Raw genomic sequence first — 57,241 nt, forward strand, 5'->3', positions numbered from 1 at the left:
GAAAGCCGCAACAACCTCTCGGGTGTGTCGATCGACGAAGAGACCGGCAACCTGATCAAGTTCCAGCAGTACTACACCGCGTCGTCGCAGATCATCAAGGCGGCCCAGGAAACCTTCGCCACCCTGATCAGCAGTCTTTAAGGAGCCGTAGATCGTGAGCGTACGCATCTCTACTTCGCAGTTCTACAACACCAACCAGGCCAACTATCAGCGCAACTTCGCCAACACGGTGAAGACCCAGCAGGAGGCCAGCGATGGCATTCGCGTGCGCTCGGCCAAGGACGACCCGGTCGGGGCCGCGCGTTTGCTGCAGCTCGAACAGCAGCAGAACATGCTGGAGCAGTATTCGGGCAACATCACCAGCGTGCGCAATGCGCTGGGTACTGCCGAAAGCACTCTGAATTCGATCGGCGCCATCTTGCAGCGGGTCAACGAGCTGGCGATCAGTTCCGGCAACGACAGTTTCACCGACGCCGACCGCAAGGCCAACGCCGCTGAGCTGGATTCGCTGGAGCAGCAGCTGTTCACCCTGATGAACAGCAAGGACGAGAACGGCAAGTACCTGTTCTCCGGCTCCAAAGGTGAAACCCAGCCTTACGTGCGCAATGCCGATGGTACCTACACCTACCAGGGCGACCAGACGCAATTGAAGTTGCAGGTCGGCGACATGATCAGCCTGGCTGCCAATGAAACCGGCTACGACGCGTTCGAGCAGGCCATCAATACCAGCCGCAGCGAAACGCACCTGACCTCGCCGAGTACCGATGATGGTCGCGTCAGCCTGTCCAATGGCCAGGTGACAGGCAGCGCCACCTACAACGATCGTTTCCGCAGCGGCGAGCCGTACAGCGTCGAGTTCACCAGCAGCACCGAGTTCAAGATCACTGACGCCAAGGGTAACGATGTGACCCTGGAAGCCACCCAGGGCGGCAAGTTCGACCCCAACGGTGATAACACCTCGATCAGCTTCCGCGGTGTCGACCTGCGCCTGAACATCAACTTCAAGGCGGGCGACGAAGCCGACCCGGATGCCGCCATCGCCGGCCACACCTTCAGCCTGAGCTCCAAGGCCGACGAGATCAGCGGCAGCCGCAGCCCGGGCAACCCTTCATCGACCCAGCTGACGGGCGCCAAGATCACCGATCAGGCTGCGTACAAGGCCGCCTTCCCGGAAGGCGCGGTGCTCAAGTTCACCAGCGCCACCAACTTCGAGCTGTATGCCTCGCCGGTCAGCGCCGACAGCAAGCCGATCTCCAAGGGCACGCTCAACGGCACCACTGCCACTGCCATGGGTGTCGAGTTCGAACTGTCGGGCACGCCGAGCGCGGGCGACTCGTTCGGCATCAAGGTCGACACCCACCAGACCCAGAACGTCCTCGACACCATCAGCCAGCTGCGCACGGCGCTGAGCACGCCTGTGGATGGGGATCCAGCCGCCAAACAGCAATTCCTGGCTTCGCTGGATTCGGCGATTGGCAACGTCGCCAGCGCCATCAACCAGGTTTCCTCGTCGATCAGCTCCATCGGTGGTCGCGGCCAGGCGCTGGATGTCCAGGCCGAAACCAACGAAGCGCTGAGCACCGAAAACCTCAAGACCCAGAGCTCGATTCGCGAAAGCGACCCGGCCGAAGTGATGGTGCGTCTGCAGATGCAGACCAACATGCTGCAGGCCTCGCTACAGGCCTATGCCAAGGTCGCTGGGCTGTCGCTGGTCAACTACATCTGAGCACTTGCGGTTCAGCTTCACAGCCTGTGCGCCTCTCCCGTCTGGTTTGGCGCACCGATTTTTTTCCAGGTTTGCATTCGTGAACGATCAGCCCCTTGTCACCCTCGCCATTGCGGCGTTCAACCCTGATTTCTTTCGCGATGCGTTGCACAGCGCGCTGATCCAGGACTACCCGAATCTGGAAGTTCTGGTCTGCGATGACAGTCGGGATGACCGCATCAAGCGCATCGTCGATGAGCTGGTGGGTGAAAGTGGTCGGGCAGTGCGATACCTGCGCAATGCGAACAGGCTGGGCTTTGCCTGCAATCTGCAGGTCTGTGTGGAGCAGGCGACGGGCAGCCTGATCAAGTTCCTGTGCGACGACGACTATCTCGTGGCGCAGAGCATTTCGCTGCAAGTCGAAGCGATGAGTGGGCGCCCGGAAATCGGGTTTTGCACCAGTCAGCGCCTGCTGTGCGCGGCGGATGGCGCCTTGCTGCCTTCGCGAATGATCAATGCTGCGGTGTCCCAGGAAAATGCCGAGCTCAAAGGCAGCGACTTGCTGGAGGCTATCGAGCCTGGCGTTAACAATCTGGTCGGAGGGATCAGTCATTGCCTGATGCGACGCGAGCTGGTGGCCGAAATTCTGCCCTTGTTGGTCATGGGGGGAGATGGTTTCCAGGCAAGGCTCGATCTTGCCTTGTATGTCTGCCTTTTACGCCGAAGCAATCTGGCCAACCTCAAGCGGGTGTTGGGCGTCGAGCGGTTGCACGCTGCGCAATTGAGCAATCAGTCCGCCCTGACCCTCGCCTATGCGAAGGAAACCGAATGGCTGCGCGCAATGCTTCAGGCGCGCCCCAGCGAGCCGGCGCCCGCCACTGGCTGGGCGAGGTACCGGCCTTTGGGCGGGGAGGCCGGAACATGGCTGGAATATGACCTCAATATCCTGATCAGCCGGCAGTCGGCGACTACCCGACATCAGCTCGGTACCGACTGTATGACGTTCGAGGAGGTCTATCGGCAATGGCTGGATTTCCGACAGCTGTCCAGCGCCCAGCTGGAGCAGTTGTCCAGGCGTGTGGCGCAATGGCCACAGCGTCCTCGAATCATTCCACTGATCTGGGTGCAAGGTGGTGAAGAGCGGGCGTTGCAGGTTTCGCTCGACAGCATTGAGAAGCAAGCCTATGCCGGCGGGTCTTGCGTGATCATCGCGCCACCCGGTGTGAGCGTGCCGGTGCAGGCGGGCGTCGACGCGGTGGTGGTGCAGGACAACGGTCTGGAGCTGCTGAACCTGCGCCTTGGCATGGCCCAGGAAGGCGACTGGTTCTTCTTGCTGCGAGCAGGTGACCGCCTGCAGCCTCATGCACTTGCCGTCATGGCCGAGCGTATGGCCTTGCGCCCAGATTGCGTATGCCTGTACCTCGATGAAGGGCGCCACGACGGGCTGCAATCGTCAGCGCCTGTCTTCAAGCCGGACTTCAACCTTGATCTGATGCGCAGCATGCCCTACGTCGGTCGTGCGCTGGCATTCAAGTGCTCTGCGCTCAGGCAGGCAGGCGGTTTCGACCCAAGCTTCGATGTGCTGGCCCCGCATGATGCACTCTGGCGCCTGGTAGAAGCGCAGGGTGTTCAGGTGGTCGAGCATGTCGATGAGCTGTTGCTCGAATGCGAGCATGACCTCGAACAGTGGCTGACCGACCCGCAATGCGTGCGGCAGGCGCCCCGTGTGGTCGCTGCGCATCTGCAGCGCCTGGGCATCGAGGCTGAGATCATCGGGCGTGAAGGCCGCGCCCAATGCAGAGTGAACTACCCCGCTGACCCGAGTGCGGGCGTATCCATTCTGCTGGCGGCGGGCAACGATCTGGCCGACCTGATCCGTTGCGTGGAAGCGTTGTTCGAGTTTACCGCGCACGCCCGCTTCGAACTGCTGGTCCTGGTCAGTGCTTCGACACCCGTGCCGGTGCGCCAGTGGTTGCAGGCAATGAGCGAGGTGGGCGGCGAGCAGTTGCTCGCAGTCGAAGTTGATGCAGACCAGGATATGTATCAGCAAGCTGCCCAGCGCGCGCGGATGGCACATGTGCTGTTGTTCGACACCGCGTGCTTGGCCTTCGACCGGCAATGGCTGGCCGAGCTGCTCAGCCATGCACAGCGCCCCGAAGTCGGTGTGGTCGGCCCCAAACTGTGTGCGCCTGACGGCAAGATTGCCACTGCCGGCAGGGTGCTTGGGCTTGACGGAGTGGTCGGGACGCCCTTCAAGGGCAGTCAGCCTCATGCCAGCGGCTACCAGCATCGGCTAGAGGTGGTGCAGAACTGGAGCGTGTTGCCGTTTGCCGGTTTGTTGGTGCGTCGAGCGCTTTTCTGCGCGTTGCAAGGGTTGGACGGCAGGCTGGCGCTGCAGGGGCTGGACAGCGCCGACCTGTGCCTGAAAGTGCGCGAGCAAGGGTATCTGGTCGTGTGGACGCCCCATTCGATGTTGGGGCATCTGGCTGACGGCGAGCTGGCGCAGGTCCGCACACTGGACGTCAAGCGTGCCAGGCTCGCGTTCTACCAGCGCTGGTTGCCGGTTGCCGCGCGAGATCCCGCGTACAACCGCAACCTTGCGCTGAGGTCGCCAGCCTTTAGGCTTGAGCCGGGGAGCAAGGGGGGCTGGGATCCTTTCATCAGCCGCGTCGTGCCTGCGGTCCTGGCAATGCCTGCCAATGCGACAGCTGTTGGCACTTATCGGCTCATTCAGCCGTTGCGTGCCCTGGAAGAGGCAGGCTGGGTCCAGGGGCAGGTGCACCACGGCACGATAAAACCGGTCGAGCTGGAGCGAATCAATCCCGACGTCATCATTTACCAGTGCCGCTATTCACAGGCTGCGCTGGAAGAGATGAGCTGGACGCGCACGCTTTCCCGAGCACGGCATATCTATGAAATCGACGATTATGTGCTCGAAATCCCTGACAAGAACGATCACGGACGGGGCATGCCTGGGAACATCCGTGAGTTGGCCGGTGGTTGTATCGCGCAGTGCGAACGGGTAGTCGTCAGCACAGCACCGCTGGCCGAAGCGCTATCGGCGCTGCACCACGACATTCGCGTCGTGCCCAACATGCTGGCGCCCGAGCGCTGGGATGGGCTGACCAGCAAGCGCCAGACCAGCGCCAAGCCGCGCGTAGGTTGGGCGGGTGGTACCAGCCACCGGGGCGACCTGGAGATGCTCGAGGATGTGGTCAAGGCGCTGGCCGACCGCGTCGACTGGGTGTTCATGGGGATGTGCCCCCCATCGCTGCGTCCCTACGTCAAGGAGTTCCACAGAAGCGTTCCGCTGGCGCTGTATCCACGCAAACTGGCGTCGCTGAACCTGGACCTGGCACTGGCGCCGCTGGAACAGAGCCTGTTCAACGACTGCAAGAGCAATCTGCGCCTGCTGGAATACGGCGCCTGCGGTTTCCCGGTGGTCTGTACCGACAGCAAGGCTTACGCCGGCTACCTGCCTTGCACACGCGTGCGCGAAAATACCACCGAGCAATGGCTGGAAGCGATCCTCATGCACCTGGCTGACCCGCAAGCCAGCTATCGCCAAGGCGATGCCCTGCGTGAGGCGGTACTGCGCGATTACATGCTCATGCCCCACAACCTGCAGCAATGGGCGAATGCCTGGCTGGCCGACTAATTCATTCCCGGCCACGCGCCGGGCTGGCAGGAGAACAGGTGCCTTATGGCCACGAATGCAACGCGATCACTGGACGACGTCACCGTACTGCTCATTGGGCAGGCCGATAGCGGGCATCGTCAGCGTGCGGTCAATTACTACGACAGGTTCGGCGTGCGCTGCCTGGCGCTCGGATCTGAGCCGGGCACCGCTGACGCGGACCTGGCTGGGCGCCTTGGCGAGGCCCTGCAGCGGGTCGACACGCCATTCGTGGTCCTGGCTCAGGAAGCCGACTTCATTTTGGCGCCGGCCTTGGAGCAAGCCGTCGACGCGCTCCACCAGCAGGCCGACTGCGTCGCAGCTCAAGGCTTCGCTTTGGGATATCGCGCGGGCAATAGTCATGTGACGTATTTTAAGCAGGGTTCGGCCACATCTCAGGCGGGGGATCTGGATGCACGCGCGCAGCTTGAGCAGTACGCCCTGGGTGAACGTCAGGCCTGGAGAGCGCTCATGCGGTGTTCGGCGTTGCAGGTGGCACTTGATGGTCTGCCTGCGGGGCTGAGCTTCATCGACTGGCAGGTGCTGGTTTCCTATCGCTTGCTGGCGCAGGGGCGGTTCATTGCCCTGATGCAGACCGATGTCGTCTGCGAATACCTGGAGCAATCCGTTTCGACCGGAACAGGCGATGCCTTGCGCGCACAGGCTTTGCGGTTGTTGCGTGCCTGTGACGAGCAGAGCCTGCAGCAGTGTGGCTCCGATGCAGGCGCAGCGCTGTTGCACCGCTTTGTAGAGGGCACATGCGGCCAGGCGTCTGCGCCACTGCTGTTCACATCGCGCTGGACCAGCGTGATCGATGATCCTGTCCGCGATTTCGAGACTCGCCAGTACGTGGAGCTGCCTTACTACAATGCTGACCTGTTTGCCCAACTCAGCGCGCTGGAGCTGATGCTGCATGCCTGGCCGACCGGCAAGTCGCATCGCTATGCACTGGAGGGCACCTGGGTGCGCCAGCGGAACCTGCTGGTCGAGCATCCCAACGATACGCAAGCCAGCCTCAAGGATCGGTTCTGGCGGGCCCAGGCGCTCAACCTGTTCAATGTCGAGGTCAACCGGCGGCTGTTGTCGACCCTGACGGCAGAAGACGAGCGTGAGTTTGCACGCGAGCTCGAGCCTTGGCTGACCCGTCTGCTGCAGTTCGCGGGCGCCGAGCAGGCAACCTCGCTCGATGGCAGTGAGTCCGGGCAACTGCTCGAAGCCATCGCGCAGGCGGCCCCGTCGGCTGCCGAGCGCGAGCGCCTGCTTGCCCAGTTGCCATCGAATGCGCAGCCGCAACTGGCCTTCGTCGTTCTGGACTTGAGCGATGACAATGCAGCGCTGCAAGCCACCTTCGACAGTCTCGTGGCCAGTGACCTGAGACGTTTCAAGCTGGTTGTGCTCAAAGACGGAAAAAGCCCGGCGATCACAAGCCCCAACGATACCTTGCACTTCGTCGAGGTCACCCAGGGCAATTGGGTTTCCTATCTCAATCATGCGCTGCGTCAGCTCCCCAGTGAGTGGGTGATGCTGCTCCGGGCGGGTGACATGCTGACGCCGGGTGGTGCCTTGCGTTTGCAGCTGGAGTTGGCCGAGGGCCCGGACTGCGTGGCCATTTGCGCCAATGAGGTTCAACGTGACAGTGAAGGGCGACTGAAGGGCGTGCTGCGTCCAGGCAGTGACCTGGATGCGCTGCGCAGCCGGCCTGACCGAATGGCAGGGCATTGGCTGATTCGTCGTGATGCCGTGATTGCGGTCGGCGGTTACAGCGAGACTCATCGCCAGGCGGTAGAGTTCGACTTGCTGCTGCGTCTGGTCGAGCAACGTGGGCCTGGTGGGTTGGCGCACATGGACGAGTTCCTGGTGGTGGGTCACGAGCCTGCGACTGAAATGATCACCGATGCGGTCGCTACGCTTGACCGCCACCTGACAGTGCTGGGGTATCAGGGGCGGGTCAGTGTTCAGAAGGAAGGACACCTGCTGATCGACTTCCGTCATTCGGCTTCGCCGATGGTGAGCATCGTGCTGACGGCCGGTTCGGATGCCCAGCAGTTGCGCGTCTGCCTGACCAGTATCGTTCAGCGAACCCGCTACAGCCGTTACGAAATCGTTCTGGCCTGTTCGCAAGATAACCAGCAGGTGGTGGCTGAAGCCGTGCCAGGGCTGGGCTCGCGCGTGCGGTTCGCCATCGGGCAGTCCGGTTCCACCGACATGGACCTGCTGAATCTGGCGGTTGGTCAGGCTCAGGGTGAGTATCTTGTGCTGTTCTCGCCACGTTGCAAGGTCGACACGCCCGGTTGGATCGAGGCGCTGCTCAATCAGGGCCTGCGGCCTGAAGTCGGCGTGGTCGGTGGCTGTCTGCTCGATGCAAACGGGCGGCTGTTGCACGCGGGCTACACGTTGTCGGCGGACGGTCAGGCGAGTGAGCCTTGGCAGGGATTGGCCGCGCCAGAGCGTGAGCGCGCAACCTGGCCACTGATCGTGCGGGGGGCTGCGGCGGTTTCTGCCGATTGCCTGATGATCCGCAAGGCATTGTTCGGTCAACTGGCAGGTCTGGCTCCGGACGAGGGCGGCGCGATTGGCCTGGGCCAGCGTGCGGCGGCAAATGGCCTGATGGTGGTGTGGACACCTGAGGCGCAATTGCTGGCTGATGCCTGAGCGCACCTGTCGTGCCGGAGCTTCCGGCACGGCAGGTGGCGGGTTTTGCCTGGCTGCTGATGGGTCGGTGTCAGCCCGGCAGCCAGGCCTTGCCCCAGGCCTGCAGGTGGGCGCCTTCGAGCAGCCAGTCCCGGCGTACGCAGGCCTGCAGTTCACGCCCCAGCTGCGCGCTGGCATCGGGCTCGGCAAGGTGCATGGCTATGGCGTCCAGCCAGCCAGCCAGCTGATTGCCGAGGCGGGTTGCCGGTAGTTGGCCATGGTCGAGCCCGCGGGTATCGGTACAGATCACCGGGTAACCACAGGCGCCCAACTCGAGCAGCGCCAGGTTGCCGCTGTAATTGTTCTGCTGCGTGGGTTCGATGGGCAGGAGTGCAAGGTCCAGGTCCAGTTGGGCGAGCTTGGCCGGATAGGCCTCGAGCGCTCCGCCAGCCTGGATTTCCCGTGCGTAGGGCCTCAGCGCTCGCGGGCAATCGCCCAGGAACACCCATTCGACTTTGCTGGCCAGCGCAGGCACCAGTTCGCTGAGCAGCGCTTGGTCGTATCGGTATTGCTTGTCGAAGACGATCCCTACGCGTGGGTTGGCGACCGCGCGCTGTCGGCGCTCGATCTGCTTCCAGGTGTCGGCTTGTAGCCGGCTCTGCACGACTCGGATGTCCCGGTGCGTGCCGTCGAACAACTCGGCCAACGATGCGTTGGCAACGACAAGTCGATCGACCTGCTCCAGGGCGGGGCGCATCAGTCGAGTGATGGCGTCTTGACCAAGGTCATCCGGAATGTACTGAGGCAGCGCCGGAAGGTGGCCATCCACGTCCAGTACCTTGAATGCGCGCGAGAAGCGCTTGAGTTGCGCCAGGGTTGCCAGCCACTGTGTATCCTGGCGCTGCTGCAAGACAATGCTGTCCGGGGAAAGGCGCTCAATGTCGGGCAGGTTAGGCAGTGAGGTGCAGCCGGCGCCATCGATCAGGCCGGTCTCCAGCAAGTTGGCAAGCGGCAGCGCGATGCGTTGGCGAGCGCCTGGGCGGGATGTCGGGGCGTGAGCCAGTACCACGGGCAATGGCCGCCACGATGCCAGGGGCCTCCACGACAGGCTTCTCTGTGCGAGAACAAAGCCCGGTTGGCTTCGGGTAAACCCTGGGTTGTAGGCCGGGTCGTACGCCAGGGCGCCGAGCCAGCGTTGATACAAGTGGTCGCGCGCCAGGGGCGATGGCTCACTGGCCTCGGTGCTGCTGATCATGAGCCGGGCATTGGCGGCCCAGACGGTCAGAAACCCTGCCTGGCGCGTACGCAGGCACAAGTCGAGATCCAGGAAATGCTCTGCCACATCCTCTGTCAGGCCGGCCAGTGACTGCCACAGGTCGCGGGAGATCATGAGGCAATCTTTGCTGACGGCGCTGTAGTTCTGGTCTACGTGCAGTCGCTGCATATAGCCTGCGTTGCCCAGGGACGCGTTGGCAAAGGGGGATGCGGCAGTTCCGTGAAGGCCCAGTACCAGCCCGCAATGCGTGGTTTTGCCTTCCGGTGACAAGATCCGGGCGCCGACGATGCCTACTTCCGGGCGTTGGGCATGGTTGAGCATTTGCTCCAGCCAATCGGCTTCGATGATCGCGGCTTGTGGCGAGATCAGCAGTAGGTAGCTGCCCGTGGCCTGCAGGGCGGCCAGGTTCAGTGCCTCGGCCTGGGAGGCCGGGCCTGCCTGGATGACGCGCAGTTGGGTCAGGCCCAGCTCTGCCAGTGCCAGTAGCCAGGCCTGGACATCCGATGGGCAGGCGTCCTGAGCCACGAGCAGAAGTTCGTAGTCGCTATAGCGCGTTGTTTCCAGCAGGCTCTCGATGCAGCGCTGCAGGGGCGCGAGGCGGCTGCCGGCGCAAATCAACACGGATACCCGCGGTTGCAGTGCGTGGCGGTATTGCAGGTGATAATGCCCCGGCGGGTTGGAGCCCACTTCTGCCTGCTCGTACCCCCTGGCCCTGAGGTGGTCGAGAATGGCGCGCTTTTCGTCTTCACTATCGCTGATGATCGGAGCGGGACAGACCAGCAAGGGTTCGGCAACGTGCCCCAGCCCGTCCAGGCCCGCCTCGAGGACCAGGCGCAGTGCCAGGTCCAGCTCGGCTGCTGCAGGGAGCTCAGGGTTGAAGCCTCCCAACTGCCGAGTCGCGGCGCTGCTGAACAGCCAATGGCGAGCTAGCCCAGCTGGCAGGCTGAGCAGATAGTCGAGGTTGAAGTCGGGGCGTAGTGCAGGGGCGAGCGTACCGCTCGCCAACTGATAGATTTCATCGCAGTAAAGTGCTCGGCATTGGGGTGCATCGAGCAATTGCAATGCAACCATCAGCAGCCCGTTTGGCATCAGCTTGTCGCCTGCGCGTATCAGGCAGAACCAGTCTGCCTCCGTGCGAGCGATCCACTGGTTTACAGCGGTCAGCCAGTTGTCAGTTGTGACCTGCAAGGCTGTGCAGGGGAGCTCGACCACATCACTGGCTGTCAGTGCCACTGGCTGAATGTTTGGGTAAAGTGCGCGCGCGGCTTCCAAGGTGTCGAGGGTGGCTGACAGGTCTGCCCGCTGGTCGTCCAGGTCGAGCACCAGGACTGCGATTGAGGGGGCATGGTTGCAACTGCCCAGTCGCTGTTCGATCAGTTTGCGTTGTGCGGGTAGCAATGTGCGGGCCTGTAGCCACTGCGTCATGTCGCCGGCCTGAATGGCCTCGATACGGTCGAGGATCTTTTGCCGTTCATTGCGCACCACTTCCGAACCCAGGTCGCCATGGCGTGTATACAGCAGTGAGTAGAGCTCCGGGTAATGGGTGGATGCCTGCTCGGAGCGTCGTTCGGGGTCGCCGACGACCGGGCGTATCCGCACCTCGACAGTCTCTTTGTGTACGTGGCGCATGTCGGTGAGAGCTGCAAGGTTCAGCAACAGGTCCCAGTCTTCCAAGCCTTTGAGTTGCTCATCGAAGCCACCTGCTTCCTTGATGATCTTGAGCGGGCATGCAAACGTGTTGACTGGAATGTAGTTGGTGATGTGCAGGCGTTCGCGGCAGAAGTCGCCATGTACGTAGCGTTGTTCGCGAGCCAGTTCGATGCGTTGATCGTTCTCAAGCTTTTCGAAGATCAGAATCGGGTTGGTGTAGACGATGATGTCTGGCGTCGCTGCGAGGGCATCGGCCAGCGTCTGGAGGTGGTCAGGCAGGTAGCGGTCGTCATCATCTAGGTAGGTAACGTAGCGGCCTTGTGCGAGTCGGCAAGCAGCATTGCGCGCAGCTGCCGGTCCCTGGTTGCGGCCCTGGCGCAGGTAGGTGATGCTGAACGGACAATCTTTCAGAAGGTCCTCGACCGCATCGCCGTTATCGTTGACGAGGATTACCTCGAAGGCGGTGAAGGTCTGTGAGCTCAGGCTCTCCAAAGCGTCTCGTAGCAGGCGCGGTCGGTTGAAGGTGGTCACTATCACTGAGAACAGGGGTGGCTCTTGCTCGGTGCCTGCGCCGCGGCAGTGCTGCAAATCCGCTTGGGTCATGTCTGTCTTCCATTCTGGCCTGGCTGGCCTGTGCGGTGCGGGTTGGCGAGGGCGCAAGGGCGGCCATCGGCTTTCCGTCATGGGTGTTGGCGTTGAGCAAAAGCCGTGCCACACCTATTTATCGCGGGGTTTACAGTGCATCGCGACGGTAACCCCAAAAGCCGCAAGGCTATTTGCTGTATCTTCGATAACGCCGTGACTTGGCAGTCGAAACGTGCATCTCTAATCTATTGAGTCAACGGGTCGCTACGTCCAGGCTGCTGACAGGCCTGCGAGCTCGAGAACATTCGCCCTATCTACCGGGAAGCCACAATGATTGGCATTAAAAACATCGCCAGTTACGTACCTGCCGAAGGCGTCGACAACTACGCCCAGGGTGCGAAATTCGGCAAGGACCAGGATTTCATCTTTGGCAAGATCGGTTCGACCTTCTTGCCGCGCAAGGACGCCACCCAGGAAACCTCCGACCTGTGTGTCGAAGCCGCGAGGAATCTGTTCAATGCCAATCCATCGCTGGACCCGGCATCCATCGATGCGGTGATCGTGGTCACCCAGAACGGTGACGCCGAAGGCCTGCCGCACACCGCAGCGATCGTTCAGCACAAGCTGGGCCTGAGCACGGCTGTTGCCGCCTTTGACATCTCCCTGGGCTGCTCGGGCTATGTCTACGGCCTCTATGCGATGAAGGGCTTCATGGAAGCCGCCGGCCTGAAGAATGGCCTGCTGATCACCGCCGACCCTTATTCGAAGATCGTCGATCCCGAAGACCGCAATACCACCATGCTGTTCGGCGACGCCGCCACCGCCACCTGGATGGGCGAGGATGCCGCCTGGCAACTGGGCAAGTCGCTGTTCGGCAGCGATGGTGCCGGTGCCGAGCACCTGCGTACCACCGATGGCAAGTTCTTCATGAATGGTCGTCAGGTCTACAACTTTGCCCTGGTCAAGGTGCCTGCGCACCTGAACCAACTGCTCGCAGCCAGCGACCTGCAAGCTGACGACATCGATCTGTACTGCTTGCACCAGGGCAGCGCGGCCATCGTCGATGCCGTTTCGGCGCGCTTCATCGAAGGCGAGCACCGGCAGAAGTTCGTCAAGGACATGGTCGAGACCGGCAATACCGTGTCGTCGAGCATTCCGCTGCTGCTGGAAAAGCACGTGATCGGTTCGCAGCACAAGCGCATTGCCCTGAGTGGCTTTGGCGTGGGCCTGTCGTGGGGCTCGGCCATCATCGAGCGCCGTGACTGATCGCCTATAAGGCTTGCGTCCCCCCCCCTCTATTTCCCTGTGGGAGCCGGCTTGCCGGCGATAGGGTCCCCCGGCTTCGTCTGCGCCGGCCTCATCGCCGGCAAGCCGGCTCCCACAGGGACGCCACAGTTTTCAAAAGGTGTGGCGTGCCTGAGGGGCTGACCACGAATTTGCACATCCCTCGCTTCACGCGGCGCCTGAAATCTGGCGTCAACTCCTTGATTTCATTGGGCTGGCACGGTGCCAGCAAATTTTTTTGAAAATCCCCTAAAGCAACACGCCCTGACGACGATAACTATTACGAAGGTTCTCTGTGCCACACCCGGCGAATTGCCAAGGCCGGAAGCCGTAGTACCCAATCCAACGAGGAATTCGTCATGGCTTTGACCGTCAACACCAACACCACCTCTCTGGGCGTTCAGAAAAACCTGAACCGTGCTTCCGATGCACTGAGCACCTCGATGACCCGTCTGTCCTCCGGCCTGAAAATCAACAGCGCCAAAGACGACGCCGCCGGCCTGCAGATCGCTACCCGCATGACCTCGCAGATCCGTGGTCAGACCATGGCGATCAAGAACGCCAACGACGGTATCTCCATCGCCCAGACCGCTGAAGGCGCGATGCAGGAGCAGACCAACATCCTGCAGCGTATGCGCGAACTGGCCGTTCAGTCCCGAAACGACTCGAACAGCGCCGATGACCGCATTGCACTGAACAAAGAGTTCGCTCAGATGTCAAATGAACTCACTCGTATCGCCGACAGCACCCAGCTGAACGGCAAAAACCTGCTGGACTCCACTGCTGGCGCGATGACCTTCCAGGTCGGCTCCAACGGTGGTGCCGAGAACCAGATCGTCGTTACCCTGAGCGACGACATGGATGCTGCCGCCCTGGGCGTGAGCTCCGACGATATCAACATTCTGGGTACTGACAGCACGGACGCCGCAACCAACTTCGACAAAGCCATCGCGGCCATCGACGATGCTCTGCAGACCATCAACACCACCCGTGCTGACCTGGGTGCTTCGCAGAACCGTCTGACCAGCACCATCAACAACCTGCAAAACATCAACGAAAACGCCGAAGCCGCGCGTGGCCGTGTACAGGACACCGACTTCGCTGCCGAAACTGCCCAGCTGACCAAGCAGCAGACCCTGCAGCAAGCTTCGACTTCGGTTCTGGCCCAGGCCAACCAGCTGCCATCCGCTGTACTGAAGCTGCTTCAGTAATCGTCGATGGTGACCGGCGGGGGAGTGCACATTAAGGCACTTCCCCGCCTTTTCATTGCGAGGTGGTAAGCCATGGACATGAGCGTCAAGTTGAATCTGTCCTATCCGGCTGCGCGTTCGACCGAGTCGGTCGCCGACAAGCCGGTTGCCCGCACGGCCGATACGCCGCGTGGCAGTGATACGCTGGAACCCAAGGCAGTCAGTGCTGCCGAAAAAGGGACAGAGGCCGAGAAGGTCAAGAGCGCCGTCTCTGAAATCGAGAAGTTCCTCAGCTCGTCCCGACGCAACCTTGAGTTCTCCACGGACGAAGAGTCCGGCAAGATCGTGGTCAAGGTCATCGCCAGTGAGACGGGTGAGCTGATTCGCCAGTTGCCTTCGGAAGAAGCCCTGCGAATTGCCCACAGCCTGAGCGATGTAAACAGTTTATTGTTCGACGCCAAGGTCTGATCGGCGACGAATGCCTTAAGGCGAGATCCATGTCAGTCTTGCAGGAGCAGGATTGACGTTTCATGAAGAGGGATAACTGTCATGGCGAGTACCATTGTCTCCAGCATCGGCTTGGGTACAGGGCTGAACATCACCGAGATGGTCGACGCGCTGGTCAGCGCCGATACTGCGGCCAAGAAGGCGCAGATTACCCGGCAAACCAGCAACAACTCCGCGATGATCTCCGGTGTAGGCTCGCTGAAAAGTGCCCTCACGACGTTCCAGGACGCCATGAAAAAGCTCAACGACTCGAGCGCGCCTTCGTTCAACGCCTATGCGGCGAAGTCGGCCAATGAGTCGGTGGTCAAGGTCACTTCCGGTAATGCGGCGGTGCCAGGTAGCTATAACATCGTGGTCAACCAGTTGGCTACCGGCTCCAAGGTGGCGAGCCAGCAATTCGCCGGTGGTTCGAGTTCGGTCATCACTGAGGGTGAGTTGACCATCAGCCAGGGCGGCAACGATTACAAGATCGATGTGCCCAGCGGCGCTACTCTGGAAAGCGTACGCAACCAGATCAACAAGGAACTCGGGGTTCAGGGTATCTCGGCCAACATCGTCAACGGTGAAGGTGGATCGCGCCTGGTACTCAGCTCCACCACCACGGGTGCCGGTTCCGACCTTTCGGTTAGCGGGATTCCCGAGCTGGAAATCGATGGCACCCAGCAGATGACCGGCAGCGGTGCCGGGTACATCACGGCCATGGCCCAGGATGCTGAGCTGACGATTGATGGCCTGAAAATCAAAAGTGCGAAGAACACCATCGAAAATGCCGTCAGCGGCATGAAACTGGAGTTGACGGGCGTCAGCCCCCAGACGAATGGCGTGGGTAGCCCGACCAGTGTCACCGTTGCCCAGGACAATGAGGGGCTGCAGAAGTCCGTCAAGGCGTTCGTCGATGCCTACAATGCCCTGCAGACGACCATCACCTCGCTGACATCCACGTCACGCGATGCCGACGACAACCTGGTGCTGGGGCCGCTGACCAACGACCCGACCACCCGTTCGCTGGTTAATGACATTCGCAAGGTGTTGTCTGAAGTCGGCTCGGGCGACCAGCTGACCACGTTGAGTCAGTTGGGTATCAACACCACCAAGGATGGCACCCTGGAGTTCAATACCACCAAGTTCACGGCGGCCATGAACGACAAGAAGCTTGGCTCCGAGGTACAGGAACTGTTCACCGGTGACGATGGTATTTTCGCGCGGATGAACAAGGCCATCGATCCGTACAATGCCACCGACGGTACCCTGGCCACGCGCAAGGCTAGCCTTGACAAGGTGGCCAAGGACTTGGAAGAGCAGCAGGCTGCGCTGGATCGCCGTACCGCCTCGCTGACCGAGTCCCTGACCAAGAAGTACGTGGCGATGGACACCATGGTGGCCAAGCTCAATGCCCAGGCCAACCAGATCAAGTCGGTGTTCGACGCGCTCAATGCCCAGGCCAAGGGCTCCTGATTCCGCTGAGTGCTACATGAGCGACAAAAGCCCGGCAGCGTCCGCCAGACGCGCCGGGCTTTTCGTTTTGGGCCTAAAGTTTTTTGACGGGCCGGCGATACACAGGGTACAAGCAACCTTTTTCGCTGCAACGAGGTAGATACATGAACCCGATGTTGGCCCTTCGGCAGTACCAGAAAGTCAACGGTGTGGCCCAGACGTCCGAAGCCAGCCCGCACCGTCTGGTGCAGATGCTCATGCAGGGCGGCCTGGACCGCATGGCCCAGGCAAAAGGTGCCATGGCGCGCAATGATATTGCCCAGAAAGGCGTGCTGATCGGCAAGGCCATCGACATCATCGGTGGTCTGCGTGAAGGCCTGGACCTGGAAAACCATGGCGACAGCCTGGCCGAGCTGGACAGTCTGTATACCTACATGAGCCGCCGCCTGGTCGAGGCCAACGTGAAGAGCGACCCCACGATCATCGACGAAGTGGCGCGCTTGCTCATTACCGTGAAAGAAGGTTGGGATGCGATCGGCGACCCGTCGTCGGCTTCCTGATCGAGGAGCAGGACATGAGTGAGGTTATCGCCCGAATCGAACAGACCCGCGAGTTGCTGCTGGCCGCGCTGGCCAGTCGCGACTGGGATACGGTGGGAGAGCTCGATCTGCAATGCCGCCTGCGCATCGACGATGTGCTCACGGAGGCACGTGGCAATGAAGCTGACGTGCGCGATAGCCTGGAGCAACTCCTGCAGGTCTATCGGCAATTGATTGAGGTTGCAAGTGGCGAGCGTCAATCAATAGTCGACGAGATGACGCAAATCCGTCAGGCGAAAAACGCGGCCAAGGTATACCATCTGTTCAGTTGACCACAGATGTACAAAAAGCCGTGCGCCATTAATTTGACTGTATGCGTTTTTTTGACTTTACTAGTGGCTGTTTTCGAATTTCAGACGTCCGAACACTGACCATTCAGTCGGAATGATGTCGTGCAAGCCTTCGGGCGCCGATATGACTAGGGAAGTTGCTATTGCATGTGGCGTGAAACCAAGATTCTCCTGATCGATGACGACAGCGCCCGCCGCCGCGATCTGGCGGTGGTCCTGAACTTTCTCGGTGAAGAAAACCTCTCTTGCTCCAGCCAGGACTGGGAGCAGGGGGTAGCGTCATTGTCTTCCAGTCGTGAAGTGCTCTGCGTGCTGCTCGGTACTGTGAATGCGCCAGGCGGGGTGCTTGGGCTGCTTAAGACAGTGGCAGGGTGGGATGAGTTCCTTCCGATTCTGCTGATTGGTGAAATTTCTTCTGCGGACTACCCGGAAGAGCTTCGCCGTCGCGTGCTGTTCAACCTGGAAATGCCGCCCAGCTACAGCCAGTTGCTCGATTCGCTGCACCGTGCCCAGGTCTACCGCGAGATGTACGACCAGGCCCGCGAGCGCGGTCGCCAGCGCGAGCCGAACCTGTTCCGCAGCCTGGTCGGCACCAGTCGTGCCATCCAGCATGTGCGGCAAATGATGCAACAGGTGGCCGATACCGACGCCAGTGTGCTGATCCTTGGTGAGTCAGGCACCGGCAAGGAAGTCGTCGCGCGTAACCTGCACTATCACTCCAAGCGCCGCGAAGCGCCGTTCGTGCCGGTCAATTGCGGTGCGATTCCGGCCGAGCTGCTTGAAAGCGAATTGTTCGGCCACGAAAAGGGTGCGTTCACCGGGGCTATCACCAGCCGCGCCGGGCGCTTCGAGCTGGCTAACGGCGGTACCTTGTTCCTCGACGAAATCGGCGACATGCCGTTGCCGATGCAGGTCAAGCTGCTGCGCGTGCTGCAGGAGCGTACATTCGAGCGGGTGGGCAGCAACAAGACCCAGAGCATCGATGTGCGCATCATCGCCGCGACCCACAAGAACCTCGAGACCATGATCGAGGAAGGGACGTTCCGCGAAGACCTGTACTACCGCCTCAATGTGTTCCCCATCGAGATGGCGCCGTTGCGTGAGCGGGTGGAAGACATTCCGCTGCTGATGAACGAGCTGATCTCGCGCATGGAGCATGAAAAGCGCGGCTCGATCCGCTTCAACTCCGCAGCCATCATGTCGCTGTGCCGTCACGGCTGGCCAGGCAACGTTCGCGAGCTGGCCAATCTGGTCGAGCGCATGGCCATCATGCACCCCTACGGGGTGATCGGGGTGTCGGAGTTGCCGAAGAAATTCCGCTACATCGACGACGAGGACGAGCACCTGGTCGACAGCCTGCGCAGCGACCTCGAAGAGCGCGTGGCGATCAATGGCCACGTACCGAACTTCGCCAGCCAGGCCATGTTGCCGCCAGAAGGGCTGGACCTGAAGGACTACCTGGGCAGCCTGGAGCAGGGTTTGATCCAGCAGGCGCTGGACGATGCCAACGGTATCGTGGCGCGGGCGGCGGAGCGTTTGCGCATTCGCCGTACCACTCTGGTGGAGAAGATGCGCAAGTACGGCATGAGCCGCCAGGGCGGCGAGGAACAGGCCGAAGACTGATTTGCCCGTTCCGGCCTCATCTTGAATGCTGAGCAGTTCCCTGTGCTCCCACAGGCACTGCACAATACTTGAATGCTGTGCAGTACCCTGTGGGAGCCGGCTTGCCGGCGATAGGGCCGGGCCTGCCAAGCACAATCCCCCATCCCCGGCACGGCTATTGCTACACCGCAGGCACCACACCGTTTTTATGACGGTCCGCCACGCGAGAGAGCACGATGCCCCAAGCCGCCCACTTTTCCCGAGCCCTTGATCCGCAGGGGCGTTCCCCGGTCGAACAGGAGAGTCGAGAGGGGCTGGAGCAGGCATTCGCCCTGTTCAACCAGGTATCCACCCAGCTCAACCAGTCCTACAGCATGCTCGAAGCCCGCGTCAGCGAGCTCAAGGGCGAGCTGGCCGTGGTCGGTGCCCAGCGCATGGCTGAACTGAACGAGAAGGAGCGCCTGGCCAACCGCCTGCAGAACCTGCTCGACCTTTTGCCCGGCGGGGTGGTGGTGATCGACGACCAGGGCTTGGTGCGCGAAGCCAACCCGGCAGCCCGCGAGCTGCTGGGCGAGCCCTTGCTCGGCCAGCTGTGGCGCCAGGTGATCGCCCGGAGCTTCGCCCCGCGCAAGGATGACGGCCACGAGGTGTCGCTGCGTGACGGTCGCCGCCTGTCCATCGCCACCCGCTCGCTGGACGCCGAGCCCGGTCAGCTGGTGCTGCTCAACGACCTGACTGAAACCCGTCGCCTGCAAGACCAGCTGGCACGCCATGAGCGGCTGTCGGCGCTGGGGCGCATGGTGGCCTCGCTGGCCCACCAGATCCGCACGCCGCTGTCGGCGGCGATGCTGTATGCCAGCCACCTGGCCGATGGCGAGCGCGACCTCGCGCCAGAGACCCGTCAACGTTTTGCCGGTAGCCTCAAGGAGCGCCTGCACGAGCTGGAGCATCAGGTGCGTGACATGCTGGTGTTTGCCCGTGGCGAGCTGCCGTTGACTGACCGGCTGACCCCCAAGGGCCTGTTCCAGGCCCTGCAGCAGGCGGCTCAGGCGCATGTCCAGGGGCATGCCGTGCGCTGGCAGTGCGACACCCACCTGGGGGAGTTGCTGTGCAATCGCGATACCCTGGTCGGCGCCTTGCTCAACCTGATCGAGAACGCCCTGCAGGCCAGCGAAAGCCCTGCGCGCCTCAAGGTGCACCTGTTCCGCCGTCAGCACAGCCTGCACTTGTGCATCAGCGATGCCGGCACGGGCATCCAGCCAGAGCTGCTGGGGCGCCTGGGCGAGCCCTTTCTCACCACCAAGGCCACCGGCACCGGGCTGGGGCTGGCGGTGGTCAAGGCGGTGGTGCGTGCGCACCAGGGCAGCTTTCAGCTGCGCTCCAAGGTTGGCCGTGGCACGTGCGTAAGCGTAGTGCTGCCGTTGATCGACGGTCAGTCTGTGGAGGCGGTGTGATGCCTATCAAGGTGCTGCTGGTCGAGGACGACCGCGCCCTGCGCCAGGCGTTGGGCGACACCCTGGAAATCGGCGGCTTCGCCTACCAGGCCGTAGGCAGTGCCGAGGAGGCGCTGGAGGCGGTGGCGGGCGACGCGTTCAGTCTGGTGGTCAGTGATGTGAACATGCCGGGCATGGACGGCCATCAGTTGCTGGCGCAATTGCGCCGCCATCAGCCGCAGCTGCCCGTGCTGCTGATGACCGCCCACGCGGCCGTTGAGCATGCCGTCGAGGCCATGCGCCAAGGGGCGGTGGATTACCTGGTCAAGCCGTTCGAGCCCAAGGCGCTGCTGAGCCTGGTCGAACGCCATGCGGCCGGGCGGCTGGCTGCAGATGAGGGGCCAGTGGCCTGCGAGGTCGCCAGCCGACAACTGCTGGAGCTGGCCGCGCGTGTCGCGCGCAGCGATTCCACCGTGCTCATCTCCGGCGAGTCGGGGACTGGCAAGGAGGTGCTTGCACGCTACATCCACCAGCAGTCGCCGCGCTCGGCGCAGCCATTCGTCGCGATCAACTGCGCGGCAATCCCGGACAACATGCTCGAAGCCACCCTGTTCGGCCACGAAAAGGGCGCGTTCACCGGCGCCATCGCTGCCCAGGCCGGCAAGTTCGAGCAGGCCGAAGGGGGGACGTTGCTGCTCGATGAGATCTCCGAGATGCCCCTCGGGCTGCAGGCGAAGTTGCTGCGTGTGTTGCAGGAGCGTGAAGTGGAGCGGGTTGGTGGGCGCAAGCCGATTGCGCTGGATATCCGCGTGCTGGCCACGAGCAACCGCGACATGGCGGGCGAGGTGGCGGCCGGGCGTTTCCGTGAAGACCTTTACTACCGGTTGTCGGTGTTCCCCTTGGCCTGGCAGCCGCTGCGCGAGCGCCCGGGTGACATCCTGCCGTTGGCCGAGCGCTTGCTGGCGCGGCATGTGGCGAAGATGAAGCATGCGCCGGTGCGCCTCTCGGCCGAGGCGCGGGCCTGCCTGCAGGCCTATGCCTGGCCGGGCAACGTCCGTGAGCTCGACAATGCCTTGCAGCGGGCATTGATCCTGCAGCGAGGCGGGGTCATCGAGGCGGCGGATTTTTGTCTGGCGGGCGCCATTCCCCTGTCGAGCGCCGTGCCGGCCGCGCCAATGCCAGTGGCTGCCGTGGACGACGCCGGTGGTCTCGGCGACGACATGCGCCGCCTCGAATTCCAGTTGATCATCGACACCTTGCGCGCCGAACGCGGACGCCGCAAGGAAGCGGCCGAAAGGCTCGGCATCAGCCCGCGCACGCTGCGCTACAAGCTGGCGCAGATGCGTGATGCCGGGCTCGACGTGGAAGCCAGCCTGTACGGTTGAAGCAGTCTTTTGCAAGGTCGCGCAGCGGGCTGGCACTTTTGTTGCTAGTTCTGGGCTATCCGCCGCATGAGCGTCAAAAAAATGCGGCCGCCGGAGAGAGAAGTTCATGAGCCAAGGTGTTGAATTCAATCGTCTGATGTTGGACATGCGGGCCATGCAGGCAGAAGCCATGTCTGCGCCCAAGGCCACTGCCGCGCCGGAGTTGGCGCCTGGGCAGAGCAGCTTTGCCGACATGCTCGGCCAGGCCATTGGCAAGGTGCATGAAACCCAGCAGGCGTCCACCCAGCTGGCCAATGCCTTCGAGATCGGCAAGAGCGGTGTCGACCTGACCGACGTGATGGTCGCCTCGCAGAAAGCCAGCGTGTCCATGCAGGCCTTGACCCAGGTACGCAACAAGCTGGTCCAGGCGTACCAGGACATCATGCAGATGCCGGTTTGAGGACGGAAGTGAGTCATGGCTGAAGCAGTCGTCGAAAACGCCCCCGCCAAGAGTGGTTCGCCCGCGAGCAAACCGCCGCTGTTGGGCATGGCGTTTCTGGAAAACATCTCGCAGATGCCCATGCTGCGCCAGGTTGGCCTGCTGGTCGGGCTGGCCGCGAGCGTGGCGATCGGCTTCGCCGTGGTGCTGTGGTCGCAGCAGCCGGATTACCGCCCGCTGTATGGCAGCCTGGCGGGGATGGATACCAAGCAGGTCATGGATACCCTGGCCGCTGCCGATATTCCCTACAACGTCGAGCCCAATTCCGGCGCTCTGCTGGTCAAGGCCGACGACCTCTCCCGGGCGCGCCTGAAACTCGCAGCCGCTGGCGTGGCGCCAAGCGACGGCAACGTCGGCTTCGAACTGCTCGACAAGGAGCAGGGCCTGGGTACCAGCCAGTTCATGGAAGCCACCCGTTACCGTCGGGGTCTGGAAGGCGAACTGGCGCGTACCGTCTCCAGCCTGAACAACGTCAAGGCTGCGCGCGTGCACCTGGCCATCCCGAAAAGCTCGGTGTTCGTGCGCGATGAGCGCAAGCCCAGCGCCTCGGTACTGGTCGAGCTGTACCCGGGCCGCTCGCTGGAAGCGGGCCAGGTGATGGCCATCGTCAACCTGGTCGCCACCAGCGTGCCTGAGCTGGACAAGGCGCATGTCACCGTGGTCGACCAGAAGGGCAACCTGCTCTCCGAGCAGTTGCAGGACACCGCGCTGACCATGGCCGGCAAGCAGTTCGACTACAGCCGCCGCATGGAAGGCCTGCTCACCCAGCGTGTGCACAACATCCTGCAGCCGGTGCTGGGCAATGACCGTTACAAGGCGGAAGTGTCCGCTGACCTTGACTTCAGCGCCGTGGAGTCGACCTCCGAGCAGTTCAACCCGGACCAGCCGGCGCTGCGCAGCGAGCAGTCGGTCAACGAGCAGCGCGCCAGCAGCCAAGGCCCGCAAGGTGTACCGGGTGCCTTGAGCAACCAGCCGCCGGGCCCCGCCTCGGCGCCGCAGACCACCGGTGGCAGCGCCGCGCCTGCCGGCGCCATCCAGCCGGGCCAGCCGCTGGTGGATGCCAACGGCCAGCAGATCATGGACCCGGCCACTGGCCAGCCGATGCTCGCACCGTACCCAGCGGACAAGCGCCTGCAAACCACCAAGAACTTCGAGCTGGACCGCTCCATCAGCCACACCCGCCAACAGCAGGGTCGCCTGACCCGCCTGTCGGTCGCCGTAGTGGTCGATGATCAGGTCAAGGTCGACGCCAATGGCGAGGCCACCCGTGCGCCGTGGGCTGCCGAAGACCTGGCGCGCTTCACCCGCCTGGTGCAGGACGCCGTAGGCTTCGATGCCAGCCGCGGCGACAGCGTGACCGTGATCAACGTGCCGTTCGCCGCCGACCGTGGCGAAGAGATCGCCGACATCGCCTTCTACCAGCAGCCCTGGTTCTGGGATGTCGTCAAGCAGGTGCTGGGCGTGCTGTTCATCCTGGTGCTGGTGTTCGGCGTGTTGCGCCCGGTGCTCAACAATATTACTGGCGGCGGCAAGCAAGCTGCTGCGACGGATGGCGACATGGAGCTGGGCGGCATGATCGGTCTGGATGGCGAACTGGCCAACGACCGCGTCAGCCTGGGTGGCCCGACAAGCATTCTGTTGCCTAGCCCGAACGAGGGTTACGAGGCGCAGCTCAACGCAATCAAAGGCCTGGTGGCCGAAGACCCGGGTCGCGTGGCCCAGGTCGTGAAAGAGTGGATCAACGCCGATGAGTGACAATCGAGCCATTACCGCCAAGCTCAGCCGCGTCGACAAGGCAGCGATCCTGCTGCTGTCGCTCGGTGAGACCGATGCTGCGCAAGTGCTGCGACACATGGGCCCGAAAGAAGTGCAGCGGGTCGGTGTGGCCATGGCGCAGATGGGCAACGTGCACCGTGAGCAGGTCGAGCAGGTAATGAGCGAGTTCGTCGAGATCGTCGGCGACCAGACCAGCCTGGGCGTGGGCTCCGATGGCTATATCCGCAAGATGCTCAATCAGGCCTTGGGCGAAGACAAGGCCAACGGCCTGATCGACCGCATCCTGCTCGGTGGCAACACCAGCGGCCTGGACAGCCTCAAGTGGATGGAACCGCGCGCGGTGGCCGACGTGATCCGCTACGAGCACCCGCAGATCCAGGCCATCGTGGTCGCCTACCTCGACCCCGACCAGGCGGGTGAAGTGCTGAGCAACTTCGACCACAAGGTACGCCTTGACATCATCCTGCGTGTGTCGTCGCTCAATACCGTGCAGCCGGCGGCGCTCAAGGAGCTGAACCAGATTCTCGAGAAGCAGTTCTCGGGCAATTCCAATGCCGCGCGTACCACCCTGGGTGGCATCAAGCGCGCCGCCGATATCATGAACTTCCTCGACAGTTCCGTGGAAGGCGCACTGATGGATTCGATCCGCGAGGTCGACAACGACCTGTCGGAGCAGATCGAGGACTTGATGTTCGTCTTCAACAACCTGGCCGATGTCGACGACCGCGGTATCCAGGCGCTGCTGCGCGAGGTGTCCTCCGACGTGCTGGTGGTGTCGCTCAAGGGCGCCGACGAGCGGGTCAAGGACAAGATCTTCAAGAACATGTCCAAGCGTGCCTCGGAACTGCTGCGCGACGACCTGGAAGCCAAGGGCCCGGTGCGCGTCAGCGACGTGGAAACCGCGCAGAAGGAAATCCTCACCATCGCCCGCCGCATGGCCGAGGCCGGCGAGATCGTGCTCGGTGGCAAGGGTGCCGAGGAAATGATCTGATCCCGTCAGCGGCACGGATCCTTTGTAGGAGCGGCCTTGTGTCGCGAAAGGGCTGCGAAGCGGCCCCGGCAATTTATGCAGCAACATTGAAATTCTGGGGCTGCTTCGCAGCCCTTTCGCGACACAAGGCCGCTCCTACAGGGGGCGCATTGGTCGAACAGGGTTTTTGAGTACCTGAGAACATGCCCACTAAAGAATCCCACCCCAGTGACCTGATCCGCGCCCGCGACCTCGTGGGCGTCGACGTGTGGGCATTGCCCAGCTTCGACCCCGAGCCGGAACCTGAGCCTGAGCCGGAACCTGAAGTCGTCGAGGAAGAAGTCGAAGAGGTGCCGCTGGAGGAAGTCCAGCCGCTGACACTCGAAGAGCTTGAGGCGATCCGTCAGGAAGCCTACAACGAAGGTTTTGCCACCGGCGAGCGCGAGGGCTTTCACAGCACCCAGCTCAAGGTCCGCCAGGAGGCCGAAGAGACGCTCGCGGCCAAACTGGCCAGCCTGGAGCAGTTGATGGGGCATTTGCTCGAGCCGATCGCCGAGCAGGACACCCAGATCGAAAAGACCCTGGTGCACCTGGTTTCGCACATGGCCCGTCAGGTCATCGGCCGTGAGCTGCGCAATGATTCCAGCCAGATCACCCAGGTACTGCGCGAGGCCCTGAAACTGCTGCCCATGGGCGCCGACAATATCCGCATTCACCTCAACCCCCAGGACTTCGAACTGGCCAAGGCCCTGCGCGAGCGCCACGAAGAGCAGTGGAAGCTGCTCGAGGATGAGGCGCTGTTGCCCGGTGGTTGCCGTATCGAGACCTTGCACAGCCGCATCGACGCGACCATGGAAACCCGCATCGAGAAGGCTGTCGCCCAGCTGTTCGACCAGTTGCACGACCAGGCCCTGCACCCGGCGGCGCCGGACATCGCGGTCGAACTGGACGGCAACGATGCGCCTTGATCGCACCAGCTTCGGCAAGCGCCTGGGCGGCTACGCCGAGGCGATCGAGCTGCCCGTGCAGCCGGTGGTCGAAGGTCGACTGCTGCGCATGGTCGGCCTCACCCTCGAAGCCGAGGGCCTGCGCGCTGCGGTAGGCGGGCGCTGCCTGGTGATCAACGATGACAGTTACCACCCGGTTCAGGTCGAGGCCGAGGTCATGGGCTTTTCCGGGAACAAGGTGTTTCTCATGCCGGTCGGCAGCATCGCCGGCATCGCCCCCGGTGCGCGGGTGGTGCCGCTGGATGACAGCGGTCGCTTGCCCATGGGCATGAGTATGCTCGGCCGGGTGCTCGATGGCGCCGGTCGCGCCCTCGACGGCAAGGGCGGCATGAAGGCCGAAGACTGGGTGCCGATGGATGGCCCGATCATCAACCCGCTCAACCGCGACCCGATCAGCCAGCCCTTGGATGTGGGCATCCGCAGCATCAACGGCCTTTTGACCGTCGGGCGTGGCCAGCGTCTGGGCTTGTTCGCCGGTACCGGTGTGGGTAAATCGGTGCTGCTGGGCATGATGACCCGCTTTACCGAGGCCGAGATCATCGTGGTCGGGCTGATTGGCGAGCGGGGTAGGGAGGTCAAGGAGTTCATCGAGCACATCCTGGGCGAAGAAGGCCTCAAGCGCTCGGTGGTGGTCGCATCCCCTGCCGACGATGCGCCGCTGATGCGCCTGCGTGCGGCCATGTATTGCACGCGTATCGCCGAGTACTTCCGCGACAAGGGCAAGAACGTGCTGTTGTTGATGGACTCGCTGACACGCTTTGCCCAGGCCCAGCGTGAAATTGCCCTGGCCATCGGTGAGCCGCCGGCCACCCGTGGCTATCCACCGTCGGTGTTTGCCAAGCTGCCGAAGCTGGTGGAGCGCGCCGGCAACGGCGAGCCAGGGGGTGGTTCGATCACGGCGTTCTATACCGTGCTGTCCGAAGGCGACGACCAGCAGGACCCGATCGCCGACTCGGCGCGCGGCGTGCTCGACGGCCACTTCGTGCTGTCCCGGCGCCTGGCCGAAGAAGGCCATTACCCGGCCATCGACATCGAGGCCTCGATCAGCCGGGTCATGCCCCAGGTGGTCGATGCCGACCACCTGCGCCAGGCGCAGAAGTTCAAGCAGCTGTGGTCGCGCCTGTCGCAAAGCCGCGACCTGATCAGCGTCGGTGCCTATGTCGCCGGCGGTGACCCGGAAACCGACCTGGCCATTGCCCTGCAGCCCAAGCTGGTGGATTTCCTGCGCCAGGGGTTGGACGAGAATGTCGGCATGGGCCAGAGTCGCCAGCAGCTGGGGGCGATCTTCGTGCCCCCCAGCAATGGTCGATAGGCCATGAGCATGCCCAGCCGTGCCGCGCGCCTGGCGCCGGTGGTGAACATGGCCGAGGAGGCCGAGCGCAAGGCCGCGCAGCGCGTGGGGCATTTCCAGCAGCAGGTGACCCAGGCCCAGGCCAAGCTGGCCGAACTGGAGTCGTTTCGCGAAGGTTACCAGGCGCAATGGATCGACCGCGGCGGGCAGGGGGTCAATGGCAGCTGGCTGGTCAACTACCAGCGCTTCCTGGGTCAGCTGGAGACGGCCATGACCCAGCAGCGGCAGAGCCTGACCTGGCACCAGAACAATTTGAAGAATGCCCGCGGTACCTGGCAGCAGGCGTATGCCAGGGTCGAGGGACTGCGCAAGCTGGTGCAGCGGTACATGGACGAGGCGCGGCGGGCTGAAGACAAGCGCGAGCAGCGCTTGTTGGATGAACTGTCCCAGCGGTTGCCCAGGCAGGGGCATCTGTAGGAGCGGCCTTGCGTCGCGAAAGGGCCGCAAAGCGGCCCCGGCCATCTTTACTGCGAAGCTGAAATCCTGGGGCTGCTCTGCAGCCCTTTCGCGACGCAAGGCCGCTCCTACATCGGTGTCAATTTGCGCCCACTGCGCCTGCCTGCTAAACCTTGAACTGTTACATCCGCCATCATCGAAGGAATCGCTAGCATGGCAGTCGAGACCGATTTTTCGCAGGACGGGAAAAAACTCACGATCAAGATCAAGGGGCGTTTCGATTTCGGCAAGCATCAGGAGTTTCGCGATGCCTACGAGCGCCATTCCAAGCGGCCCGACTCGGTGGTCGTGGACCTGAAGGACACCACCTACCTGGACAGCTCCGCGCTCGGCATGCTGCTGTTGCTGCGCGATCACGCGGGCGGCGACGACTCGGATGTGCGGGTGGTACATGCCAGCTCCGACGTGCGCAAGATCCTGGCGATTTCCAATTTCGAAAAGCTGTTCGACATCAGTTGACTGCCCAGATGCCGGCCGAACGGATGTTGACCGTGCTGGTGGCCGAAGACAGCGCCACCGATCGCCTGTTGCTGGCGCAGATCGTCCGCCGTCAGGGGCACGAGGTGTTCACTGCCGAGAACGGTGAGCAGGCCGTGGCGCTGTTTGCCGAAAAGCGCCCGCAACTGGTGCTGCTCGATGCCCTGATGCCGGTGATGGACGGTTTCGAAGCGGCGCGGCAGATCAAGGCACTGGCCGGCGAGGCGCTGGTGCCGATCATTTTCCTGACCTCGCTGAACGAGGAGGGTGCCCTGGTGCGCTGCCTGGAGGCCGGGGGCGACGACTTCATGGCCAAGCCCTACAGTGCGGTGATCCTCGGCGCCAAGATCCGCGCCATGGACCGCCTGCGCCGTTTGCAGGCGACCGTGCTCGAACAGCGCGACGAGATCACCCGGCATCACCATCACTTGCTCAACGAGCAGCGGGTGGCCAAGGCGGTGTTCGACAAGGTCGCCCATTCCGGTTGCATCACGGCGCCGAACATCCGCTACCTGCAGTCGCCCTACGCGTTGTTCAACGGCGACCTGTTGCTGGCGGCGTTCACGCCGTCGGGCGACATGCATGTGCTGCTCGGCGATTTCACCGGGCATGGCTTGCCCGCAGCCGTCGGCGCCATGCCCCTGGCCGAAGTGTTCTACGGCATGACCGCCAAGGGCTATGGCCTGGCGCAGATGCTGCGCGAGATGAACGCCAAGCTCAAACGCATCCTGCCGGTCGACATGTTCTGCTGCGCGCTGCTGCTCAACCTGAACATGCAGCGCGGCACGGTGGAGGTGTGGAATGGCGGTATGCCGGACGGCTACTTGCTGTCGACCTCGGGCCAGGTGCTCTCGCCCCTGGCCTCGCGCCACTTGCCGTTGGGTGTCCTCGGCGCCGAGCGTTTCGACGACAGTACCGAGGTGTTGCCGCTGGCGGCGGGAGAGCGGCTGTTGCTGCTGTCCGATGGCGTGGTCGATACGGCCGACGAGCAAGAGCGGCTGTTCGGCGTCGAGCGCTTGCATGACGTGCTGACGGCCAACCGCGACCCGGCGCAGTTGTTCGGTGAGGTCATGCAGGCCCTGGAGCGTTTTGGCGGGCGCCCGCGGGATGACATCAGCTTGTGTGATATCCGCATGTTCGCGCCCGAAGAGCGGGTTCCGGCACCGACCCTCTACTCCGACAGCGGGCGCTCCAGTGCGCTGGATTGGTCGTTGGGCTATGAATTGCGCGGTGAAAGCCTCAAGCGTTTCAATCCGGTGCCTTACCTGGTGCAGTTGCTGCAGGAGATCCATGGCTTGCGGTCGCTGACCGGCGCCCTGCACAGCGTGCTCAGCGAGTTGTATTCCAATGCCTTGGAGCATGGGGTGCTGGGCCTGGATTCCTGGATCAAGCGAGATGTGCAGGGCTTTGCCCATTACTATCAGGAGCGCGCCCGGCGGCTGGGTGAATTGGTCGATGGCTTCGTGCGTATCGACCTGAAAGTGGAACCGCTGGCTGCTGGCGGGCGTCTGACGATCGAGGTCCGCGACAGTGGCGCGGGCTTCGATGTGCACAAAGTGCTCTCGCGCCCCCCGGAGGATCAGGGTCTGAGCGGTCGAGGTCTGAGTCTGGTGCGGCGGCTTGGCAGCAGTGCCCAATGGCATGAGGGCGGGCGTTGTGCGCAGGTGCAGTTTGAATGGTGAGCCGCATGAAGGCTCGGGCATAATCCGGCTTGATCAAGGAGTGAACAAGTGACAGACATGCATATCGATCACAGCGTGCTCAGGGACCTGCAGGAGGTCATGGAGGAGGGTTATCTGCAATTGCTGGAAACCTTTCTCGAAGACTCCGAGCAGCGCCTGAGTCAGTTGCACGGTGCCAGGACCGCCAACGAGCTCGGTATGGCCGCGCACAGCTTCAAGGGCAGCAGCGGCAACATGGGCGCTGTCGGCCTAGCCCAGCTTTGCCAGCAACTGGAAGAGCGGATAAAGGAGCGGTCGCCTTACGGTATCGAGGAGCTGATCCACCGCATCGACCAGGAATACCTGGTGGTGCAGCGCTTCTATCACAGCGAACGTGAGCGGGTATCTGCCAGCTGACCGACAGGTTGGCGCGAGTCTTGCCTGTCTGTGCCAGGACGATATTCATGTTTCTGGCGCGGAGACCTTTCAATGCCTGTCGCACCCAATCCTTTGATGCAAGCCAACACCCTGAGCAAGCCGTCGAGCGCGGCTTCCGTGCGGGTGGACAAGCCGCTGCAGGCGGCGGGCGGGCAGGGCGGCGGCTTCGATCAGCTCATGGCTAGCCAGGGGCGCGACAAACCGTCGATGCACGACGACAAGATCAAGCCCAAGGACAAGCCAGACGCACCTACGGGCGGCAAAAAGGAGGCAGCCGACAAGCCGGCCGTTGCCGATGACGGCAACGAATTGCCTGCCACCGATCAGGCGCAAGGCAGCAGCGACGCTGCATCGAGTTCGGTGGATGCCAGCCTGGTGGCGGGTCAGGTCACCGATGCGCAGCCAGGCGCACAATTGCTGCAGGCTCAGGCCCAGACGGTGTCGCCGGTGTTGCAGGCCGCGGCGCAGCAGGTTTTGCCCGAGACAGCCGCAGACGAAACCTTCGACCCCAATGCCGATCCGCTGGCCAATATGCCGACGCTCCGCCTGGCATTGGAGCAAAGCGCCCAGGCCAAAGGCATGACCTCGGCACATGCGGCCGATGCTTCGCAGCCGGCTGAGGACGGCCCAGTTACCGTCAATCCATTGGCGAACCTGATCGACAATGTCGAGGGCGAGGCCGGTCAGTCGCAGGCGGGTGACAAAGCCTTCGGTGCCTTGCTCGAGGAGGGCCTCAAAGACACCAAGGGCGCCGCTGGCGATACCCGCATCGATGACTTCGCCGACCGCCTGGCCAGTCTGACCCAGGCCGCCACGGCCAAGACCGCCAACGCCGTGCCGGTGACTGCCAGCCCCTTGCACCAGCCGCTGGCCATGAACCAGAACGCCTGGGCCGAAGGTTTGGTCAATCGGGTCATGTACCTGTCCAGCCAGAACCTCAAGTCGGCGGATATCCAGCTGGAACCGGCCGAACTGGGGCGCCTGGACATTCGCGTCAACCTGGCGACGGATCAGTCGACCCAGGTCACCTTCATCAGTGGCCATGCTGGCGTGCGTGACGCGCTGGACAGCCAGGTGCACCGCCTGCGCGAACTGTTCGCCCAGCAGGGGCTGGCGCAGCCGGACGTCAACGTCGCCGACCAGTCGCGCGGGCAACAGCAGCAGGCGCAGCAGGAGGGGGCGCAGTTGTCCGGGGTGGCGGCGCGGCGCGGGCAGGAAGGGGGAGGGGCGGAGCCAGGGGAGCTTGCCGATGCTTCCCGGCCGGTGGAGCGGCAGGTGGTCATTGGTGATAGTGCCGTCGACTTTTACGCCTGATTCTCTGTTGTCTGCGCTGGCCCTATCGCCGGCAAGCCGGCTCCCACAGGTACACCACAGGTCTTGAACATTGTGGGGTCTCTGTGGGAGCCGGCTTGCCGGCGATAGGGCCCGCGCAGACCAAAAGCCACAATCTGGCATAACACTTGCTCAAGCCACGTCATCCTTCTTTGAAACCCCGCTGGACGACGGATTATTGGCATGGCGAAGAGCGACGCAGTGAAAGACCCCGCCGCTAAAGGCAAACTCAAGCTGATCCTGCTGCTGGTGCTGGCCCTGCTGCTGGCAGTCGGCCTGTCGGTGGGCGCCACCTGGTTCATCATGCACAAGAGCGACGCGGCCCCGGCTGCCGACCCGGCGGCGGCCAACGTCAAGCCGGCGGCGCTCTACGAGCCCCTGACCCCCGCCTTCGTGGTCAACTTCAACCAGAACGGCCGCCAGCGCTACATGCAGGTGAGCATCACCCTGCAAGGCCGCAACCAGGCCGATCTGGACGCCCTCAAGGTGCACATGCCGGTGATTCGCAACAACCTGGTGATGATGTTCTCCGGGCAGGGCTTCGACACCCTGGCCGGCAGCCCGGTAGGGCAGGAGATGCTGCGTCAGAAAGCCACCGCGGTGGTGCAGGAAGTGGCGCAGAAAGAAGTCGGCAAGCCGGTGGTCGACCAGTTGCTGTTCACCAATTTCGTATTGCAGTAGGAGTCCGCCATGGCCGTACAGGACCTGCTGTCCCAGGATGAGATCGACGCCCTGTTGCACGGCGTCGACGATGGGCTGGTACAGACCGAGAGCGCTGCCGAGCCCGGCAGCATCAAAAGCTACGACCTGACCAGCCAGGACCGTATCGTGCGGGGTCGCATGCCGACCCTGGAAATGATCAACGAGCGCTTCGCCCGCTACACCCGTATCAGCATGTTCAACCTGCTGCGCCGCTCGGCAGACGTGGCGGTTGGCGGCGTGCAGGTGATGAAGTTCGGTGAGTACGTGCATTCGCTGTACGTGCCGACCAGCCTCAACCTGGTCAAGATCAAGCCGCTGCGCGGCACCTCGCTGTTCATCCTCGACGCCAAGCTGGTGTTCAAGCTGGTGGACAACTTCTTCGGCGGAGACGGCCGTCACGCCAAGATCGAAGGCCGTGAATTCACCCCGACCGAGCTGCGCGTGGTGCGCATGGTGCTGGACCAGTGCTTCGTCGACCTCAAGGAAGCCTGGCAGGCGATCATGCCGGTCAACTTCGAGTACATGAACTCGGAGGTCAACCCGGCCATGGCCAACATCGTCGGCCCGAGCGAGGCGGTGGTGGTGTCGACCTTCCACATCGAGCTGGACGGCGGTGGCGGCGACCTGCACGTGACCATGCCGTATTCGATGATCGAGCCTGTGCGGGAAATGCTCGATGCGGGCTTTCAGTCCGACCTGGACGACCAGGACGAGCGCTGGGTCAAGGCCCTGCGCGAGGACGTGCTGGATGTCTCCGTGCCGCTGACCGCCACGGTCGCCCGCCGCCAGCTGAAGCTGCGCGACATCCTGCACATGCAGGCCGGCGACGTGATCCCGGTGGAGCTGCCCGAGCACCTGGTGCTGCGCGCCAATGGCGTGCCGTCGTTCAAGGCGCGCCTGGGCTCGCACAAGGGCAACCTGGCCCTGCAGATCATCGACCCGATCGAACGCCGCTGAAGGCGTGCCGGTCGCTCACTACGAATTGAATGCCTGTCGAGGACATCATGGCTAACGAAAACGAGATCACCTCCCCCGAGGACCAGGCCCTGGCCGACGAGTGGGCTGCGGCACTGGAAGAAACCGGTGACGCCGGCCAGGCCGACATCGACGCGCTGCTGGGTGGCGACGTCGGCAGCGCCGGCACCGGCCGACTGCCGATGGAGGAATTCGCAAGCTCCCCAAAGCCGAAGGAAAACGTCACCCTCGAAGGCCCGAACCTGGACGTGATCCTGGATATTCCAGTGAACATCTCCATGGAAGTCGGCAGCACCGAAATCAACATCCGCAACCTGTTGCAGCTCAACCAGGGCTCGGTGATCGAACTCGACCGCCTGGCTGGCGAGCCGCTCGACGTGCTGGTCAACGGCACGTTGATCGCCCATGGCGAAGTGGTCGTGGTCAACGAGAAGTTCGGCATCCGCCTGACTGACGTGATCAGCCCCAGCGAACGCATCAAGAAGCTGCGCTGAGTGAGAGGCACGATGCGGGCCATGACGGCCTTGGTCACGCTTTTGGCCAGTGAGGTGGCGATTGCCGCGGCCACCGTCGCACCGGCCACGCCGACCGCCGCCGCACCCGGCAGCCTGGGCGGGCAGCTGGCGCAGATGGTGTTTGGCCTGCTGCTGGTGGTCGGGCTGATCTTCTTCCTTGCCTGGGCGCTGCGCCGCATGCAAGGCGCGGCGCCCAAGGGCGGCCAGGTGATAGAGATCGTCGGCAGCCGCGCCCTCGGCCCGCGTGACCGACTGTTGCTGGTACAGGTGGGCAAGGAGCAGATCCTGATCGGCCACACCCCCGGCAGCATCGAGGCCCTGCATGTGCTGGCCGAGCCTGTCGAGGTGCCTGCCAGTGCCCGCCAGGCGACGCCGGAATTCGCCCAGCGGCTCATGGAGCTGATGGGCAAGGATCAGAAGGACAAGAAGTGATGAGCGGCGCCTTGCGCATATTGTTGAGCACCTTGTTGCCAGTCGCGCTGCTGCTGGCCGCGCCATTGGCCCAGGCCGCCGACCCGCTGTCGATCCCGGCCATCACCCTGTCCAACGGACCGGACGGCCAGCAGGAATATTCGGTCAGCCTGCAGATCCTGCTGATCATGACCGCGCTGAGCTTCATTCCAGCGTTCGTCATCCTGATGACCAGCTTCACCCGCATCATCATCGTGTTCTCGATCCTGCGCCAGGCCCTGGGCCTGCAGCAGACGCCGTCGAACCAGGTGCTGACCGGCATGGCGCTGTTCCTCACCATGTTCATCATGGCGCCGGTGTTCGACCGGGTGAACCAGGACGCCCTGCAGCCGTACCTGAAGGAGCAGATGACCGCCCAGCAAGCCATCGACAAGGCCCAGGGGCCACTCAAGGACTTCATGCTGGCGCAGACCCGGCAGAGCGACCTGGACCTGTTCATGCGCCTGTCCAAGCGCACCGACATCGCCGGCCCCGACCAGGTGCCGCTGACCATCCTGGTGCCGGCGTTCGTCACCTCGGAGCTCAAGACCGCGTTCCAGATCGGCTTCATGATCTTCATCCCGTTCCTGATCATCGACCTGGTGGTGGCCAGTGTGTTGATGGCCATGGGCATGATGATGCTGTCGCCGCTGATCATCTCGCTGCCGTTCAAGATCATGCTGTTCGTTCTGGTCGATGGCTGGGCGCTGATCATGGGCACCCTGGCCGGCAGTTTCGGCGGCGTCTGACGCCGTCAAGGAGAGCCCTGCATGACCCCTGAAGTTGCTGTCGACCTGTTCCGCGACGCCTTGTGGCTGACCACGCTGATGGTCGCCATCCTGGTGGTGCCGAGCCTGCTGGTGGGCTTGATCGTGGCGATGTTCCAGGCCGCCACGCAGATCAACGAACAGACCCTGAGCTTCCTGCCGCGCCTGCTGGTGATGCTGGTGACGCTGATCGTCGCCGGCCCTTGGCTGGTGCAGAAGTTCATGGAGTACATCACCGGGCTGTACACCAGCATCCCGCAGCTGATCGGTTGAGGTCGCCATGCTGGAGCTGACCGACGCGCAGATCGGCACCTGGGTCGCCACCTTCATCCTGCCGCTGTTTCGGGTGACGGCAGTGCTGATGACCATGCCGATCTTCGGTACGCGCATGCTGCCGGCGCGTATCCGCCTGTACGTGGCGGTGGCGATCACCGTGGTGATCGTGCCGGCGCTGCCGCCGCTGCCCGAGTTCGACCCGCTGAGCCTGCGCGGCTTGCTGCTGTGTGGTGAGCAGGTGATCGTCGGTGCGTTGTTCGGATTCTCCCTGCAGCTGCTGTTCCAGGCCTTCGTCATCGCCGGGCAGATCATCGCGATCCAGATGGGCATGGCCTTCGCCTCCATGGTCGACCCGGCCAACGGCGTCAACGTGGCGGTGATCAGCCAGTTCATGACCATGCTGGTGAGCGTGCTGTTCCTGGTGATGAACGGCCATCTGGTGGTATTCGAGGTGTTGAGCGAGAGCTTCACCACCTTGCCGGTGGGCAATGCACTGGTGGTCAACCACTTCTGGGAAATGGCCGGGCGCCTGAGCTGGGTGTTCGGCGCCGGGCTGTTGCTGATCCTGCCGGCCATCGCCGCGCTGCTGGTGGTGAACATCGCCTTCGGCGTGATGACCCGCGCGGCGCCGCAGCTCAATATCTTCTCCATCGGCTTCCCGCTGACCCTGGTGCTGGGGATCGGCATCTTCTGGGTGGGCCTGGCCGATATTCTTTCCCACTACCAGGCATTGGCCAGCGAAGCGCTGCAATGGCTGCGTGAACTGGCAAGGGCGCGCTGAGCATGGCGGAGAGCGAAAGCGGTCAGGACAAGACAGAAGAACCCACCGACAAGCGCAAGCGCGATGCGCGCGAGAAAGGTGAGATCGCTCGCTCCAAGGAGCTGAACACGGTGGCGGTGACCCTGGCCGGTGCCGGCGGCCTGCTGGCCTTCGGCGGGCACCTGGCCGAGACGCTGCTGGCCATGATGCGGCTGAACTTCAGCCTGACCCGCGAAGTGATCGTTGACGAGCGCGCCATGGGGGCCTTCTTGCTGGCCTCGGGCAAGATGGCGATCTGGGCGGTGCAGCCGGTGCTGATCCTGCTGTTCGTGATTGCCTTCGTCGCCCCTATCGCCCTGGGCGGCTTTCTGTTCTCTGGCAGCCTGCTGCAGCCGAAATTCAGCCGCATGAACCCGCTGTCGGGGGTCAAGCGGATGTTCTCGATGAACGCCCTGACCGAACTGCTCAAGGCCATCGCCAAATTCATCGTCATTCTGGTGGTGGCGCTGGTGGTGCTGGTCAATGACCGCCAGGCGCTGCTGGCGATTGCCAACGAGCCGCTGGAGCAGGCGATCATCCACAGCGTCCAGGTGGTGGGCTGGAGCGCCCTGTGGATGGCGGCGGGGCTGCTGCTGATCGCGGCGGCGGACGTGCCGTTCCAGCTGTACCAGACGCACAAGAAGCTGAAGATGACCAAGCAGGAGGTCAAGGACGAGTACAAGGACAGCGAGGGTAAGCCTGAGGTCAAGCAGCGCATCCGCCAGTTGCAGCGTGAGGTGTCGCAGCGGCGCATGATGGCGGCGGTGCCCCAGGCCGATGTGATCATCACCAACCCGACGCATTATGCGGTGGCGTTGCAGTACGACCCGGAGAAGGGCGGGGCGGCGCCGTTGCTGCTGGCCAAGGGGACTGATTTCATCGCCTTGAAGATTCGCGAGATCGGCGTGGAGCACAAGGTGCAGATTCTTGAATCGCCGGCCCTGGCGCGGGCGATCTACTACTCCACCGAAGTCGAACAGGAGATCCCGGCGGGGTTGTACCTGGCGGTGGCGCAGGTGCTGGCTTATGTGTTCCAGATTCGCCAGTACCGTTCTGGCAAGGGCAAGCGACCGGAGCCGTTGAAGGAGGACCTGCCGATTCCGCCGGACCTGCGCCGCGACAGTTGAGGGCCCTATCGCCGGCAAGCCGGCTCCCACAGGGAAGGGCAGCGCTGTACCTGTGGGAGCCGGCTTGCCGGCGATAAGGCCGGCGCTGACAGCGCAAAACCCAAAGTTGGAAGGCTTCTTGCAGAGCCACGCCCAAGCGCCCCTTGGGCGTCAAAGTTTTGCATGAAGAGGACTCGCGGTGGATCGCACTCAGTTAATCAGCAACGCCCGCCACAACCTGGCCGGTCTCGGCCGGGGCAACCTGGGGGTGCCGCTGCTGCTGCTGGTGATGTTGGCAATGATGATGTTGCCGATACCGCCGTTCCTGCTCGACGTGTTCTTCACCTTCAACATCGCCCTGTCGATCGTGGTCCTGCTGGTTTGCGTGTACGCCCTGCGCCCGCTGGATTTCGCCGCGTTCCCCACCATCCTGCTGGTCGCCACGCTGTTGCGCCTGGCCCTGAACGTCGCTTCCACGCGCGTGGTCATGCTCCACGGCCAGGAAGGCCATGGCGCCGCGGGCAAGGTGATCCAGGCCTTCGGTGAAGTGGTCATCGGCGGCAACTATGTCGTGGGTGCAGTGGTGTTCGCCATCCTCATGATCATCAACTTCGTGGTGGTGACCAAGGGCGCCGGGCGTATCTCCGAAGTGAGCGCGCGTTTCACCCTCGACGCCATGCCCGGCAAGCAGATGGCCATCGACGCCGACCTCAACGCCGGCCTGATCGACCAGGCCCAGGCCAAGTCGCGCCGCGCCGAGGTGGCCCAGGAGGCCGAGTTCTATGGCTCGATGGACGGTGCCAGCAAGTTCGTCCGTGGTGACGCCATCGCCGGCCTGCTGATCCTGTTCATCAACCTGATCGGCGGCATGCTCATCGGCATGCTGCAACACGGCATGAGCTTCGGCGACGCCGGCAAGGTCTATGCCCTGTTGACCATCGGTGACGGTTTGGTGGCGCAATTGCCATCACTGCTGCTGTCCACCGCCGCCGCGATCATGGTCACCCGTGCCTCGGGCTCCGAAGACATGGGCAAGCTGATCAACCGGCAGATGTTCGATTCGCCCCGGGCCCTGGCTGTTTCCGGCGCGCTGATGATCGTCATGGGCCTGGTACCGGGGATGCCGCACATCGCCTTCCTCAGCCTTGGCCTGCTGGCTGGTGGCGGCGCATACCTTGTGTGGAAGAAGCAGCAGAAGGCCAAGCTGGCGGCGCAGCAGGAGGTGCAGCGCCAGCAAGACCTGCTGCCCTCGCCGCAACGTGCCCTGGAAACCAAAGAGTTGGGCTGGGACGACGTGACGCCCATCGACATGATCGGCCTGGAGGTCGGCTACCGGTTGATTCCGCTGGTCGACCGCAACCAGGGCGGCCAGTTGCTGGCGCGGATCAAGGGCGTGCGCAAGAAGCTGTCCCAGGACCTGGGATTCCTCATGCCCACCGTGCATATCCGTGACAACCTCGACCTGCAGCCGAGCGCCTACCGCCTGACACTGATGGGGGTGATCCTGGCCGAAGCCGAGATCTACCCGGACCGGGAACTTGCGATCAATCCGGGCCAGGTGTTCGGCACCCTCAATGGCATCGCTGCGCGCGACCCTGCGTTCGGCCTGGAGGCGGTGTGGATCGATGTCGGCCAGCGTGCCCAGGCGCAGTCGCTGGGCTATACCGTGGTCGATGCCAGCACCGTGGTTGCCACCCACCTCAACCAGATCCTGCAGAAGCACTGTCACGAGCTGATCGGTCACGAGGAAGTCCAGCAATTGCTGCAGGTATTGTCCAAAGCTTCGCCTAAACTTGCCGAGGAGTTGGTGCCGGGCGTCATTTCCTTGTCGGGGCTGCTCAAGGTCCTGCAAGCGTTGCTCGCCGAGCAAGTACCGGTGCGTGATATTCGCAGCATTGCCGAGGCCATCGCGAACAATGCCGGCAAGAGTCAAGATACCGCCGCGCTGGTGGCGGCAGTGCGCGTCGGATTGTGTCGCGCTATCGTGCAAAGCATTGTCGGCGTTGAGTCCGAGCTGCCTGTCATCACCCTTGAGCCAAGGTTGGAACAGATTTTGCTCAATAGTCTGCAAAGGGCCGGGCAAGGTCAGGAAGACGGTGTTCTTCTGGAACCGAGCATGGCCGAAAAGCTGCAGCGTTCGTTGATCGAAGCGGCCCAGCGCCAGGAGGTGCAAGGGCAGCCGGCCATCCTTCTGGTCGCCGGCCCGATCCGCGCCATGCTGTCGCGCTTCGGTCGCCTGGCTGTACCGAATTTGCATGTTCTGGCGTATCAGGAAATACCTGACAACAAGCAAGTCACCATCGTTGCCACCGTGGGCCCCAATGGCTGAGGTAGTGGGTTATGCAAGTTAAGCGTTTTTTCGCCGCCGATATGCGTCAGGCCATGAAGCTGGTCCGTGATGAGCTGGGCGCCGATGCCGCCATCATCGGTAACCGCCGCATCGCCGGCGGTGTCGAACTGACGGCGGCGCTGGACTACAAGCTGTCCGCGCTGGCCCCGCGTGTGCCCAACGTCGAGCTCGAAGAAGAGCTGCGCAAGACTCAGACGCGCATCGCTACCGCCCAGGCCGAGCTGGACAACCGCGAAGATGCCAGCGAAGGCAACCGCCAATTGTTCGCCGGCCAGTCGCTGACTGCCTCGGAGCCTCTGATCGAGCCGCACGTGGAGGCGCCAGCCGCTGCTGCCGCGCCTGCGCCGGCAGCGGTCGACCAACGCCTGTTCGATGCCATGCGCTCGGAGCTCACGGGCCTGCGCGAGCTGCTCGAAGTGCAGCTCGGTTCGCTGGCCTGGAACCAGCTGCAGGGCAGCAAGCCGGCGCAAGCCAACGTGTGGCGTCGTCTGCAGCGCATCGGCTTGTCCGGACCGATCGCCCGCGAACTGCTCGAGCTCACCGGCGAGATCGAAGAGCCGCGTCATGCCTGGCGCATGCTGCTGGCACACCTGGCGCGGATGATCGAAGTACCCGAGGTCGAGCCAATCGAGGAGGGCGGGGTGATCGCCATGGTGGGCCCGGCCGGCATGGGCAAGACCACCACCCTGGCCAAGCTGGCGGCGCGCTACGTGCTCAAGTACGGCCCGCAGAGCCTGGCCCTGGTGAGCATGGACAGCTTCCGTATCGGCGCCCAGGAGCAGCTCAAGACCCTGGGCCGCATTCTCAATGTACCGGTGACCTACGTCGACCCGGGCCAGTCGCTGGCCCAGGCGCTGGAGCCGCTGCTGCGCAAGCGCGTGGTGCTGATCGATACCGCCGGCCTGCAGGCCAGCGACCCGGCCCTGCGCATGCAACTGGAAACCCTGGCCGGGCGCGGCATCGCCTCGAAGAACTACCTGGTGCTGGCCACCACCAGCCAGAAGCAGGTGCTGACGGCCGCCTACCACAGCTACAAGCGCTGCGGCCTGGCCGGTTGCATCCTGACCAAACTCGATGAAACGGCGAGCCTCGGCGATGTGCTGAGCCTGGCCATCAGTCATGAACTGCCCGTGGCCTACCTGACGGACGGCCCGCGCATTCCTGACGACCTGCATTTGCCGCGCCCGCACCAGCTGGTGACCCGCGCCGTCAATGTGCAGATGCAGGACGAGCCCAGCGAAGAGGCCATGGCCGACATGTTCGCTGATCTCTATCACAACCCACGACGAGCGGGTTGATGATGATGAAGCGTGTGCAAAATACCTACACCAAAGGGGCTGCTGTAATGCCCCTCGTGTGGCTTGGGTCCAAGCGAGACAAGGTAAACAACAAACATGGGTAGCATGCATCCCGTACAGGTGATCGCCGTGACCGGTGGTAAAGGTGGCGTCGGCAAAACTAACGTTTCAGTGAACCTGTCCCTGGCGCTGGCCGAACTCGGTCGCCGGGTCATGTTGCTGGACGCCGACCTGGGCCTGGCCAATGTCGACGTGTTGCTGGGCCTGACCCCGAAACGCACTTTGGCCGACGTGATCGAAGGCCGCTGCGAGCTGCGCGACGTGCTGCTGCAGGGGCCGGGCGGTGTGCGTATCGTGCCGGCGGCCTCGGGCACCCAGAGCATGGTGCACCTGGCGCCAGCCCAGCATGCCGGGCTGATCCAGGCGTTCAGCGAGATTGGCGACAACCTCGACGTGCTGGTGATCGACACCGCCGCCGGTATTGGTGAGTCGGTAGTCAGTTTCGTTCGCGCCGCCCAGGAAGTGTTGCTGGTGGTCTGCGACGAACCGACCTCCATCACCGACGCCTACGCGCTGATCAAACTGCTCAACCGCGACTACGGGATGAACCGTTTCCGCGTGCTGGCCAACATGGCGCAGAGCCCGCAGGAAGGGCGCAACCTGTTCGCCAAGCTGACCAAGGTCACCGACCGTTTCCTCGACGTCGCCCTGCAATACGTGGGCGCCGTGCCTTACGACGAGTGCGTGCGCAAGGCGGTGCAGAAGCAGCGGGCCGTGTATGAAGCCTTCCCGCGCTCCAAGTGTGCGCTGGCCTTCAAGGCTATCGCCCAGAAGGTCGACAGCTGGCCGCTGCCGGCCAACCCGCGCGGTCACCTGGAGTTCTTCGTCGAGCGCCTGGTGCAACCCACCAGTGCAGGGCCGGTGCTATGAACGCGAGCGGTTTCAAGATGTACAGCAAGGCGTCCAAGGACGCCCAGTACGAATTGATCGAACGCTACGCCCCGTTGGTCAAGCGCATTGCCTATCACCTGCTGGCGCGCCTGCCTGCCAATGTGCAGGTCGAAGATCTGATCCAGGCCGGCATGATCGGCCTGCTGGAAGTCGCCAACAAGTACGACGCCAGCAAGGGCGCCAGCTTCGAAACCTACGCCGGTATCCGCATCCGCGGCGCCATGCTCGACGAGGTGCGCAAGGGCGATTGGGCGCCGCGTTCGGTGCACCGCAACACCCGCATGGTCAGCGACGCGATGCGCGCCGTTGAAGCCAGAACCGGCCGCGACGCTAAAGATCATGAAGTTGCTGCCGAACTCCAATTGAGTCTCGATGATTACTACGGGATCTTGAACGATACCCTGGGCAGCCGCCTGTTCAGTTTCGACGACCTGTTGCAGGACGGCGAGCACGAAGGGCTGCACGAGGACGGCGCCAGTGGTCAGGTCGAGCCATCGCGCGACCTGGAAGACGAGCGCTTCCAGGTCGCCCTGACCGATGCCATCGCCAACTTGCCGGAGCGTGAGCGGCTGGTGCTGGCGCTGTACTACGACGAAGAGCTGAACCTCAAGGAAATCGGTGAGGTGCTGGGGGTCAGCGAATCGCGTGTCAGCCAGCTGCACAGCCAGTGTGCCGCGCGCCTGCGCAGCCGCCTGGGAGAATGGCGGGCTCGCTGAGCCTGGGGTCGTTGCAGTCGTTTTCCACGTGCGTTTTCCATGTTGCACCGAATTGATTGAATGCGCGCTCGGGGCCGAGCGCGTTTGAGACTGCTTGGAGGTCTAATTGAACAAAGACATGAAAATCCTCATCGTTGACGATTTTTCGACGATGCGGCGGATCATCAAGAATCTGTTGCGTGACCTTGGCTTCACCAACACCGACGAGGCCGACGACGGCACCACGGCGCTGCCGATGCTCGAGAACGGCCATTACGACTTCCTGGTGACCGACTGGAACATGCCTGGCATGTCCGGCATCGACCTGCTGCGCAAGGTGCGCGCCCACGAGCGCCTGAAGGGTATGCCGGTGCTGATGGTGACCGCCGAAGCCAAGCGCGACCAGATCATCGAAGCGGCCCAGGCCGGCGTCAATGGATACGTGGTCAAGCCGTTCACCGCCCAGGTGCTCAAAGAAAAGATCGAGAAGATCTTCGAACGCGTCAACGGCTGAGTCACGTCAGGGGGCGCCATGGAATCAACACAAACATCTTTGGGGGAGTTCGAATCGACCCTGAAGAAGCATGCCCAGGAGTTGGTCGAAAGCCTGGAGCGGGGGCGTTTCGGCGAGGCGGTGCAGCTGATTCATCAGCTCAACCAGACCCGCGACCGTGGCCTGTATCAGGAGGTCGGCAAGCTTACCCGTGAGCTGCACAGCGCGATCGTCAGCTTCCAGATCGACCCGAGCATGCCGCAGGCCGAGGAGGTCTCGCAGATCACCGACGCCACCGAGCGCCTGTCCTACGTGGTCAAACTCACCGAAGGTGCCGCCAACCGCACCATGGACCTGGTGGAACAGAGCACGCCCGTGCTCAATGACCTGGCGGCTGAGGCGCAGGGCCTGAGCGTGGATTGGCAGCGATTCATGCGTCGCGAAGTCGCCGCGCCGGAATTCCGCGAGCTGGTCAAGCGCGTCGACAGTTTCCTGACGCACAGCGCCGAGGGCAACCGCAAGGTCTCCGGCTACCTCAACGACATTCTGCTGGCCCAGGACTACCAAGACCTGACCGGCCAGGTGATCAAGCGCGTGACCGCGCTGGTGACCGAAGTCGAAAGCAATCTGCTCAAGCTCGTGCTGATGGCCAGTCAAGTCGACCGTTTTGCCGGCATCGAACATGACCACCAGCAGCTGCGCGCTGAAAAAGATCAAGAAAAACATCCGACTCGGGGTGAAGGTCCGCAGATTCATGCCGATAAGCGTGAAGACGTCGTGTCCGGTCAGGACGATGTCGATGATCTGCTGTCCAGCCTGGGTTTTTAAGGAGCACGTTTGATGAGCTTCGGCGCCGATGAAGAAATCCTCCAGGATTTCCTGGTAGAAGCCGGCGAAATTCTTGAGCAACTGTCCGAGCAACTGGTCGAGCTGGAAAGCCGGCCCGACGATGCCGACCTGCTCAATGCGATCTTTCGCGGTTTCCACACTGTAAAAGGGGGCGCCGGCTTCCTTCAGCTCAATGAGCTGGTGGAGTGCTGCCATATCGCCGAGAACGTGTTCGACATCTTGCGCAAAGGTGAGCGCCGGGTCGACGCGGAACTGATGGATGTGGTGCTCGAGGCCCTGGATACGGTCAACAGCATGTTCGGCCAGGTGCGCGAGCGCAGTGACGTGACCCCGGCCACGCCAGCGTTGCTGGCGGCCCTGTCGCGGCTGGCCGAGCCGGCCGGCGCCGAAGCGCCAGCGGCGGTGGCCGCGCCGGTGGTCGAGGCGCCCGTTGCCGAGGTGGACATCACCGACAGTGAGTTCGAGCAGCTGCTCGACTCGCTCGACGCGGTCAAGGCCGAGGCCGAGGCTGCCGCCGAGCAGTTGCAAGGCGAGGCCCTCAGTGGCTCGGGCGACGAAATCACCGACGCCGAGTTCGAATCGCTGCTCGACCAGTTGCACGGCAAGGGCCAGTTCTCGCCCGAAGTCGCCGCTGCCGAGCCGCAGGTTGCCACCGCCAGTGCGCCGGTGAGCGACGAGATCACCGACGAGGAATTCGAGTCGCTGCTCGATCAGCTGCACGGCAAGGGCACCTTCCAGGCCGATGCGCTGCCTGGCGTCGCGCCGGTGGCCAGCGAAACCCCGGCCAGCAGCGACGAGATCAGCGACCACGAGTTCGAAGCGCTGCTCGACCAGTTGCATGGCAAGGGCAAGTTCTCCGGTGACAGTGTTGCGGCCGAGGCGCCTGCCGCGCTTGCCGCACCGGTCGCTGCCAAGGCCGAAAGCCAGCCCGTGGCCAAGCCGGTTCCGGCGCCTGCTGCCCCTGCGGCCGCTGCCAAACCGGCCGCAGCGCCCCGTCCGGCTGCGCCTGCTGCCGAAAAGCACGCGGTCAGCGAAGCGGAAACCACAGTACGCGTCGATACCGCGCGCCTGGACGAGATCATGAACATGGTCGGCGAGCTGGTGCTGGTGCGTAACCGCCTGGTACGCCTGGGCCTGAACAGCGGCGATGAAGCCATGTCCAAGGCGGTGTCCAACCTCGACGTGGTCACCGCCGACCTGCAGACCGCGGTGATGAAGACCCGCATGCAGCCAATCAAGAAAGTCTTCGGCCGCTTCCCGCGCCTGGTCCGCGACCTGGCCCGCCAGCTCAAGAAAGAGATCAACCTGGAGCTGGTCGGCGAAGAGACCGACCTCGACAAGAACCTGGTCGAGGCCTTGGCCGACCCGTTGGTGCACCTGGTGCGCAACGCCGTCGACCACGGCGTGGAAATGCCCGATGAGCGCGAAGCCGCCGGCAAGGCCCGCACCGGCCGCGTGGTGCTGTCGGCCGAGCAGGAAGGCGACCACATCCTGCTGTCGATCTCCGATGACGGCAAGGGCATGGACCCCAACATCCTGCGTGCCAAGGCGGTGGAAAAAGGCCTGATGGACAAGGACGCCGCCGAGCGCCTGAGCGAGTCGGACTGCTACAACCTGATCTTCGCCCCGGGCTTCTCGACCAAGACCGAAATCTCCGACGTGTCCGGCCGTGGCGTCGGCATGGACGTGGTCAAGACCAAGATTGCTCAGCTCAACGGTTCGATCAACATCTTCTCGGCCAAAGGCCAGGGTTCGAAGATCGTCATCAAGGTGCCGCTGACCCTGGCGATCATGCCGACCCTGATGGTGATGCTGGGCAACCAGGCGTTTGCCTTCCCGCTGGTCAACGTCAACGAGATCTTCCACCTCGACCTGTCGCGCACCAACGTGGTCGATGGCCAGGAAGTGGTGATCGTGCGCGACAAGGCGCTGCCGCTGTTCTACCTCAAGCGCTGGCTGGTCCAGGGCCAGGTGCACGAAGAGCAGCGCGAGGGGCATGTGGTGATCCTGTCGGTGGGCACCCAGCGCATCGGCTTCGTGGTCGACCAGCTGGTGGGCCAGGAAGAGGTGGTGATCAAGCCGCTGGGCAAGATGCTGCAGGGCACCCCGGGCATGTCCGGCGCCACCATCACCGGCGACGGTCGCATCGCGCTGATCCTCGACGTGCCGAGCATGCTCAAGCGTTACGCGGCACGGCGTATTTGATTTTCGGTGGCGCACCCTGGCGGGCTGCGCTGCCTAATGGAGTGTTTATGGCAGTCAAGGTCCTGGTGGTGGATGATTCCGGTTTCTTCCGCCGCCGCGTCTCGGAAATCCTCTCGGCGGATCCGACGATCCAGGTCGTGGGCACCGCGACCAACGGCAGGGAAGCGATCGACCAGGCACTGGCGCTCAAGCCCGATGTCATCACCATGGACTACGAAATGCCCATGATGGATGGCATCACCGCGGTGCGGCACATCATGCAGCGCTGCCCGACGCCCGTACTGATGTTCTCTTCCCTGACCCACGAAGGGGCCCGGGTCACCCTCGACGCGCTGGATGCCGGTGCGGTGGATTACCTGCCGAAGAACTTCGAGGACATCTCGCGCAACCCGGACAAGGTCAAGCAGCTGCTGTGCGAGAAGGTGCACACCCTTTCGCGCAGCAACCGCCGCTTTGGCAGCTATGCAAGCCCCGCACCGGTCGCCCCGCCAGCACCTGCCGCCCCTGCACCGGCCAGCAGCCTGGCCAGCCCGGCACCTGTGCGCGCGCCGTTGCCTGCGCGTGCGGCGACAGCGGCGCCGACGCACGCGCCAGCCCCCAAGCGCAAGCCCTACAAACTGGTGGCCATCGGCACCTCCACGGGCGGCCCGGTGGCCCTGCAGCGGGTGCTGACCCAGCTGCCGGCCAACTTCCCGGCACCGATCGTGCTGATCCAGCACATGCCGGCGGCCTTCACCAAGGCCTTCGCCGAGCGCCTCGACAAGCTGTGCAGGATCAACGTCAAGGAAGCCGAGGACGGCGATGTGCTGCGCCCAGGCCTGGCGCTGCTGGCCCCCGGTGGCAAGCAGATGATGATCGACGGCCGCGGCTCGGTGAAGATCCTGCCCGGTGACGAGCGCCTCAACTACAAGCCCTGTGTGGACATCACCTTCGGTTCGGCGGCCAAGTCGTATGGCGACAAGGTGCTCTCGGTGGTGCTCACCGGCATGGGCGCCGATGGCCGTGAAGGCGCGCGCCTGCTCAAGCAGGGCGGCAGCACCGTGTGGGCCCAGGATGAAGCCAGCTGCGTGATCTATGGCATGCCCATGGCCATCGTCAAGGCCAACCTGGCCGATGCGGTGTACAGCCTGGACGAAATCGGCAAGCACCTGGTAGAGGCCTGTGTCTGATGGATGTCCTTAGCCTGATTGGCCTGATCCTGGCCTTCGTCGCCATCGTCGGCGGCAATTTCCTCGAAGGTGGCCACGTCGGTGCACTGCTCAATGGCCCGGCGGCACTGATCGTGCTCGGCGGCACCCTGGCGGCAGCCTTGCTGCAGGCGCCGCTGTCGTCGTTCAAGCGCGCCCTGCAGATTCTGCGCTGGATCATCTTCCCGCCTCGGGTAGACCTGGCCGGTGGTATCGACCGGGTGGTGAACTGGAGCTTGACGGCGCGCAAGGAAGGCCTTCTGGGCCTTGAAGGCGTGGCCGATGCCGAGCCTGACCCGTATGCGCGCAAGGGCCTGCAACTGCTGGTCGATGGCGCCGAGCCCGAGTCGATCCGCAGCATCCTCGAAGTCGACTTCCTGACCCAGGAAGGCCGCGATATCCAGGCCGCCAAGGTGTTCGAGAGCATGGGCGGCTATGCGCCGACCATCGGCATCATCGGCGCGGTGATGGGCCTGATCCATGTGATGGGCAACCTGGCCGACCCGTCGCAGCTGGGCAACGGCATCGCCGTGGCCTTCGTCGCCACCATCTACGGCGTGGCAAGTGCCAACCTGATCCTGCTGCCGATCGCCAACAAGCTCAAGGCCATCGTGCTGCGCCAGTCGCGCTACCGAGAAATGCTCCTCGAAGGCCTGCTGTCGATTGCCGAAGGCGAGAACCCGCGCTCGATCGAGCTGAAGCTGCAAGGCTTCATGGAGTAACCCATGCGTCGCCGTCGTCACACCGAGGAACACGAGAATCATGAGCGCTGGCTGGTGTCGTATGCCGACTTCATCACCTTGCTGTTCGCCTTCTTCGTGGTCATGTACTCGATTTCCTCGATCAACGAGGGCAAGTACAAGGTCATCTCGCAAGCGCTGCTGGGGGTGTTCAACGACCCCGAGCGGAGCATGAAGCCGATCCCCATCGGCGATGAGCAGCCGCTCAGCGTCAAACCGGCCGACCCGCTGATCAAGGACAGCGAGCAGACCGACGCGGGCCTTTCGCAAACCAGCGTCGACCCGCTCAAGTCCATCAGCGACGACGTGCGCGACGCTTTTGGCGACTTGATCAAGTCCGACCAGATGACCGTGCGTGGCAACGAGCTGTGGGTCGAGATCGAACTCAACTCATCGTTGCTGTTCGGCAGCGGCGACGCCATGCCCAGCGACAAGGCGTTCGCCATCATCGAGAAGGTGGCGAACATCCTCAAGCCGTTCGCCAACCCGGTGCACGTCGAAGGCTTCACCGACAACCTGCCGATTCGCACGGCGCAGTACCCGACCAACTGGGAGCTGTCGTCGGCGCGTGCGGCGAGCATCGTCCGCCTGCTGGCCATGAACGGAGTGAGCCCGGCGCGCATGGCCTCGGTGGGCTATGGCGAGTATCAGCCGGTGGCCGGCAACGACACCGCCGAAGGCCGCGCCCGTAACCGTCGTGTGGTGCTGGTGATTTCACGCAACCTTGAAGTGCGCCGCAGCCTGACCGCAACCGGCAGTGCCAACGCCAGCCCGGACGCCGCCCTGCGACGTGCTGGCACACAAAGTGCACCGGCAACGCCAGCAACGACGACGGCGCCGTGAGCCGTCAATTCTCCGTCACCGAACACCCTGTGGGAGCCGGCTTGCCGGCGATGCAGGCAGCGCGGTGTGTGGCACCGCCAGTGCCGGTGATCGCCGGCAAGCCGGCGCCCACAGGGTTTCGGCGACATCAATGAGTCAAGAGTTGTCCTTATGAGAGTCTGGGCAGTAGCCAATCAAAAAGGCGGGGTCGGCAAGACCACCACCACCATCGCCCTGGCCGGTTTGCTGGCCGAGGCGGGCAAGCGCGTGGTCGTCGTCGACCTCGACCCGCATGGCTCGATGACCAGCTACTTCGGGCACAACCCCGATACCCTGGAGCACAGCTGCTATGACCTGTTCCTGCACAAGGGGCAGGTGCCGCAGGGCTTGCCCGGGCAGCTGTTGCTGCCCACCAGCGACGAACGTATCTCGCTGCTGCCGTCGAGCACCGCACTGGCGGTGCTGGAGCGCCAGTCGCCGGGGCAGAGTGGCCTGGGCCTGGTGATCGCCAAGAGTCTGGCGCAGCTGTGGCAGGATTTCGACTTCGCCTTGATCGACAGCCCGCCGCTGCTCGGCGTGCTGATGGTCAATGCCCTGGCGGCCAGCCAGCAGTTGGTGATCCCTGTTCAGACCGAGTTCCTGGCGGTCAAGGGCCTGGAACGCATGATCGGCACCCTGGCCATGATCAACCGCTCGCGCAAGCAGGCCTTGCCTTATCAAATCGTGCCGACCTTGTTCGATCGCCGTACCCAGGCCTCCCTGGGCACGCTCAAGGTGCTGCGCGATGCCTATGAGCAGCAGGTTTGGCAGGGCTATATCCCGGTCGATACGCGCCTGCGCGATGCCAGCCGCAACGGCCTCACGCCGTCGCAGTTCGATGGCAAGAGCCGTGGCGTGATTGCCTACCGGGCGCTGCTCAAGCACCTGCTTACCTACAAGAGCGCAGTGCAGGTGGTGTCATGACCTTGAAGAGCGGCACCCGGCCACAGATGGCCTTGCAGTCTTACCTGGACGGCCTGCTGCAGGAGGCCACCGAAGCCGACGATGTGCTTGAGCTGCCGCCGGGCGACGAATTCGCCGCCGCCGTGCGCGAGGAGCAGGCCCGTGACGCCCAGCCGTCGGCACCTGTGGCGAGCATTGCGCCCAAGCCTTTCGCCGAGCCACAGGTGAGGGTATTGCCGACTGTACTGCCGATCGAAGAGCCGGTGGTGGCCGTGGTCGAGGCCCAGGTGGTGGCCGAAGCCAGCATCCCGGTACTGACCGAGGTGCAAGTGCCAGAGCCGGTCGCACCCCTGGTCGAAGTCCACCTGCCGGCGGCGGACGTACCCTCGCCGCCCGCCACGGTGGAGGGTCGCCCGGCCTGGGCCAGCGAGCCCTTCGAGTGCCTGCTGTTCGACGTCGCCGGGTTGACCCTGGCGGTGCCGCTGGTGTGCCTGGGCTCGATCTACAGCCTGGAGGGGCAGGAACTGACGCCGTTGTTCGGCCAGCCGGACTGGTTTCTCGGCATCCTGACCTGCCAGGCGGGCAACCTCAAGGTACTGGACACCGCGCGCTGGGTCATGCCCGACCGCTACCGCGACGACTTCCGCCAGGGCCTGAACTACGTGATTTCGGTGCAGGGCTACGAATGGGGGCTGGCCGTGCACCAGGTCAGCCGCTCGCTGCGTCTGGACCCGTCGGAGATCAAATGGCGCAGCCAGCGTGGCCAGCGCCCGTGGCTGGCCGGCACGGTCATCGAACACATGTGTGCACTGCTGGACGTTGCCGAACTGGCCGAGCTGATCGCCAGCGGCGCGGTCAAGCAGATGCGCAAACACCAATAACTGCGAACACACCGCCAATGGCGGCATTTGAGGGCTAGGGGAATGAAAAAGTCGTCTGCACAAGGTTCCGAAGATCCGATCCTGCAATGGGTAACCTTCCGTCTGGACAACGAGTCCTACGGCATCAACGTCATGCAGGTGCAGGAAGTACTGCGCTACACCGAGATCGCCCCGGTGCCGGGCGCGCCAAGCTACGTGCTGGGCATCATCAACCTGCGCGGCAATGTGGTGACGGTGATCGACACCCGCCAGCGCTTTGGCCTGATGCCTTCGGATGTGACCGACAACACCCGTATCGTCATCATCGAGGCGGACAAGCAGGTGGTTGGCATCCTGGTCGACAGCGTGGCCGAGGTGGTCTACCTGCGCCAGTCTGAGATCGAAACCGCACCGAACGTCGGCAACGATGAGTCGGCCAAGTTCATCCAGGGCGTGTGCAACAAGAACGGCGAGCTGCTGATCCTGGTCGAGCTGGACAAGATGATGACCGAGGAAGAGTGGTCCGAGCTGGAGAACATCTGAGTTGATTTTCGAGGTTGCTGTCATCTTACTGGCGCTGCTGTGGGCGCTGAGCCTGTGGTTCTTCCTCAACTACAGCAAGCGCCAACGAGAATTGGCTGCCCAGCAGGCGATCGGTGATGCGCTGCGTGACCAGCGCATCAAGGACCTGGCAAAAAGCCTGGAGGATTACCAGAACGGCGCGGTGCGCATGGGCGAGGCCATCCATGAGCTGCGCACGACGCTGGCGACCCTGCCTGACCGCCTGGAACGGCTGGAGCAGCGCGATCCGAGCAATGTCACCTTCACCCAGGCCGCCCGGCTGGTGGGCATGGGTGCAAGCGTGGCGGAGCTGAGCGAAACCTGTGGGCTGACCCGAGCCGAGGCGGAGCTGATGAGCAAGTTGCACCGCAGCGAGTGACAGCAGTCCGGGCCGCTTGGCGGCCCGGGCTGTGCTTCAGGTGTGGGTCCAGGAGTGATTGCCACCGGTTCTGGCGATGCGGTTCAACGGCAGGTGCGCGCTCCAGGACTGGCTGAAAGACTGCCTGGGAATGAACAGATCGGCGTTGAGCAGTTGCATCGCATACAGGTTGAATATCTGCCGCAATGTACCCAACCCCGGCAGCTGCCGGTCCACGACATCGGTGAGCAAGCGCGGGCCGGTCATCCGGTTCAGTCGCGCGGCATACAGATAGAATCCGCGCGAATCGCTGGCAATGTCTGGCCGACTATCATAGAAATCAGGCTCTGCCAGATAGCGGGCGTGCATTTCATCCGAGATCGCTCGCAGCGTAGGGTTGCCGGGGTGGCTGCCGATCAGGCTGCTGTTGTATTCCCAGTTCATCGTCAGTTTCTGGTTGCTCATGGGCGGTGGCAGCAACAGGCCCTCCGGTGTGGTGGCCAGTGTCAGGTTGTCGATGGCCGCCATGTCCTGAGGTGCGGGTTGCTGCGGATTACGCAGCGGGTCTTCGTGAGCGCCCAGGAGCGTATCGTCGATGTCCATGTACAGCCCGCCTTCGTGGTCCAGCAACGGGTAGCGCAACACATCCGAGGCTGACGAGAAGTTGCTGGCGACGCCACCATTGCCGTCGATTGCATGCTGGTATTGGGTGAAGTACGGGCTTTCCTTGAACGATGCATAGAACGCATGCTCCTCAAGCGTGAGCACTTCCACGCCTGATGCCTGTTCGGCCAGCAATCGGGTGTTCTCGGCGAACGCCACGGGCGACGCATTGGACAGGAACAGCCGGTAGCGGTATTCGCTACCGGCCAGCCTTTGTGCGTTTGCTGCCAAATTATCGAGCAACTTGGCGTCGATCACCTTGTTGCCCACCCAGATCGAGGAGATGCGCTTGGGGATCGCTTGCACCCGTTCGGTCTCCAGCGTGGGTAGCTCGACCGGCAAGGGTAGATCGACGCCTAGCGAGCGCAGGGTTCTCATGCGCATGGCGTCAGTGACCGAGCGCGTCATGGCATCGACAGACGTGAGGTCCATGTTGCCGTCCTTGGCAATGTAGAAGGTTGGCATCACGGCGTTGGCGTCAATGTCGGCGATGAACGCGTCACGCTCCATGTCATACATCACATTGAAGCCATACCCGCCACTGGAGGCTTGAAGTTCGTCCAGTTCACCGTTGTACAGCGGTTGACGTATCACCGACTCGGCCACGGCAGGATCGCCGCCGGGCAGGGGGGCGATGGCGTCGTTGATGACGAAGTAGTCCGCGACATCCAGTTCGGGAAGGTGTGGCGGTGAAACCGGGCTCAGCGGGTATCCCCAGCGTTCGTTGACCCAGGTGGGGAAGACGAAACCGTCGCGTTTGATGCTGAACAGCTCGGTCGCCTTCAGGCCTGCGGCCGCTGCCATGGGCAAGGCGTTGAGCAGGCCGAACTCGACGTAGCCAACCGCGTCGGCCTTGGCATCCAGTGACTTGCCATTGATGGCCTGGTCGACCCCGAGCCCGAACTGGGCGACGCCGCCCAGCGCGAACAGGGGTGCCAGTTCCGGCACCAGCAGCGCCAGAGGCGCAAGCAGATTGAGGGTGGTGGTCAGGTAGCCACGCCACTTGGCCTTGGTCACGTCACTGTTGCTGGTGATGATGAAGTCGGCATCGTCCAGGCTGCGTTGGCGCTGGAATTCGCTCAAGGCCTGGAAAATGTCACCTTCGATGGCAGCGCTATAGGTGCTGGCGCGGTAGTTCACGTAGTCGTGCGGCGCCCAGCGGCCATCGGTCGTGAAGCCAGGGCGGTTGGGCGAGAGGTGGTGGATACCCGGGTAGGCCGCCAAGCCGTCGAGGGCCGTGTCCAGGCCGCTGAAATCCAGGCCGTCTGGGGTGTCGGCGAGGCGGAAATGGCTGCGCAGGGCCTTGCGCGTGTCATCGCTGCGGCACTGCAGCGCCACCCAATCCTTCATCGCCTCCATGCTCGGGAACATGTGCAGGGGGGAGGCATTGCCTGGAATGTACAGCAGCATGCCGGGCACGGCCTGATCGGCAATGCACAGCACATCGGTTGCAACGTAGCCGTAGATGTTCAGCGGCCGGATCTTCAGACCCGCCGAGCGCTTGGACAACCCTGCGGCCTGCCAGGCCAGCTCACGTCCGGCCTCGCCGAGCGAACCCTGGCTGACCTGCTTGTTGCAGGCGGCGATGAAGGCGATCTTGGCTGCCAGGCGGTGGTTCGCCAGGTGATCGGTCCAGTAGCTGTCCAGCGTGGCTTTGAAGTGGCTGTGGAAATCGAGGTTCCAGATGAAGCGCTGCAAGTCCTCGGCAGGCACATTCAGGTAGGTGCCATGGCCGTAGGTGGGTGGATCGGCGCGGCGGAACAGGCCGTTGAATACCGAGTACGCTGCGCCGTTGTGCAGTGGGCCGAGCGGCGGCAGGGTTTCGACGATTCGCATCTTCTGTATGAAAGTGTCGGCCCATGGTGGGGTCGAGGCCCAAGGCGCACCGATCAAGCTGCCGATCAGGTTATTGCCCGATTCGCCCTGCCAGTCCGTGAGCAAGGCCTGCGTCAGCGACATGCGGCTGGCGACGACGGCCATCTTGCCGCGGTAATGCAGGGTGACCACGTCAGTCTGCAGCGGGTCCAGCTCCAGTCCCATGTTGCGGGCCCATTCGCCGATGCAACGGGCGGCTTCGAGGTCGGGCCTGGGGATATGGGCAAGCAGGTCGCGTACAAACTGCACGCCTGCGGCGTTCACGTAGGTGGTTGTCATGGGGGGCACCTGTTTGAGGAGTGAGGCGCAAGGTTTTCACGAGGCGATGGTGGCGCAGCGGTACTTACTACTGCCCCATCGCAGGTGCCGTTACATGTGCAGCCAGCTGTGGGCTTGGCCGATGCGTGCCACCTGGTCGAGCGGTACGTAGGTGCGCACCCGTTGCATGAATTCGCTCAGGTCCACGGTCTGGCGGATGTCGTGGATGGGGGAGGCCAGCAGATTGCAGATCTCGCGCAACTGGGTGAGCCAGGGCAGGTGCTGGTCGATGACTTCATTGAGCATGCCGGGCCCGGTCAGCTGGCTCAGCTGTCGGGTGTAGGCGGAAAAGGCCACAGGTGCATTATTGGGGTCGGGGCGACGCTGGTAGAAGTCCGCGGCGAGGGCGAAGCGGCGACGCATCTCCCGGGAGATCGTATCCAGGGTCGGGTTGCCGGCATGGCTGCCGATTATGCTGGTGTTGTACTTGATGTACATGCCCAGCTGATCGTTGGACACCGGCGGGGCCAGCAACAGGCCATCCTCGGTGGTGCTCAGTTCGGTGTTCAGCAGCGGTACATGGGCCTGCTGATTGTGCAGAGTGACCAGCAGCCGGTCGTCGGCATCCAGGTACAGCCCGCCGAAATGGTGCAGCACGCGGTAACGCAGGATATCGCTGGCCGAGCTGAAGTTGGTGGCGGTTCCGCCGTTGCCTTCGATCGCCGATTGGTACTGGTGATAGAAGGGCGACTCGAGAAAGCCCTGGAAAAAGGGCTGATCCTCCAACGGCAATACCTCCAGGCCTGGGGCCTTCTGCGCCAGTTGCGCAAGGTTGCTCTGGTAGGCATCGCGGCTCGTGCGCGACAGCAACAACTGGAAGCGGTAGCCGCTGCCCTCGGCCGCGCGGGCGTTGTGCGCCAGGCTGTCGAGGAATTCGCCCGCGATCAAGCGGTCACCTACCCACAGGCTGGTGATCAGTCGTGGTATGGGCGTGCACTCCAGCAGTTCGTAGTCTGCCAGGTTGAGCGGCAGTCGCAGGTTTATGCCCAGTGCGCGCAGCGTGGCCATGCGTTGTGCATCGGAAACCAAGCGCTCGGCCGCTTCAAGGGGCACGAGGGCATTGCCAGCGACCACCCAGCGGGGCGGGTGGGCGAGCAGCGTATCCTGGGTCTTGATGAAGCTGTTGCTGGACACCTCATATTCCACCCACTCGGAAACCAGCTCCGGGCCATCCTGAAAGTAAGCGATGAAACGGTGCTCCAGTCTTATATCGACACGGGCGACGACACTCGCCACCTGAGCGTTGGACAGCAGCGGCGCCTCGCGAAAAGCGCTTTGCGCCGGTTGCATCTCGAACGCTTCGGCCTCGCCCGCTGCCCCTTCACGCATGAGGTTTCGCAGGCGCGCCGGCACGGCGAAACCAGGGCGGCACCAACTGAACAGGTCGTGAGAGGCGCGCGCCAGGTTGATCGCCGTCGGCAGCGCGTTGAACAGCCCATAGACCTGGTCCGTCACGCCCTCGGCCTTCTCCTCCAGGCTTCGGCCATTGACCACCCGGTCCATGCCCAGGCTGAACTGGGCCAACCCGCCGACCACCAGTATGGGGGTCAGCTCCGGTACCACCAGCACCAGCGGCGCCGCGATCAGCATGGCCAGGTTGAGGAAGCTGACCCACTGGGTCTTGTCGACTTGATGATTGGTGGTGATCTGGCTGTTGGCATCCTGGTAGCTGCGCTGTTTCTGCAGCCGGGCCAAGGTATGGAACAGGTCGTCGCCGATGTGCGGGCTGTATTCGTCGGGCTGGAAGTCGACGATGGCCTGGGGGGCCCAGAGCCCGCTGGTGGCGAAGCCTGGATGGTTGACCGGGAAGTGGTGGGCGGCCGGGAAGCGGCCCAGGCCGGTCAGGGCGGTGCGCACGCCGCTGAAGTCCAGCCCGTCGGGCCAGTCCGCGGGGCTGAACGCCTGCAGCAGTGCCTGGCGTTTGCTTGGCTCCTGGCACTGTTCGGCGAACCAGGACTTCATTGCGCCTGGTTTGCTGAATTCGTGGAACGGCGAGGCGTTGCCTGGCAGGTATAACAGCGTGAGGTCCGATGCCGTGTCGCGGATACAGAGTATCGAAGACGACGTGTAACCATAGACGTTGAGCATTGAAACGTGGGTCGTGGCCGGCCGGGGAATCAGCTCGGCGGCCTGCCACGCCAGGTGTTTGGCCGGCTCGGAGAGGCTGCCTTCGAGCAGCTGCTTGTTGCCGGCGGCAATGAAGCTGATTTTCAGGCCGCGCTGGTAGAGCGTCAGATGCTCTTCCCAGTATTCATCGAGGCTGGTCTTGTAGAGGTTGTGAAGGTGCAGGCCCCAGATGAACGCCTGGAAATCTTCGGCCCGGATCTGCACGCGGTTGTGTGGCCCGTAGCTGGCGGGCTCGGTGCGTTGGTACAGGCCATTGAAGACGGCGTATGGCGCGTAATTGGAGAATAGGTCGCGCGGTTTGAGGCGGGAGACCAGATTGACGTCGCCCACTGGCGCCAGGCCAGCCCAATTGCCATAGTGAAAGCCGCCGAAGGTGGCGGTGGATTCGCCTTGCCAGTTACTCAGCAGGGCTTCGACCAGGTTCATGCGCTGCATGATTACCGCGTCTTCCCTGGAATACGGGTTGCCAGCGTCGTCTTCCAGGCGTTCGTTCTGATAATGCAGGATCACGACATCGATGATGTCGGGTGACAAGGCCACGCCTTGCTTGCCCAGCCATTCCTTGAGCAGTTTGCGCGCCAGGCTGTCCGGGCGCGGCAGGCCGATCAGCGCTTCGCGCGCCAGTTGCAGGTTCTCCGGGGGGATGTAGTGCATCGGGGCAGCTTCCTGTGGCTTGGGAAAATCCCAGCTTCCAGTGCCACCCCCTCAGCAAGGTGCTAGATAGTGCTCGAACCGGGCGGCAGGCGCAGTTGCTCCGGTGTGATATCGCGCGCGGTGCCGGGCTGATCGTTGAAGCCTGCCGGCACCTTGCCGCGCAACTGCCAGGCGAAGGCGATTATTTCGGCGATGGTCAGGTACAACGCCTCGGGTATCTGCTCGCCCAGCTCAAGGCGTGCCAGCAGGCGCACCAGCTCGGCGTTTTCGTAGATCGGCACTTCGTGCTCGCGGGCGATGGCGAGTATGGCCTCGGCCAGCGCGTCGTCGCCCTTGGCGCTCAAGGTGGGGGCCTGGAGGCCGTCATAGGTCAGGGCAATCGCCTGGCGGGGGAGAATGTCGGTCATGCGGTTTCGTCCACCCAGCGTTGTTCGAGGCGTGTGCGCGGGCCTTGTGGCGGCGTGCCGGGGTGGCAGGCCAGGTCGCCGACTTCCAGGCCTCGGGCCAGCA

Annotated in this window: 51 protein-coding genes (2 of these 51 running past the window's edge); 45 read left to right on the plus strand and 6 right to left on the minus strand. The window is 63.3% G+C overall.

Annotated elements, in window-relative coordinates; all coding sequences use genetic code 11:
• The 3 genes from flgK to ACIPZB_RS17280 form a co-directional block, all read left to right on the plus strand.
• A protein-coding gene (gene flgK / locus ACIPZB_RS17270; protein WP_400641783.1) for a flagellar hook-associated protein FlgK crosses the window boundary here: on the plus strand, positions 1 to 141 show its 3' portion. The gene continues 1,890 nt to the left of window position 1, outside the view; only the last 141 of its 2,031 coding nucleotides appear in the window; the start codon falls outside the window, past its left edge; it ends in the stop codon at positions 139 to 141.
• A gap of 13 nt (positions 142 to 154) precedes the next feature.
• Positions 155 to 1,726, plus strand: a complete 1,572-nt coding sequence (locus ACIPZB_RS17275; protein WP_400641784.1) for a flagellar hook-associated protein 3 — start codon at positions 155 to 157, stop codon at positions 1,724 to 1,726.
• A gap of 79 nt (positions 1,727 to 1,805) precedes the next feature.
• Positions 1,806 to 5,363, plus strand: a complete 3,558-nt coding sequence (locus ACIPZB_RS17280) for a glycosyltransferase (protein WP_400641785.1) — start codon at positions 1,806 to 1,808, stop codon at positions 5,361 to 5,363.
• A 66-nt stretch (positions 5,364 to 5,429) separates the two neighbouring features.
• On the opposite strand, the gene ACIPZB_RS17285 is transcribed toward ACIPZB_RS17280, so the two are convergent.
• A complete protein-coding gene (locus ACIPZB_RS17285; RefSeq protein ID WP_400641786.1) occupies positions 5,430 to 5,744 on the minus strand; it encodes a hypothetical protein in 315 nt (104 codons plus the stop codon).
• Between the two features lie 108 nt (positions 5,745 to 5,852).
• On the opposite strand from ACIPZB_RS17285, the gene ACIPZB_RS17290 reads away from it, so the two are divergent.
• Entirely contained in the window at positions 5,853 to 8,033 is a 2,181-nt protein-coding gene (locus ACIPZB_RS17290; RefSeq protein WP_400641787.1) for a glycosyl transferase, read from the plus strand.
• 70 nt (positions 8,034 to 8,103) lie between these two features.
• Here ACIPZB_RS17290 and ACIPZB_RS17295 read toward each other — a convergent pair whose 3' ends face one another.
• Positions 8,104 to 11,541, minus strand: coding sequence for a glycosyltransferase (locus tag ACIPZB_RS17295; protein WP_400641788.1), 3,438 nt, complete (start codon positions 11,539 to 11,541; stop codon positions 8,104 to 8,106).
• Positions 11,542 to 11,853: 312 nt separating this feature from the next.
• Between ACIPZB_RS17295 and ACIPZB_RS17300 the strand changes: the two genes are divergently transcribed.
• The 41 genes from ACIPZB_RS17300 (at position 11,854) to ACIPZB_RS17500 (ending at position 51,115) form a co-directional block, all read left to right on the plus strand.
• The gene (locus ACIPZB_RS17300; protein WP_400641789.1) at positions 11,854 to 12,789 is read left to right on the plus strand and encodes a ketoacyl-ACP synthase III; all 936 of its coding nucleotides are present in this window, start codon (positions 11,854 to 11,856) and stop codon (positions 12,787 to 12,789) included.
• 377 nt (positions 12,790 to 13,166) lie between these two features.
• Positions 13,167 to 14,018 carry a flagellin domain-containing protein gene (locus ACIPZB_RS17305; protein WP_400641790.1) on the plus strand — a complete coding sequence of 284 codons (852 nt, stop codon included), beginning with the start codon at positions 13,167 to 13,169 and terminating at the stop codon, positions 14,016 to 14,018.
• 72 nt (positions 14,019 to 14,090) lie between these two features.
• Positions 14,091 to 14,465 (plus strand): flagellar protein FlaG, encoded by a 375-nt coding sequence (locus ACIPZB_RS17310; RefSeq protein ID WP_400641791.1) that lies wholly within the window; start codon positions 14,091 to 14,093, stop codon positions 14,463 to 14,465.
• An 81-nt stretch (positions 14,466 to 14,546) separates the two neighbouring features.
• A complete protein-coding gene (gene fliD, locus ACIPZB_RS17315) occupies positions 14,547 to 15,959 on the plus strand; it encodes a flagellar filament capping protein FliD (protein ID WP_400641792.1) in 1,413 nt (470 codons plus the stop codon).
• Positions 15,960 to 16,102: 143 nt separating this feature from the next.
• Entirely contained in the window at positions 16,103 to 16,498 is a 396-nt protein-coding gene (fliS, locus tag ACIPZB_RS17320; RefSeq protein ID WP_400641793.1) for a flagellar export chaperone FliS, read from the plus strand.
• 14 nt (positions 16,499 to 16,512) lie between these two features.
• Positions 16,513 to 16,809 (plus strand): hypothetical protein, encoded by a 297-nt coding sequence (locus ACIPZB_RS17325; RefSeq protein WP_008098759.1) that lies wholly within the window; start codon positions 16,513 to 16,515, stop codon positions 16,807 to 16,809.
• A 165-nt stretch (positions 16,810 to 16,974) separates the two neighbouring features.
• Positions 16,975 to 18,450, plus strand: coding sequence for a transcriptional regulator FleQ (gene fleQ, locus ACIPZB_RS17330; protein WP_400641794.1), 1,476 nt, complete (start codon positions 16,975 to 16,977; stop codon positions 18,448 to 18,450).
• 215 nt (positions 18,451 to 18,665) lie between these two features.
• The gene (locus ACIPZB_RS17335; protein WP_400641795.1) at positions 18,666 to 19,883 is read left to right on the plus strand and encodes a sensor histidine kinase; all 1,218 of its coding nucleotides are present in this window, start codon (positions 18,666 to 18,668) and stop codon (positions 19,881 to 19,883) included.
• On the plus strand, positions 19,883 to 21,247 hold the full coding sequence (locus tag ACIPZB_RS17340) for a sigma-54-dependent transcriptional regulator (protein WP_400641796.1): 1,365 nt from the start codon (positions 19,883 to 19,885) through the stop codon (positions 21,245 to 21,247). The genes ACIPZB_RS17335 and ACIPZB_RS17340 overlap by 1 nt, the downstream gene beginning before the upstream one ends.
• 106 nt (positions 21,248 to 21,353) lie before the next feature.
• Complete coding sequence (gene fliE / locus ACIPZB_RS17345) at positions 21,354 to 21,686, plus strand: flagellar hook-basal body complex protein FliE (RefSeq protein WP_400641797.1); 333 nt, start codon at positions 21,354 to 21,356, stop codon at positions 21,684 to 21,686.
• 15 nt (positions 21,687 to 21,701) lie between these two features.
• On the plus strand, positions 21,702 to 23,480 hold the full coding sequence (fliF, locus tag ACIPZB_RS17350; RefSeq protein WP_400641798.1) for a flagellar basal-body MS-ring/collar protein FliF: 1,779 nt from the start codon (positions 21,702 to 21,704) through the stop codon (positions 23,478 to 23,480).
• Entirely contained in the window at positions 23,473 to 24,492 is a 1,020-nt protein-coding gene (gene fliG / locus ACIPZB_RS17355) for a flagellar motor switch protein FliG (protein WP_008097328.1), read from the plus strand. The genes fliF and fliG overlap by 8 nt, the downstream gene beginning before the upstream one ends.
• Before the next feature lie 182 nt (positions 24,493 to 24,674).
• Positions 24,675 to 25,439 carry a flagellar assembly protein FliH gene (gene fliH, locus ACIPZB_RS17360; protein WP_400641799.1) on the plus strand — a complete coding sequence of 255 codons (765 nt, stop codon included), beginning with the start codon at positions 24,675 to 24,677 and terminating at the stop codon, positions 25,437 to 25,439.
• The gene (fliI, locus tag ACIPZB_RS17365) at positions 25,429 to 26,790 is read left to right on the plus strand and encodes a flagellar protein export ATPase FliI (protein ID WP_400641800.1); all 1,362 of its coding nucleotides are present in this window, start codon (positions 25,429 to 25,431) and stop codon (positions 26,788 to 26,790) included. Before fliH ends, fliI begins: the two co-directional genes overlap by 11 nt.
• A gap of 3 nt (positions 26,791 to 26,793) precedes the next feature.
• Positions 26,794 to 27,246: a flagellar export protein FliJ gene (gene fliJ / locus ACIPZB_RS17370; RefSeq protein ID WP_400641801.1), complete on the plus strand. Its 453-nt coding sequence runs from the start codon at positions 26,794 to 26,796 to the stop codon at positions 27,244 to 27,246.
• Positions 27,247 to 27,438: 192 nt separating this feature from the next.
• On the plus strand, positions 27,439 to 27,744 hold the full coding sequence (locus tag ACIPZB_RS17375; RefSeq protein WP_400641802.1) for an STAS domain-containing protein: 306 nt from the start codon (positions 27,439 to 27,441) through the stop codon (positions 27,742 to 27,744).
• An 8-nt stretch (positions 27,745 to 27,752) separates the two neighbouring features.
• Complete coding sequence (locus ACIPZB_RS17380; protein ID WP_400641875.1) at positions 27,753 to 29,444, plus strand: SpoIIE family protein phosphatase; 1,692 nt, start codon at positions 27,753 to 27,755, stop codon at positions 29,442 to 29,444.
• 48 nt (positions 29,445 to 29,492) lie between these two features.
• The gene (locus ACIPZB_RS17385; RefSeq protein WP_400641803.1) at positions 29,493 to 29,840 is read left to right on the plus strand and encodes an Hpt domain-containing protein; all 348 of its coding nucleotides are present in this window, start codon (positions 29,493 to 29,495) and stop codon (positions 29,838 to 29,840) included.
• Positions 29,841 to 29,912: 72 nt separating this feature from the next.
• Positions 29,913 to 31,175, plus strand: coding sequence for a flagellar hook-length control protein FliK (locus ACIPZB_RS17390; RefSeq protein ID WP_400641804.1), 1,263 nt, complete (start codon positions 29,913 to 29,915; stop codon positions 31,173 to 31,175).
• 201 nt (positions 31,176 to 31,376) lie between these two features.
• Positions 31,377 to 31,874 (plus strand): flagellar basal body-associated protein FliL, encoded by a 498-nt coding sequence (fliL, locus tag ACIPZB_RS17395; RefSeq protein WP_400641805.1) that lies wholly within the window; start codon positions 31,377 to 31,379, stop codon positions 31,872 to 31,874.
• Positions 31,875 to 31,883: 9 nt separating this feature from the next.
• Positions 31,884 to 32,852, plus strand: a complete 969-nt coding sequence (fliM, locus tag ACIPZB_RS17400; RefSeq protein ID WP_008093288.1) for a flagellar motor switch protein FliM — start codon at positions 31,884 to 31,886, stop codon at positions 32,850 to 32,852.
• A 47-nt stretch (positions 32,853 to 32,899) separates the two neighbouring features.
• The gene (gene fliN, locus ACIPZB_RS17405; protein WP_400641806.1) at positions 32,900 to 33,364 is read left to right on the plus strand and encodes a flagellar motor switch protein FliN; all 465 of its coding nucleotides are present in this window, start codon (positions 32,900 to 32,902) and stop codon (positions 33,362 to 33,364) included.
• 12 nt (positions 33,365 to 33,376) lie between these two features.
• Positions 33,377 to 33,817, plus strand: coding sequence for a flagellar biosynthetic protein FliO (fliO, locus tag ACIPZB_RS17410; protein WP_400641807.1), 441 nt, complete (start codon positions 33,377 to 33,379; stop codon positions 33,815 to 33,817).
• The gene (gene fliP, locus ACIPZB_RS17415; RefSeq protein ID WP_400641808.1) at positions 33,817 to 34,584 is read left to right on the plus strand and encodes a flagellar type III secretion system pore protein FliP; all 768 of its coding nucleotides are present in this window, start codon (positions 33,817 to 33,819) and stop codon (positions 34,582 to 34,584) included. Before fliO ends, fliP begins: the two co-directional genes overlap by 1 nt.
• 21 nt (positions 34,585 to 34,605) lie before the next feature.
• Positions 34,606 to 34,875 (plus strand): flagellar biosynthesis protein FliQ, encoded by a 270-nt coding sequence (gene fliQ, locus ACIPZB_RS17420; RefSeq protein ID WP_008093282.1) that lies wholly within the window; start codon positions 34,606 to 34,608, stop codon positions 34,873 to 34,875.
• A gap of 7 nt (positions 34,876 to 34,882) precedes the next feature.
• Positions 34,883 to 35,659 carry a flagellar biosynthetic protein FliR gene (gene fliR, locus ACIPZB_RS17425; RefSeq protein ID WP_400641809.1) on the plus strand — a complete coding sequence of 259 codons (777 nt, stop codon included), beginning with the start codon at positions 34,883 to 34,885 and terminating at the stop codon, positions 35,657 to 35,659.
• A 2-nt stretch (positions 35,660 to 35,661) separates the two neighbouring features.
• Positions 35,662 to 36,804 (plus strand): flagellar biosynthesis protein FlhB, encoded by a 1,143-nt coding sequence (gene flhB, locus ACIPZB_RS17430; protein ID WP_400641810.1) that lies wholly within the window; start codon positions 35,662 to 35,664, stop codon positions 36,802 to 36,804.
• 178 nt (positions 36,805 to 36,982) lie between these two features.
• Positions 36,983 to 39,112, plus strand: coding sequence for a flagellar biosynthesis protein FlhA (gene flhA, locus ACIPZB_RS17435; RefSeq protein WP_400641811.1), 2,130 nt, complete (start codon positions 36,983 to 36,985; stop codon positions 39,110 to 39,112).
• Positions 39,113 to 39,123: 11 nt separating this feature from the next.
• A complete protein-coding gene (gene flhF / locus ACIPZB_RS17440) occupies positions 39,124 to 40,431 on the plus strand; it encodes a flagellar biosynthesis protein FlhF (RefSeq protein WP_400641812.1) in 1,308 nt (435 codons plus the stop codon).
• Positions 40,432 to 40,527: 96 nt separating this feature from the next.
• Positions 40,528 to 41,361, plus strand: coding sequence for a flagellar synthesis regulator FleN (gene fleN / locus ACIPZB_RS17445; RefSeq protein ID WP_008093270.1), 834 nt, complete (start codon positions 40,528 to 40,530; stop codon positions 41,359 to 41,361).
• Positions 41,358 to 42,098, plus strand: a complete 741-nt coding sequence (fliA, locus tag ACIPZB_RS17450; protein WP_008093268.1) for an RNA polymerase sigma factor FliA — start codon at positions 41,358 to 41,360, stop codon at positions 42,096 to 42,098. Before fleN ends, fliA begins: the two co-directional genes overlap by 4 nt.
• Before the next feature lie 118 nt (positions 42,099 to 42,216).
• On the plus strand, positions 42,217 to 42,591 hold the full coding sequence (locus tag ACIPZB_RS17455; protein WP_085988521.1) for a chemotaxis response regulator CheY: 375 nt from the start codon (positions 42,217 to 42,219) through the stop codon (positions 42,589 to 42,591).
• An 18-nt stretch (positions 42,592 to 42,609) separates the two neighbouring features.
• On the plus strand, positions 42,610 to 43,398 hold the full coding sequence (locus ACIPZB_RS17460; protein ID WP_008093264.1) for a protein phosphatase CheZ: 789 nt from the start codon (positions 42,610 to 42,612) through the stop codon (positions 43,396 to 43,398).
• Between the two features lie 12 nt (positions 43,399 to 43,410).
• Positions 43,411 to 45,624 carry a chemotaxis protein CheA gene (locus tag ACIPZB_RS17465; protein ID WP_400641813.1) on the plus strand — a complete coding sequence of 738 codons (2,214 nt, stop codon included), beginning with the start codon at positions 43,411 to 43,413 and terminating at the stop codon, positions 45,622 to 45,624.
• A 47-nt stretch (positions 45,625 to 45,671) separates the two neighbouring features.
• Complete coding sequence (locus tag ACIPZB_RS17470) at positions 45,672 to 46,793, plus strand: chemotaxis response regulator protein-glutamate methylesterase (RefSeq protein WP_400641814.1); 1,122 nt, start codon at positions 45,672 to 45,674, stop codon at positions 46,791 to 46,793.
• Positions 46,793 to 47,533, plus strand: coding sequence for a flagellar motor protein (locus ACIPZB_RS17475; protein WP_008096251.1), 741 nt, complete (start codon positions 46,793 to 46,795; stop codon positions 47,531 to 47,533). Before ACIPZB_RS17470 ends, ACIPZB_RS17475 begins: the two co-directional genes overlap by 1 nt.
• A gap of 3 nt (positions 47,534 to 47,536) precedes the next feature.
• The gene (motD, locus tag ACIPZB_RS17480) at positions 47,537 to 48,394 is read left to right on the plus strand and encodes a flagellar motor protein MotD (RefSeq protein ID WP_400641815.1); all 858 of its coding nucleotides are present in this window, start codon (positions 47,537 to 47,539) and stop codon (positions 48,392 to 48,394) included.
• Between the two features lie 150 nt (positions 48,395 to 48,544).
• A complete protein-coding gene (locus ACIPZB_RS17485; RefSeq protein ID WP_008096256.1) occupies positions 48,545 to 49,336 on the plus strand; it encodes a ParA family protein in 792 nt (263 codons plus the stop codon).
• Entirely contained in the window at positions 49,333 to 50,196 is an 864-nt protein-coding gene (locus ACIPZB_RS17490; protein ID WP_400641816.1) for a chemotaxis protein CheW, read from the plus strand. Before ACIPZB_RS17485 ends, ACIPZB_RS17490 begins: the two co-directional genes overlap by 4 nt.
• Before the next feature lie 42 nt (positions 50,197 to 50,238).
• Entirely contained in the window at positions 50,239 to 50,718 is a 480-nt protein-coding gene (locus ACIPZB_RS17495) for a chemotaxis protein CheW (RefSeq protein WP_008096258.1), read from the plus strand.
• 1 nt (position 50,719) lies between these two features.
• Entirely contained in the window at positions 50,720 to 51,115 is a 396-nt protein-coding gene (locus ACIPZB_RS17500; protein WP_400641817.1) for a DUF2802 domain-containing protein, read from the plus strand.
• A 36-nt stretch (positions 51,116 to 51,151) separates the two neighbouring features.
• Here the strand turns inward: ACIPZB_RS17500 and ACIPZB_RS17505 are convergent, their stop codons facing one another.
• From ACIPZB_RS17505 to ACIPZB_RS17520, 4 genes are all read right to left on the minus strand, one after another.
• A complete protein-coding gene (locus ACIPZB_RS17505; RefSeq protein ID WP_400641818.1) occupies positions 51,152 to 53,911 on the minus strand; it encodes a dermonecrotic toxin domain-containing protein in 2,760 nt (919 codons plus the stop codon).
• Between the two features lie 90 nt (positions 53,912 to 54,001).
• Positions 54,002 to 56,731: a dermonecrotic toxin domain-containing protein gene (locus tag ACIPZB_RS17510; protein WP_400641819.1), complete on the minus strand. Its 2,730-nt coding sequence runs from the start codon at positions 56,729 to 56,731 to the stop codon at positions 54,002 to 54,004.
• Positions 56,732 to 56,793: 62 nt separating this feature from the next.
• The gene (locus ACIPZB_RS17515) at positions 56,794 to 57,138 is read right to left on the minus strand and encodes an EscU/YscU/HrcU family type III secretion system export apparatus switch protein (RefSeq protein ID WP_400641820.1); all 345 of its coding nucleotides are present in this window, start codon (positions 57,136 to 57,138) and stop codon (positions 56,794 to 56,796) included.
• Positions 57,135 to 57,241 carry the final stretch of a flagellar hook-length control protein FliK gene (locus tag ACIPZB_RS17520; protein ID WP_400641821.1) on the minus strand. 1,432 nt of this gene lie beyond the right edge of the window, so only the last 107 of its 1,539 coding nucleotides appear in the window; its start codon lies beyond the right edge, outside the window — the gene reads right to left on this strand; the stop codon is at positions 57,135 to 57,137. Before ACIPZB_RS17520 ends, ACIPZB_RS17515 begins: the two co-directional genes overlap by 4 nt.

The organism is Pseudomonas sp. NPDC089396 (genome assembly GCF_044749545.1).
Lineage (GTDB): Bacteria > Pseudomonadota > Gammaproteobacteria > Pseudomonadales > Pseudomonadaceae > Aquipseudomonas.

What these genes read in the sequence shown, in the direction of transcription:
- ACIPZB_RS17380 (WP_400641875.1), top strand. Translation starts at nt 27,753, where the DNA reads ATGCCGGCCGAACGGATGTTGACCGTGCTGGTGGCCGAAGACAGCGCC.
- flhB (WP_400641810.1), top strand. Translation starts at nt 35,662, where the DNA reads ATGGCGGAGAGCGAAAGCGGTCAGGACAAGACAGAAGAACCCACCGAC.
- ACIPZB_RS17295 (WP_400641788.1), bottom strand. Translation starts at nt 11,541, where the DNA reads ATGACCCAAGCGGATTTGCAGCACTGCCGCGGCGCAGGCACCGAGCAA.
- fliN (WP_400641806.1), top strand. Translation starts at nt 32,900, where the DNA reads ATGGCTAACGAAAACGAGATCACCTCCCCCGAGGACCAGGCCCTGGCC.
- ACIPZB_RS17340 (WP_400641796.1), top strand. Translation starts at nt 19,883, where the DNA reads ATGCCTATCAAGGTGCTGCTGGTCGAGGACGACCGCGCCCTGCGCCAG.
- fliA (WP_008093268.1), top strand. Translation starts at nt 41,358, where the DNA reads ATGAACGCGAGCGGTTTCAAGATGTACAGCAAGGCGTCCAAGGACGCC.
- fliE (WP_400641797.1), top strand. Translation starts at nt 21,354, where the DNA reads ATGAGCCAAGGTGTTGAATTCAATCGTCTGATGTTGGACATGCGGGCC.
- flhF (WP_400641812.1), top strand. Translation starts at nt 39,124, where the DNA reads ATGCAAGTTAAGCGTTTTTTCGCCGCCGATATGCGTCAGGCCATGAAG.
- ACIPZB_RS17510 (WP_400641819.1), bottom strand. Translation starts at nt 56,731, where the DNA reads ATGCACTACATCCCCCCGGAGAACCTGCAACTGGCGCGCGAAGCGCTG.
- fleQ (WP_400641794.1), top strand. Translation starts at nt 16,975, where the DNA reads ATGTGGCGTGAAACCAAGATTCTCCTGATCGATGACGACAGCGCCCGC.
- fleN (WP_008093270.1), top strand. Translation starts at nt 40,528, where the DNA reads ATGGGTAGCATGCATCCCGTACAGGTGATCGCCGTGACCGGTGGTAAA.
- fliS (WP_400641793.1), top strand. Translation starts at nt 16,103, where the DNA reads ATGAACCCGATGTTGGCCCTTCGGCAGTACCAGAAAGTCAACGGTGTG.
- ACIPZB_RS17470 (WP_400641814.1), top strand. Translation starts at nt 45,672, where the DNA reads ATGGCAGTCAAGGTCCTGGTGGTGGATGATTCCGGTTTCTTCCGCCGC.
- ACIPZB_RS17305 (WP_400641790.1), top strand. Translation starts at nt 13,167, where the DNA reads ATGGCTTTGACCGTCAACACCAACACCACCTCTCTGGGCGTTCAGAAA.
- fliL (WP_400641805.1), top strand. Translation starts at nt 31,377, where the DNA reads ATGGCGAAGAGCGACGCAGTGAAAGACCCCGCCGCTAAAGGCAAACTC.
- ACIPZB_RS17460 (WP_008093264.1), top strand. Translation starts at nt 42,610, where the DNA reads ATGGAATCAACACAAACATCTTTGGGGGAGTTCGAATCGACCCTGAAG.
- ACIPZB_RS17515 (WP_400641820.1), bottom strand. Translation starts at nt 57,138, where the DNA reads ATGACCGACATTCTCCCCCGCCAGGCGATTGCCCTGACCTATGACGGC.
- ACIPZB_RS17285 (WP_400641786.1), bottom strand. Translation starts at nt 5,744, where the DNA reads ATGACTATTGCCCGCGCGATATCCCAAAGCGAAGCCTTGAGCTGCGAC.
- ACIPZB_RS17390 (WP_400641804.1), top strand. Translation starts at nt 29,913, where the DNA reads ATGCCTGTCGCACCCAATCCTTTGATGCAAGCCAACACCCTGAGCAAG.
- ACIPZB_RS17490 (WP_400641816.1), top strand. Translation starts at nt 49,333, where the DNA reads ATGACCTTGAAGAGCGGCACCCGGCCACAGATGGCCTTGCAGTCTTAC.
- ACIPZB_RS17375 (WP_400641802.1), top strand. Translation starts at nt 27,439, where the DNA reads ATGGCAGTCGAGACCGATTTTTCGCAGGACGGGAAAAAACTCACGATC.
- ACIPZB_RS17505 (WP_400641818.1), bottom strand. Translation starts at nt 53,911, where the DNA reads ATGACAACCACCTACGTGAACGCCGCAGGCGTGCAGTTTGTACGCGAC.
- ACIPZB_RS17300 (WP_400641789.1), top strand. Translation starts at nt 11,854, where the DNA reads ATGATTGGCATTAAAAACATCGCCAGTTACGTACCTGCCGAAGGCGTC.
- ACIPZB_RS17465 (WP_400641813.1), top strand. Translation starts at nt 43,411, where the DNA reads ATGAGCTTCGGCGCCGATGAAGAAATCCTCCAGGATTTCCTGGTAGAA.
- fliO (WP_400641807.1), top strand. Translation starts at nt 33,377, where the DNA reads ATGCGGGCCATGACGGCCTTGGTCACGCTTTTGGCCAGTGAGGTGGCG.
- ACIPZB_RS17485 (WP_008096256.1), top strand. Translation starts at nt 48,545, where the DNA reads ATGAGAGTCTGGGCAGTAGCCAATCAAAAAGGCGGGGTCGGCAAGACC.
- fliF (WP_400641798.1), top strand. Translation starts at nt 21,702, where the DNA reads ATGGCTGAAGCAGTCGTCGAAAACGCCCCCGCCAAGAGTGGTTCGCCC.
- ACIPZB_RS17495 (WP_008096258.1), top strand. Translation starts at nt 50,239, where the DNA reads ATGAAAAAGTCGTCTGCACAAGGTTCCGAAGATCCGATCCTGCAATGG.
- fliR (WP_400641809.1), top strand. Translation starts at nt 34,883, where the DNA reads ATGCTGGAGCTGACCGACGCGCAGATCGGCACCTGGGTCGCCACCTTC.
- ACIPZB_RS17455 (WP_085988521.1), top strand. Translation starts at nt 42,217, where the DNA reads ATGAAAATCCTCATCGTTGACGATTTTTCGACGATGCGGCGGATCATC.
- ACIPZB_RS17325 (WP_008098759.1), top strand. Translation starts at nt 16,513, where the DNA reads ATGAGTGAGGTTATCGCCCGAATCGAACAGACCCGCGAGTTGCTGCTG.
- ACIPZB_RS17335 (WP_400641795.1), top strand. Translation starts at nt 18,666, where the DNA reads ATGCCCCAAGCCGCCCACTTTTCCCGAGCCCTTGATCCGCAGGGGCGT.
- fliQ (WP_008093282.1), top strand. Translation starts at nt 34,606, where the DNA reads ATGACCCCTGAAGTTGCTGTCGACCTGTTCCGCGACGCCTTGTGGCTG.
- ACIPZB_RS17310 (WP_400641791.1), top strand. Translation starts at nt 14,091, where the DNA reads ATGGACATGAGCGTCAAGTTGAATCTGTCCTATCCGGCTGCGCGTTCG.
- fliG (WP_008097328.1), top strand. Translation starts at nt 23,473, where the DNA reads ATGAGTGACAATCGAGCCATTACCGCCAAGCTCAGCCGCGTCGACAAG.
- ACIPZB_RS17290 (WP_400641787.1), top strand. Translation starts at nt 5,853, where the DNA reads ATGCGGTGTTCGGCGTTGCAGGTGGCACTTGATGGTCTGCCTGCGGGG.
- fliJ (WP_400641801.1), top strand. Translation starts at nt 26,794, where the DNA reads ATGAGCATGCCCAGCCGTGCCGCGCGCCTGGCGCCGGTGGTGAACATG.
- ACIPZB_RS17475 (WP_008096251.1), top strand. Translation starts at nt 46,793, where the DNA reads ATGGATGTCCTTAGCCTGATTGGCCTGATCCTGGCCTTCGTCGCCATC.
- fliM (WP_008093288.1), top strand. Translation starts at nt 31,884, where the DNA reads ATGGCCGTACAGGACCTGCTGTCCCAGGATGAGATCGACGCCCTGTTG.
- fliD (WP_400641792.1), top strand. Translation starts at nt 14,547, where the DNA reads ATGGCGAGTACCATTGTCTCCAGCATCGGCTTGGGTACAGGGCTGAAC.
- motD (WP_400641815.1), top strand. Translation starts at nt 47,537, where the DNA reads ATGCGTCGCCGTCGTCACACCGAGGAACACGAGAATCATGAGCGCTGG.
- fliP (WP_400641808.1), top strand. Translation starts at nt 33,817, where the DNA reads ATGAGCGGCGCCTTGCGCATATTGTTGAGCACCTTGTTGCCAGTCGCG.
- fliH (WP_400641799.1), top strand. Translation starts at nt 24,675, where the DNA reads ATGCCCACTAAAGAATCCCACCCCAGTGACCTGATCCGCGCCCGCGAC.
- fliI (WP_400641800.1), top strand. Translation starts at nt 25,429, where the DNA reads ATGCGCCTTGATCGCACCAGCTTCGGCAAGCGCCTGGGCGGCTACGCC.